Source organism: Veillonella sp. VA139 (genome assembly GCF_003992005.1).
Classification (GTDB): Bacteria; Bacillota; Negativicutes; order Veillonellales; family Veillonellaceae; genus F0422.
On the sequence record NZ_RQVL01000008.1, the window covers coordinates 1 to 57,671 of the forward strand.

At 38.2% G+C, this 57,671-nt stretch carries 44 protein-coding genes, 1 other RNA gene and 1 pseudogene (1 of these 46 running past the window's edge); 45 read left to right on the plus strand and 1 reads right to left on the minus strand.

What is annotated here, in order from left to right; translation table 11 throughout:
- Positions 1 to 501: 501 nt before the first annotated feature.
- From EO125_RS04190 to EO125_RS04400, 44 genes and pseudogenes are all read left to right on the plus strand, one after another.
- Positions 502 to 2,196 carry a dynamin family protein gene (locus EO125_RS04190; protein WP_164726434.1) on the plus strand — a complete coding sequence of 565 codons (1,695 nt, stop codon included), beginning with the start codon at positions 502 to 504 and terminating at the stop codon, positions 2,194 to 2,196.
- A 2-nt stretch (positions 2,197 to 2,198) separates the two neighbouring features.
- A complete protein-coding gene (locus tag EO125_RS04195; protein WP_127147801.1) occupies positions 2,199 to 4,391 on the plus strand; it encodes a dynamin family protein in 2,193 nt (730 codons plus the stop codon).
- Position 4,392: 1 nt separating this feature from the next.
- A complete protein-coding gene (locus tag EO125_RS04200) occupies positions 4,393 to 5,676 on the plus strand; it encodes a dynamin family protein (RefSeq protein WP_127147802.1) in 1,284 nt (427 codons plus the stop codon).
- Between the two features lie 2 nt (positions 5,677 to 5,678).
- Entirely contained in the window at positions 5,679 to 8,195 is a 2,517-nt protein-coding gene (locus EO125_RS04205; RefSeq protein WP_127147803.1) for a hypothetical protein, read from the plus strand.
- 127 nt (positions 8,196 to 8,322) lie between these two features.
- Positions 8,323 to 8,982 carry a hypothetical protein gene (locus tag EO125_RS04210; protein ID WP_127147804.1) on the plus strand — a complete coding sequence of 220 codons (660 nt, stop codon included), beginning with the start codon at positions 8,323 to 8,325 and terminating at the stop codon, positions 8,980 to 8,982.
- 345 nt (positions 8,983 to 9,327) lie between these two features.
- On the plus strand, positions 9,328 to 9,981 hold the full coding sequence (locus tag EO125_RS04215) for a hypothetical protein (RefSeq protein WP_127147805.1): 654 nt from the start codon (positions 9,328 to 9,330) through the stop codon (positions 9,979 to 9,981).
- A gap of 460 nt (positions 9,982 to 10,441) precedes the next feature.
- Entirely contained in the window at positions 10,442 to 11,746 is a 1,305-nt protein-coding gene (locus EO125_RS04220; protein WP_127147806.1) for a radical SAM/SPASM domain-containing protein, read from the plus strand.
- Between the two features lie 3 nt (positions 11,747 to 11,749).
- On the plus strand, positions 11,750 to 13,927 hold the full coding sequence (locus EO125_RS04225; protein ID WP_127147807.1) for an ATP-binding cassette domain-containing protein: 2,178 nt from the start codon (positions 11,750 to 11,752) through the stop codon (positions 13,925 to 13,927).
- Positions 13,928 to 14,028: 101 nt separating this feature from the next.
- Positions 14,029 to 14,703 carry a metal-dependent hydrolase gene (locus tag EO125_RS04230; RefSeq protein ID WP_127147808.1) on the plus strand — a complete coding sequence of 225 codons (675 nt, stop codon included), beginning with the start codon at positions 14,029 to 14,031 and terminating at the stop codon, positions 14,701 to 14,703.
- Between the two features lie 41 nt (positions 14,704 to 14,744).
- Positions 14,745 to 15,671 (plus strand): hypothetical protein, encoded by a 927-nt coding sequence (locus EO125_RS04235; RefSeq protein ID WP_127147809.1) that lies wholly within the window; start codon positions 14,745 to 14,747, stop codon positions 15,669 to 15,671.
- Between the two features lie 4 nt (positions 15,672 to 15,675).
- Positions 15,676 to 17,040 (plus strand): hypothetical protein, encoded by a 1,365-nt coding sequence (locus EO125_RS04240; RefSeq protein WP_127147810.1) that lies wholly within the window; start codon positions 15,676 to 15,678, stop codon positions 17,038 to 17,040.
- Positions 17,041 to 17,100: 60 nt separating this feature from the next.
- The gene (gene moaC, locus EO125_RS04245; RefSeq protein ID WP_127147811.1) at positions 17,101 to 17,571 is read left to right on the plus strand and encodes a cyclic pyranopterin monophosphate synthase MoaC; all 471 of its coding nucleotides are present in this window, start codon (positions 17,101 to 17,103) and stop codon (positions 17,569 to 17,571) included.
- A gap of 15 nt (positions 17,572 to 17,586) precedes the next feature.
- Positions 17,587 to 18,075 (plus strand): tRNA (uridine(34)/cytosine(34)/5-carboxymethylaminomethyluridine(34)-2'-O)-methyltransferase TrmL, encoded by a 489-nt coding sequence (gene trmL / locus EO125_RS04250; RefSeq protein ID WP_009352837.1) that lies wholly within the window; start codon positions 17,587 to 17,589, stop codon positions 18,073 to 18,075.
- 186 nt (positions 18,076 to 18,261) lie between these two features.
- Positions 18,262 to 18,612 carry a YlbF family regulator gene (locus tag EO125_RS04255; RefSeq protein ID WP_127147812.1) on the plus strand — a complete coding sequence of 117 codons (351 nt, stop codon included), beginning with the start codon at positions 18,262 to 18,264 and terminating at the stop codon, positions 18,610 to 18,612.
- A gap of 1 nt (position 18,613) precedes the next feature.
- Positions 18,614 to 19,516 (plus strand): annotated as a pseudogene (murB, locus tag EO125_RS10045) (UDP-N-acetylmuramate dehydrogenase); the annotation flags it as partial.
- Between the two features lie 12 nt (positions 19,517 to 19,528).
- Positions 19,529 to 20,056 carry an N-acetyltransferase gene (locus EO125_RS10050; RefSeq protein WP_240630436.1) on the plus strand — a complete coding sequence of 176 codons (528 nt, stop codon included), beginning with the start codon at positions 19,529 to 19,531 and terminating at the stop codon, positions 20,054 to 20,056.
- Positions 20,057 to 20,181: 125 nt separating this feature from the next.
- The gene (rplM, locus tag EO125_RS04265; protein ID WP_009352918.1) at positions 20,182 to 20,622 is read left to right on the plus strand and encodes a 50S ribosomal protein L13; all 441 of its coding nucleotides are present in this window, start codon (positions 20,182 to 20,184) and stop codon (positions 20,620 to 20,622) included.
- Between the two features lie 21 nt (positions 20,623 to 20,643).
- Positions 20,644 to 21,036 (plus strand): 30S ribosomal protein S9, encoded by a 393-nt coding sequence (gene rpsI, locus EO125_RS04270; protein ID WP_009352806.1) that lies wholly within the window; start codon positions 20,644 to 20,646, stop codon positions 21,034 to 21,036.
- 90 nt (positions 21,037 to 21,126) lie between these two features.
- Positions 21,127 to 22,527, plus strand: coding sequence for a DASS family sodium-coupled anion symporter (locus tag EO125_RS04275; protein ID WP_127147814.1), 1,401 nt, complete (start codon positions 21,127 to 21,129; stop codon positions 22,525 to 22,527).
- 138 nt (positions 22,528 to 22,665) lie between these two features.
- Positions 22,666 to 24,672, plus strand: a complete 2,007-nt coding sequence (recJ, locus tag EO125_RS04280; RefSeq protein WP_127147815.1) for a single-stranded-DNA-specific exonuclease RecJ — start codon at positions 22,666 to 22,668, stop codon at positions 24,670 to 24,672.
- 65 nt (positions 24,673 to 24,737) lie between these two features.
- The gene (locus tag EO125_RS04285; RefSeq protein WP_370447289.1) at positions 24,738 to 26,897 is read left to right on the plus strand and encodes a bifunctional (p)ppGpp synthetase/guanosine-3',5'-bis(diphosphate) 3'-pyrophosphohydrolase; all 2,160 of its coding nucleotides are present in this window, start codon (positions 24,738 to 24,740) and stop codon (positions 26,895 to 26,897) included.
- Positions 26,894 to 27,343 (plus strand): D-aminoacyl-tRNA deacylase, encoded by a 450-nt coding sequence (gene dtd, locus EO125_RS04290; protein ID WP_127147817.1) that lies wholly within the window; start codon positions 26,894 to 26,896, stop codon positions 27,341 to 27,343. The genes EO125_RS04285 and dtd overlap by 4 nt, the downstream gene beginning before the upstream one ends.
- A gap of 12 nt (positions 27,344 to 27,355) precedes the next feature.
- The gene (locus EO125_RS04295; protein WP_127147818.1) at positions 27,356 to 27,979 is read left to right on the plus strand and encodes an MBL fold metallo-hydrolase; all 624 of its coding nucleotides are present in this window, start codon (positions 27,356 to 27,358) and stop codon (positions 27,977 to 27,979) included.
- A gap of 8 nt (positions 27,980 to 27,987) precedes the next feature.
- Positions 27,988 to 29,058 (plus strand): AI-2E family transporter, encoded by a 1,071-nt coding sequence (locus EO125_RS04300; protein WP_127147819.1) that lies wholly within the window; start codon positions 27,988 to 27,990, stop codon positions 29,056 to 29,058.
- Complete coding sequence (locus tag EO125_RS04305; RefSeq protein WP_127147820.1) at positions 29,051 to 29,542, plus strand: Fur family transcriptional regulator; 492 nt, start codon at positions 29,051 to 29,053, stop codon at positions 29,540 to 29,542. The genes EO125_RS04300 and EO125_RS04305 overlap by 8 nt, the downstream gene beginning before the upstream one ends.
- Positions 29,535 to 31,157 carry a coproporphyrinogen dehydrogenase HemZ gene (hemZ, locus tag EO125_RS04310; RefSeq protein WP_127147821.1) on the plus strand — a complete coding sequence of 541 codons (1,623 nt, stop codon included), beginning with the start codon at positions 29,535 to 29,537 and terminating at the stop codon, positions 31,155 to 31,157. Before EO125_RS04305 ends, hemZ begins: the two co-directional genes overlap by 8 nt.
- Positions 31,157 to 32,431 (plus strand): histidine--tRNA ligase, encoded by a 1,275-nt coding sequence (hisS, locus tag EO125_RS04315; RefSeq protein WP_127147822.1) that lies wholly within the window; start codon positions 31,157 to 31,159, stop codon positions 32,429 to 32,431. Before hemZ ends, hisS begins: the two co-directional genes overlap by 1 nt.
- 1 nt (position 32,432) lies before the next feature.
- Positions 32,433 to 34,229 (plus strand): aspartate--tRNA ligase, encoded by a 1,797-nt coding sequence (gene aspS, locus EO125_RS04320; RefSeq protein WP_127147823.1) that lies wholly within the window; start codon positions 32,433 to 32,435, stop codon positions 34,227 to 34,229.
- A gap of 98 nt (positions 34,230 to 34,327) precedes the next feature.
- Positions 34,328 to 34,500: non-coding RNA, 6S RNA (gene ssrS / locus EO125_RS04325), on the plus strand.
- A 161-nt stretch (positions 34,501 to 34,661) separates the two neighbouring features.
- Positions 34,662 to 35,960 (plus strand): replication-associated recombination protein A, encoded by a 1,299-nt coding sequence (locus EO125_RS04330; RefSeq protein WP_127147824.1) that lies wholly within the window; start codon positions 34,662 to 34,664, stop codon positions 35,958 to 35,960.
- A gap of 116 nt (positions 35,961 to 36,076) precedes the next feature.
- Complete coding sequence (locus tag EO125_RS04335; protein WP_127147825.1) at positions 36,077 to 38,806, plus strand: DNA translocase FtsK; 2,730 nt, start codon at positions 36,077 to 36,079, stop codon at positions 38,804 to 38,806.
- Between the two features lie 53 nt (positions 38,807 to 38,859).
- Positions 38,860 to 39,306, plus strand: coding sequence for a helix-turn-helix transcriptional regulator (locus EO125_RS04340; RefSeq protein WP_062400958.1), 447 nt, complete (start codon positions 38,860 to 38,862; stop codon positions 39,304 to 39,306).
- 18 nt (positions 39,307 to 39,324) lie between these two features.
- A complete protein-coding gene (locus EO125_RS04345) occupies positions 39,325 to 41,286 on the plus strand; it encodes a YgiQ family radical SAM protein (protein WP_127147826.1) in 1,962 nt (653 codons plus the stop codon).
- Between the two features lie 30 nt (positions 41,287 to 41,316).
- Entirely contained in the window at positions 41,317 to 42,360 is a 1,044-nt protein-coding gene (locus tag EO125_RS04350) for an ABC transporter substrate-binding protein (RefSeq protein ID WP_127147827.1), read from the plus strand.
- Complete coding sequence (gene rimO, locus EO125_RS04355; protein WP_127147828.1) at positions 42,357 to 43,697, plus strand: 30S ribosomal protein S12 methylthiotransferase RimO; 1,341 nt, start codon at positions 42,357 to 42,359, stop codon at positions 43,695 to 43,697. The genes EO125_RS04350 and rimO overlap by 4 nt, the downstream gene beginning before the upstream one ends.
- Before the next feature lie 12 nt (positions 43,698 to 43,709).
- Positions 43,710 to 44,945 carry a competence/damage-inducible protein A gene (locus tag EO125_RS04360; protein WP_127147829.1) on the plus strand — a complete coding sequence of 412 codons (1,236 nt, stop codon included), beginning with the start codon at positions 43,710 to 43,712 and terminating at the stop codon, positions 44,943 to 44,945.
- Between the two features lie 4 nt (positions 44,946 to 44,949).
- Complete coding sequence (gene recA, locus EO125_RS04365) at positions 44,950 to 46,059, plus strand: recombinase RecA (RefSeq protein ID WP_370447288.1); 1,110 nt, start codon at positions 44,950 to 44,952, stop codon at positions 46,057 to 46,059.
- On the plus strand, positions 46,059 to 46,562 hold the full coding sequence (locus tag EO125_RS04370; RefSeq protein ID WP_127147830.1) for a regulatory protein RecX: 504 nt from the start codon (positions 46,059 to 46,061) through the stop codon (positions 46,560 to 46,562). The genes recA and EO125_RS04370 overlap by 1 nt, the downstream gene beginning before the upstream one ends.
- Before the next feature lie 141 nt (positions 46,563 to 46,703).
- Complete coding sequence (gene rny / locus EO125_RS04375) at positions 46,704 to 48,251, plus strand: ribonuclease Y (protein WP_255416568.1); 1,548 nt, start codon at positions 46,704 to 46,706, stop codon at positions 48,249 to 48,251.
- 205 nt (positions 48,252 to 48,456) lie between these two features.
- Positions 48,457 to 50,220, plus strand: coding sequence for a DNA primase (gene dnaG / locus EO125_RS04380; protein WP_127147831.1), 1,764 nt, complete (start codon positions 48,457 to 48,459; stop codon positions 50,218 to 50,220).
- Positions 50,221 to 50,241: 21 nt separating this feature from the next.
- Positions 50,242 to 51,483 (plus strand): RNA polymerase sigma factor RpoD, encoded by a 1,242-nt coding sequence (gene rpoD, locus EO125_RS04385; protein ID WP_127147832.1) that lies wholly within the window; start codon positions 50,242 to 50,244, stop codon positions 51,481 to 51,483.
- 78 nt (positions 51,484 to 51,561) lie between these two features.
- A complete protein-coding gene (locus EO125_RS04390) occupies positions 51,562 to 52,344 on the plus strand; it encodes a basic amino acid ABC transporter substrate-binding protein (RefSeq protein WP_127147833.1) in 783 nt (260 codons plus the stop codon).
- A gap of 726 nt (positions 52,345 to 53,070) precedes the next feature.
- A complete protein-coding gene (locus EO125_RS04395; protein WP_127147834.1) occupies positions 53,071 to 54,000 on the plus strand; it encodes an inverse autotransporter beta domain-containing protein in 930 nt (309 codons plus the stop codon).
- 14 nt (positions 54,001 to 54,014) lie between these two features.
- Positions 54,015 to 55,094, plus strand: coding sequence for a hypothetical protein (locus EO125_RS04400; protein WP_127147835.1), 1,080 nt, complete (start codon positions 54,015 to 54,017; stop codon positions 55,092 to 55,094).
- Positions 55,095 to 55,534: 440 nt separating this feature from the next.
- On the opposite strand, the gene EO125_RS04405 is transcribed toward EO125_RS04400, so the two are convergent.
- Positions 55,535 to 56,482, minus strand: coding sequence for an L-lactate dehydrogenase (locus tag EO125_RS04405; protein WP_127147860.1), 948 nt, complete (start codon positions 56,480 to 56,482; stop codon positions 55,535 to 55,537).
- Positions 56,483 to 57,173: 691 nt separating this feature from the next.
- Between EO125_RS04405 and EO125_RS04410 the strand changes: the two genes are divergently transcribed.
- Positions 57,174 to 57,671, plus strand: the 5' portion of a protein-coding gene (locus EO125_RS04410) for an epoxyqueuosine reductase (RefSeq protein WP_127147836.1). 396 nt of this gene lie beyond the right edge of the window; only the first 498 of its 894 coding nucleotides appear in the window; the start codon lies at positions 57,174 to 57,176; its stop codon lies beyond the right edge, outside the window.

The following is a 57,671-nucleotide window of genomic DNA, read 5'->3' on the forward strand; positions in this document are numbered from 1 at the left end:
ATTGATTATGAAGTACATAGGTTACGTTACGAGTACTCTTTTGATGAAGCTTGTTATACACAGGATAAATTTATGACTTAATACTATCTTGATTTCCAATTACGCCTATGTTTAGTTATTTTTTATGACAAATTAATTTGTGCTTGACAGTTTAATTGTTAATTATCTGGGTAAAAGTTAGTATTACATGTAGAAATATATATTTTCAAAAGCGACTACTTCTCACAGAGGGTGTGAGGGGTGGTCGTTTTTGTATTGTGGTGAGTAAAATTTTATTGCCAATGACAAAATATGTCATTATTAAAATATATAATTAATGATATATATAGTAGTTATGACAACGTTAAATAGGAATAAGAGGTGATTGTTAAATGATGCACTTTTCGTAATTTTAAATAGAAATATTTCTCATGCTACCTTGTCAAGGTACAAGGCAAAGTATACAATAAAGATAACGATTTTATCATGGTGAAATCATGTATTACGCATAAGGAGAGAAAGATGATTAACAAGCAAAAAAATGATGAACGTGTTGAACTTCTCAGGAAGATTGGAGATAAGTATCAATTATCAGATATTGGAACCAATGTGGATGATTTTAAGAAAACTAATGCAGAGTATCACGCTCACATTTTAATGGTTGGGGGATTTAGTGCAGGTAAGTCTGCATTATTAAACAAATATATTGGAAAGTCTATTCTGAATGAAAGTCAATCACCAGAGACAGCATTTGCATCAGAGTTAAAGTTCTCTGAAAATGAACGCATATTAGAAGTTTTAAATGATGGAAATATAGAAGAAGTTACAGATGTTAATAGTCTATCTAGTGAATCTGAAAACATTTCTAACCTGGTGTATTACGTAGATAGTGAAAATATTAAACTGCATGCAGACTATACAATGGTAGATACACCGGGCTTTGACTCTGGGTTAGAACGTCATAACCAAGCGTTAATGCAATATATTGGCAAGGGAACTGCCTATATTTTAGTAGTCGATTGTGAAAAAGGAACGGTTTCTGAAAGTGCTTTAAATTTTTTAAATGAAATCATTAACTATAGCACAGACATTGCTGTTGTTATTACTAAGTGTGATAAAAAAATACCAAGTGAAGTTGAGAAAATCCGAGACTATATTTCTAACTTGCTGTTAGCGAATACAGGTATGGAATTACCGGTGATCACAACATCAATTTTTGATGAAGAAGTAGTGGAAAAATTAAATAAATTGGTAGTAGGATTTGATGCTCAGTATTTATATGATAAAAATATTACTTCCCAAGTAGATTATATAAAAGAATTACTAATAAAATCTCTTACAGTCATTCAATCTAGTGCATCCTGTGATACGAAAACAATAGAAGAAGAAATTGCAAGAAGAGAAGAAGCTAAGGAAGTATTATTAAAAAATATTGAAACAAAACGAAGAAAAATTCGTTCAGATGTTAGAAATACAATGAAAAGTACAATCATTGCTGATGTAGCAACTACTTTGGAAAGTCAAGCTGATGCATTGGCAAGAGTAGCCATGACAAGTCCAGATATGTTACAACAACGGCTTGTAGAAATTGTAAGACCTATCTTAATACGACATATTGAAGAATATACTGAAATATCTACCGCATCATTTGTAAAAGGTTTAAATGTATCTTCTTTGGAGAACCTAGGAGAAGATATTAATTTAGGAGAAACGCTTACAAATATTTATGAAAAAATAAAAGATATGGTAGATCGTAAGATGATTAAGCTGCCTAACCTAGGAAAAGTGGGGAATTTAGCTGATGTAGGAAGTAAGACAGGTCTAGGAAGCACATTATATCGTAGCGTTACATCAGCATTAGCCATTACTACTAGTGCAATAGCGCCAATATTTGAGTTGTTGATTGTATTTTTGCCAGATATCATTAATCTTGTTAGAGGTTTATTCTCTGAATCAAAAGAAGACAAAGCAGCTAATGCAATTCGTAAAGATGTAATACCACAAGTGGTTTCTAAGCTAAATACTGAGTTAGATGCACCGCTACAAGAGGTAGAAGCACAAATGATTGATGGTGTAGTAGCTACAATCCAAGAATTGATAGATACTGAAAATAAAGCATTAGAAGTGGCAAAAGCGCAATTAAATAATGAACTAGAAAAACATAGTCATTTCTTAAAAGGCATTCAAGAAGATATTGATTTTGTGAAAGGGATATAACAATGGCTACAAAATATGAGAATATTTCTGTAAATATCGTAGAAGGATTAGGTCAATTTCAAGACTGCTATTCTACCGATTTATATTTAGAATTTAAAGAGCGTTTAGAAGGACTTAAAGAGAAAGTAGAGCAATCGTTACAAGAAGGCCGAGCTTTAAAAATTGGTATCGTGGGCGAAGTAAAGGCAGGGAAATCTTCTTTCTTAAATGCCTTATTATTTAGAGGGAATAATGTATTGCCACAAGCAAGTACACCAATGACAGCGGCATTGACAAAAATTTCATATGGTGAAACTCCTAGTGCAAAAATTGAGTTTTACAATGAAAAAGATTGGGAAAATATAGAAGCATTAGCAGGAGAATATGATAAAGAAGTAGATAAAAAATATAATGAGTATTTACAAAAACAAGAAAAACTTCGTAACTCCTTGAAACCGCCAGTTATAAAAACTAAAGAAGAATTATTACCAACGTTTCAAATACCAGATAATTTAAAAGGCTGTAAAGAACTGGTAACGATGTTTCATACATCTAAGGAAAATTTATACAATTATTTAGGCACAAAAAAAGAAGTATCTATTGATGACGTGAAGACAGGATTAGATAATTATATTGGTGCTAATGGTAGCTTCACTCCTATTGTGAAACATGTGGAGTTGAAAATTAATGAAGAGATTTTACAAGACTTTGAGATCGTAGATACGCCAGGTCTTAATGACCCAATTGTTAGTCGTTGTATGGTAACTAAAAAGTTCTTAAGTGAGTGTGATGTAGTATTCCTACTTAGCTATACAGGACAATTTTTAACACAGGAAGATATTGGATTTATGTGTAAAACACTTCCTGGTGAGGGTGTTAAAGAAATTATTATTGTTGGTAGTAAATTTGACTCTGGGCTTTTAGATGATAATAAATCTAAAGACTTACGAACAGCTTTAGCAGCTAGTAAATATCGATATGATGAGCAAGCCAGAGAAAATATTAAGCGTATGATTGCTGTGAGCCCTAATAAAGAACGATTATATAAAATTCAAGGGTCTTTACCACCTAAATATGTATCCTCGTATTTATATGGAGCAGCTTTAGCTAAAAAATCTGGAAAACCATATTCATTAGAACAAGAACATATGATAAAAAGATTTAAAGCGCAATTTCCAGATTTTGTGGATGATGCAGGATTCTTAGCAGGCTTATCTGGTATTTCTGACATTCACAAGAAAAATCTTTTGCCATTAAAAGAAGAAAAGAAGCGTATTATTGATGAAAAAAATGAAAACTTATTAAACGATAATAAGCTTAAGTTGATATCTTTATTAGGGGATATTACAGAACAAGCTAGATCCAATAAAGAAAGTTTGGAACATTCCGACAAACAACAATTGGAAAAGAAATTAGAAGTAGTTCAAAAGGGATTAAATTCAGTAAGACGGGACGTAAAAGGTGTTATTGAAGGTATTGCCATCGATATAGAAAAAGAGTTGTTACGATTGAAGAATGAAATGGAAGCGGAAGTTTCTAATCATACTGATATTTCTGTATCTTCATCTACAGAAACAAATCTTACAAAACGCAAAGAAGGTTGGTGGATTTTTAAAACAACTAAGTATTATACAGAAACGATTACTAATCATGAGGCCGATGTTAGTGATGTTGTTGATAATATTAGACAGTATATTGTTGAATCCAAAAGAATTGCGAATTTGTGTTTAGATAAATCTGTGGATAGTCATGTAATAGAGCAAAAATTAAAATCAATTATTCTTGCTGGTTTTGATATGAGTGATACTTCTTTTGATGAGAAGGAAATACTAGTGCCTTTAAGCTTATTAGTGAAAAAAATTAAGGTATCCAATATTAATATTGATACGGATAGTTATGTCGAAGAAGTAGCAGGTCAATTTCCGTATGGTGCAAAAAATAGTGAAATTCATCGACTAAAAATTGCACAAACTAAAATACTTGGAAACGTTTGTAATCAACTACAATCAGAAATTGACGAAAGTTTAAGAAAAATTAAAGTAGAACTAGCATATCAAGCAGATACTTTCGTAGATACCTTACATGAAAAAATGATGCAAAATATTGAAAATATTAAACATCAAATTCAAAATAAAGAAGAGTCCTTATTGCGGTATGAGACACTACTTACTCAGTTAGGGGAGTACAAATTGCAAGTTAAGGAAATGGAGATGTAAGATGGAATTATTTGATGAATTTGAGGGTATAGAGAGTCAGGAAAGTTTTTTAAATAGTGACTACGTACCAGATCCTGAAAATAAGTATTTATCGAGCGAAAACGATGCATTGCAATTTATTGCACAATTTATTCCCTTGAAGGATAAGAAAAGCAATAGCTATTACCAAGAGAAACAACTTAAAAAGATGCTAGAATTACAATTTTTAAATATGTTTCAAAAAATTGAACTATCTAATAAAGCGCAGTTGCAGCAACAATTGGAAATGTTAAGCGATAAATTATTAGAACAGAAAAAATACAATATGTTAAAAGATAAGGTTGTGATTGGCTTAGGTGGTAAGTTTAGTGCAGGTAAATCTAAGTTTATCAACTCTCTGTTGAAAGCGGGAGAAGAGCTTTTGCCGGAAGATCAAAATCCCACCACATCTATTCCTACCTATATTGTACAGGGGAAAATAGATGAAATTAATGCGTACACTAACAGTGGTGATAAAGTCACATTAGACTTTGAGGCATTACAGGCATTGACTCATAAATTTTATCGAAAGTTTGGCATTGGATTTTCTAGTTTTATTCATAGTTTAGTGATTTCTGAAGATGATATGCCCTATTCAGGGATGGCATTTTTAGATACACCAGGGTATAACAAGCCAGATGCTGTAGATGAGGTACAATTACAAAAAAGTGATAGTGACCAAAATAAAGCGTATGAACAGTTACGAAAAGTAGATTACTTAATTTGGTTGATGGATATTGAAAATGGTGTGATTCAGCAAAATGATATAGAATTTATTGAAAGTTTGAATTTGAGAAATCCTATTCTAATCGTTGTTAATAAAGCAGATAAAAAAATTGATAGTGATATTGAAAAAATAGTAAGCTTAGTTACTAAAACAGCTGAGGATGCAGGTATTAATGTATTTGGTGTAGCGGCATATTCATCTAGAGAAAATAAAGAGTGGGGCAACTCTGATATAATTAATCGCTTTTTAGAGTTAGCATCTAAAACCAAAGTAAAAAGTGGCGATGTTATGGGAGAAGTGCATGGCATTAAAACTAAAATCCTAGAAGAACTCAAAGCAGGCGAAGCTAGTTGGATTCGAAGTCGAAATCATTTGAGCAATACCATTGCTGATTCAGAGTCTATTTTAGATATTAGAACATTAGTTGATTTATATGGTGATGCCTTAGAAGGGGTACGTTTAGTGAAACGGAGTTTATACCAGTTTAATGGCTATATGAAGAAATTAGAAGAAAAATTAGAAGAGTATTATGAGGGTTGATAATGGTAGATGATAATAAAAAATCAATATTTCCCATCATTACAAAATTGATGGATGAAAATGTAGATGAAGTTTCAGAGTTGGAGTCAAGCTATCAAACGTTAGTAAATGAAATTTTGAAAGAGTTACCAAAGACTCTTGATGAAGGTGCGTATATTGACAATGCAACAGTGATTAGAAGAATGTCTAATACGTTAGAAATGAATGAAGTATTGGTGAAAATTCCTAGCTTAATTGGTAAGCATTTAATTGCGATATATAGTAAAGGCTCTAAATTAAAAAAAGCATTGTCAACAGTTGCAGAAGATACAGATCTGTTAGAGGTTAATAATAATCTTCCTCATCTTGTACTACCAGCTCTTAATTGTGAGTCACATAAGCTATATGCATTAACATATTGTGACAAGCTAGTTGAAATAAGCCGTGATGAGTTTCGACTAATTAATACACAATTTCATAAAGTGGGTGTGGAAGCTAGGTCTTTGATAAAGGCATTCATTTCTTATTATACAATGAAATATGAACATGAAGCCTATGTTTTGATGCCTACATATGTTGAAGAATCTAATGCATTTTATGAACTTTTACAAGATAAAATTGATGAACATATCATTATTCCATATAAAGAACTTAATTTATATCAAATAAAGAAATTTCAAAATCAAAAAGATATGTACTTCTTAGGAAGTGAAGAAACTTTTAGAGAAATAAAAGGTAATACTAAGGTTTCTGAAGTGATTTTTTTGGATACAGAAGATGCGTTATATAGTTTGTTAGAAGGTTGGAATCAGTTCACTCTAAATACTATATTAAGCGTAGAGGTAGAAAGAATTTTATTGGATGTTCGCTTATTTTATGCACATCGGTTGGGAGAATTGCAGAAGAAATTAGAACGTTTTAATAAAGATATTGTCAGTGTTTCTGATGAAGAGCTTAAAGAGGAGATTCAAGGATATCGTAATAAATTACGAGACTATGTAGCTAATCTGCAAGGAAAATCTAATGACTTTGATAAGGCTTACAATGCGATTATTAAAAATGTAGATAGTTTTGAAAAAAGCTTATTCAATATATTTGACTACTCTGAAGGTGGAGCAAACTTTAATACCTCCAATTATACAGAAGTACTTTTGCGAGTGTTTTTTAAGCATATAGTAGGTAATTTTTTAGTAGAAGCACATAATGATATTCAGAAACTTCGAAAAGTAGGATATGCATATCTTAAGGCTTGCGAGATAGTAGTAAAATATAAAGAAGGACACGCCTTAACTGTTGATGAAATGGAATATATTAAGTCCTTACCTAGCGATAGCTATCAAATTGCTAAAATGCAATTGATGTTGTCAAGTAGGGTGAATTTCACTCAAAAACAAATTGAGCAACTAGTTCCTTATCTAGACCCAATAGAAACAGGAAAAGAGAATTATTACTTGGGTTTGTATTTGATAAATCAAAATAAATATAAAGCAGGGGCTAATAAGTTATTAGAAGCGATGGAATTGGACTATAACTGGGCAGGAAAACGGCTAATGGATCTATATCATATGGATTCAAATCTGATAGATTTAGAAACATTGGCAATGTATTTAATTCCAGAAGCTAGCTATTTATTAGCAAGAGAAGTTGAGGATACTAAGGCAAGAAAAGCTGATGTATATTATAAAATTGCAGCTTCGAGACAACATCAGGACGCTATAGAACATTTAGCAGATGAATTATATTGGGAATATATTAGACTACCATATCAAGAATGTCAGGATTCTGAGGTACAAGACTCAATTTATAATGTAATTAATTTATATTTATATTTAATGAAGAAGGATAGAAACGAAGAATATCAGTTGCGAATCGGATTGCTGTATAATAAAGTGCAAGATTATGGTAGAGCATATGAGTTATTGTCAGAGCTATCCCATGAAGAAGCTATATATACATGTGCTAGAATGCTAGAGTATGGTAATGGCGTATCTAAAAACTTATCTGCGGCAAAAGATTTGTATTATGAGATATTTGGATATAAGGATTCTAGTAGTCGTATAGATAAAATAGAAGATATTGAAAGAAAGCAAGCTAGTAGAACAACCTACAGTGAATCTAGATCGTATGAACGTAGTTATAGTAGCTCGAGCTCGGGTAGCAGTAGTGGTTGCTTCGTTATTACAGCAACTTGTGCAGCTCTAGAGAAGGATAGAAGCTGGACTGATTTGAGCAAATTAATTAAGTTCAGAAATGCCTTTGTTCGGATGGAAGGCGCAGAATCGGTGGCTGAATATTATCGTTTAGGTCCAATGATTGTGGATAGTATTAATTCAGAAGAAGAACCGAAAGAAATATATCAAAATCTTTGGAATACATATATTGAGCCAAGTCTTACTAGCTTCTTTGAAGGAAAATTAGACGATGTAAAACGTATCTATGTTAATATGTGTAAAATGCTTTGTGAAAAATATGATATTCCAGTGGAAGATCACATTTTGAAAAAATACGAAGCAGGAAAATATAAAAAACCTCAAGATTAAGATGTTGAATTAAAAACGAAAATTTGGAAAGCAAGAGAGCCTTAATTGACAATTCATATATATGTGTGTATATTGTACGAGTTAGGCTCTTTTCTAAAATATTTTGTTGGATAAAAGGAGTATGGATATGAACTGGATGAATGATGGAGAAAATAGGAATAACACGAACCCCATTAATTTTAAACCTATTGATGTTGATTATAATATAAGTTTAGCAGATGCTATTAAGCTATCTGCAGAAAAAAGCGGTTATGAAGCTGAAATTATAAAAAATAACAATGCAACTCAGCTGAATATTAAAATCCCATTTTTGGTTGGAAATGAAGAGGATGGAGTTAATGTATATATAGGTAGTAATATCTACTCTGTATATATGAATATAGGTATTAGAAGGCCTAATACGTTAGAGGAGAAGTTAGAGCTTCTCGAGTATGTAAATGATAATAATGATTTTGTATCATTTTATTGGGTGAATACAGATAAACTGTGTTTTATTTCTATTGATAGACGGTGCTGGCGGATGGATGTGGTCGATAGGAGTCTAGAGTGGGGATGGATAAACATTGATTTTGGTAATGCCCAAATACATGATAATGAAGAGTTAGTTGAAGAAACGTCGGCATTAAGAGAAAGACTTTCTGTTTATATGGATGAAAATTTAGAGTTTAATATGTCGGGTAAGTGGAATGCTACTCATGGCTATGAGTATGGATATATATTAGATGATATAAATAATTTAATTAGAGTAGTACAAGCGGAAAGAGAAAATATACTTAGGTTTACATAAGATAAAAACTAATTGGCCTTAAATTATAAGCAGGAATTGAATACTTTGCTATAAATAGCTTAACATTTACTTAATAACGTAGATGGTAGTATAAGGGTAGCAATCTATAAATGGAAGTATTATATTTCAGGTGATATAGAAAGCCACAGAATATAGATTTTAATTTATCAGGAGGGGGGAGTACATCTAAAGAATCGGAGATAGCGTATATGTTGGATTCCTTAAATACATTGATTAGACGTGTACAGAAAGAAAGAGAAAACTTGCTGAACTTTGTAAAAAATAGATAAAATTTATAATTTTAAGCGTTATAAAATTTTGTAAATGTGTAGATAGGAGAAAATTATGAACTGTATGGATGATGGAGAAAATAACGATAGCATGAAGCCGATTCATTTTGAAACTATTGATGTTGATTATAATATTAGCCTCGTAGAAGCGATTAAGTTATCTGTAGAAAACAGTGGTTATGAAGCTGAAATTATAAAAGAAAGTGGTGAAACTTATGTAGATATTAAAATTCCATTTTTGGTTGGAACTGAAAATGATAAGATTGAGTTAATGATATACAAATGGTGGTACTATGTATGTATTAATGTAGATATTAGAGAACCTAATACTTTAGAGGAAAAATTAGCTATTCTCGAATGTGTTAATAATTGTAGTGGTCTTGTAGGATATACTTGGAGAAATGAGTATCAAAAGTGCTACATTTGTATTGATAGGTGTGGTCGCCGGCTGGATGCAGTTGATATGTATCTGGAACGAGGGCATATAAATATTGGTAATGCTGACGTAGCTAGTGATGAAGGATTAGTGCAAGAAAAGTTGGCGCCAAAGGATATACTTTCTGTTTATATGGAAAAACATATAGATTTTAACCTGTCAGGTAAGTGGAATGCTACTAAAGGAACTGAGTATACATATATATTAGAAGATATCAATTATGTGGTTAGTACCGTACAAGAGGATAGAGATTGCTTACGTCAGTTTATATAAGATTAAAAACGATTACTTCTCACAGTGAATGTGAGGGGTAGTCGTTTTCTATTGTGTAGAAAAAATGTCTTTTGTAGGAGAATGTTTTTCTAAAAATGTTGACGGGGGGGACATGGTGTATAATATAAAATATATTTAATATGCTTTGTTGATTGTATTCATACATTAAAGCTTTATAACTAGAAAAAGTGATGAGAATAATTTTATTCAAGAACAAAAATTTACTATCGTTTTAATTTTTCAAAATAAGGTATGAAATGTAAGATATATGAAACATTTTGGGTGTGAGTATTAAGGGGAGATATTTATGTTTAAAAACCTAAAAACAATTAAAATAGAGAAAAAGGTTGTTAAAGAAGCAACTGTTGTTTGTCAGCGCTCTCAATGCAGAACAACACATAAGAGAAAAGATTGTTAGTTAAAAATTAAAGGCCCTTTGAGGGCCTTTTTTTGGTGTATTATGGAAAAAGAATTTGATGTACAGACTAAGCTAAATTTACCTAAAGAAGTATATTTAAAAAAGATAGAGAAATATACAATAGTAATAAGCCCTAATAAGCCTAACTGGGTTGTTTTTGATGACTTGGAGTATAAATTATTTGATTTGCTTAGAATTAATACTATTTTAAATGCTTTGGTGTTATTTCAGTCGGAAACTTTCCTTACAGAAGAAAATTGTATAAATATTTTGAAGTCAGTTTTATCTAAAATTGACGCTATCTCATTTTATGAAGAGATTGAAGGTTGTGAAGAAGATGATATTAAGGATATTATAAAAACTATTCATATTACGGTAACAGATGATTGTAATTTGCGCTGTTTACATTGCTATATGTCAGCAGGAATTGTATCTAAAAAATATTTAAATCTTACTTTGGTGAGCGAAAAAATTAAGCGGATTCAACAGTATTATAACAGCAAACTAGATATTGTAGTTTCTGGTGGTGAACCACTCTTACACCCTGAGATTCTTTCTTTTTTAAAAGAAATTAAAGAGAATCAGGTAACATTATTTACTAATGGTATGTTGATAAACTCTAGTAATATTAATGTTATTTCAGAGACTTGTGACGCAGTCCAAATAAGTATGGAAGGAATTTCTAAACACGTATTTGAAAAGATAAGGGGAAAAAATACGTATGATAAATTCATGGATGCAATTGTGTATTTAAAGGAAAATAACATTAGAATTATATTAGCAATTACTATGCTACCTAATACAATAGAGGATATAAAAAGTAATCTAATTTCATTTCTTGAAGGGTTATCGTATAAAAATATTGAGGTTAGACTAAATTATGAATTAGAAATGACTGGAAATGCATTGAAAAACTTTGCTGAAGAAAAACATATAGTAAATGTTGAAAACATTGTAGTGGATCTATTACAAGAACTAAAAGAAATAGGAGTCATATATAATTCAAAGTCTGAAAGAAATATACGGTTTAATAATTGTGGAATTGGGGCGTCAATTGTTTTTGATGCTAAGGGAAAAATTTATCCTTGTAATAAATTAAGTGATTATCATAGGGATATTTCAGATGATATTATTGATGTGATTAAATATTTTGATGATTTAAATAATAACTCTTCGTGTCGCAATATTCAGGGGTGTCAATCATGCGAGTTGAAGTATATTTGCGCTGGTGGCTGTAGGATAGATAATTATATCAATACAGGTTCTATGATCAAAACCGGATGTACTCAAGAATTTAAATTAGACCAGTATAAAAAACTTATAAAGGATTATTTGAGAGAAAATTAACTTATGAAGAAAAATAATAATGCACAGTATGTAGGTGTTAAGACGAATGTGCTCAATAATATTGATGTGCAAATACCTTCTAATCAAATTACATTTATTGGGGGACAAAGTGGATCTGGAAAGTCAAGTTTAGCATTTCAAACTATTGCAGATATAAGCGATTATGAATTTTCGATGCTAGAGGGAAGAATGGATAAAGAATATTCATTTGAACTAGAAAGCTATAATAATATTCAGATGGTCATCTCTCTAGAACAATTAAATTTTAACGTAAATGTTAAGTCGAGCATTATGACATATTTTGGGCTAAAAAAAATAATTAATAGGTTAATTAATTATATCTTACTGAAAAACGATCAGCCAGCGGTTAATCTTAGTCTTTATAACTATTGTTTAGAATGTGAAGGGAAAGGAATCAAAAAAGTAATTGATTTAAGTGCTATAATTGAGAGTAATAAAAGGTTAATAGATTTGCCGTTTAGGCATTGGCAAAATAGTTATTGTGATTTTTACAGACAATTACTTGCATTTGAATTGTGCGAATTAAATATTGATGAATGTAAAACATTTAATGAGTTAAATGCGAGAGAAAAGAGTGCCATTTTATATGGAAAAAAAGAGAATAGATATAAAATAATATATAAATATTTGGGAAAGAATAGAAGTAAAACAATAAAGTTTAATGGAATAATTGATGAGTTTTATCGTAATACATTTAATCTCAATTATGAACAATATACAAAACCTTCTTTATGTGAATTATGCAATGGAGCAAGGTTTAATAAAAAAATCTTAGATACGCACTTGACAAGAGGGACTACAGTTCAAGATTTTTTGCTAATGCCGTTTGAAGATTTGCTGCAATATATTTCTTTAGATGAGTTTAAGGAAACACATATTAATAGAAATGTTGAACTCTTGCAACGATATTTGAAAATATGTTGTAAGTTAGGATTGAGTTATTTGAATTTATCAAGAGGGATTACTACATTGTCAGGTGGGGAATTTCAACGACTACGTTTAGCAAAAATCTTTGATGGTAGTATTTGTGGAATTACCGTAGTATTAGATGAACCATCAAGTTCGCTATATCCAGATGAAATAAAAATTGTTGCAGAATTGATAAAAGAATTAAGAGAGAAAAATACAGTTATAATTGTTGATCATAATTTTGAAATGGAAGAAATTGCCGATGTTTTTTACTATTTGAAACGAAGTGAAGTTTCAGGGAAGAGTGAACTTGTAAAAAAAGAAATTTTAAAAAAATCCCAAATATATAAACTTGCCCCAAAATTCTTCTTAGGCTATGAACCAAGATGTATAGAATTGAAAAATGAGTTTGTAAAATTTAAAGGATCCATACACATTCCTAAAAAATCTTTAGTGTCTATTTGTGGTCAATCGGGGTCAGGGAAATCAATTATTTTAAAAGAATTGCTTCCCTTTTCTTTAGATGATTATATATACGTATCTCAAAAACCGATTAAAGGGAATATAACATCTTCTGTTGGAACTTATCTAGGACTTATAAGTGAGATAAAGAAAATGTTTATTAAAAATACTAAAATAAAACAAGAAGATTTTCAAAAAAATAAGTGTAATAAATGTAAAGGGCTAGGGATTGTTAGTATAAATACTTATTATGATACGCCATATTATACAGTCTGTGATAGTTGTGAAGGTAGTGGATGTAATAATTTATTTTCCAAATGTGAAATAGGTGGATTTTCTTATGAAGATATGTTATTGAAACCGATAGATGAAATTTTAAGGTTAGAAGAATGTTTGTCAGGAAAGTTGAAAGATAAGCTACAGGAGTTATCTAATATAGGATTAGGATATCTGACGTTAAATAGAAGGGTTAGTACATTATCTGGCGGTGAAAATCAAAGAATAAAATTAATAAAAGCTCTTTGGAAAAAGACCGGTTTTATTGGATTAGATGAACCTTGTCAAGGGTTGGATGAAAAATTAATCAAAAAGTTTTTAGAGTTTATATATAACGACATTTTGATGAATGGAAGAACATACATAGTTGCAGAGCATAATATAATATTTCTGAAATATTCATCGTATTTAATCGAATTAGTAAGAAATAGTGATTCTACAGAGATAGTTTATAATGGGCACACGGATAAAATCAAAGAATGTAATGTTAGTGCTATTGCAAAGTGGCTATAGAAAATTTAAGTGTTTACAGATAGCTTGCGACCGACTTTCCTTGAATGCTATAATTTACTTAATAAACATGATATATAAGTATATATAAGGGAGGTATTCTTATGAGCAATGTAACGTTAACGTATTATGGTCATGCTACGTTTGCTTTGAGCAATGGTGATGTGACGTTGGTGTGTGATCCGTTCTTTACTGGTAATACTTGGGATGTGGCAAGGGCAGAGGATATAGAGTGCCAATACATTTTTGTGTCTCATGGTCATGATGATCATTATGGTGATACCGATATGATTGCAAAGAAAAATGATGCTCTTGTTATTTCTACGGCAGAGGTAGCAGGTAAAGCGGCGTCTGCAGGTGCTAGAGCACATGCGATGCATTTAGGTGGAAAGTTCAATTTTCCATTTGGCTCTATCCGCTTGACGCCGGCTTTCCATGGTTCTGGTGTACCAGGTGGGCATGCCGCAGGTGTGATCATTGAGTTCTTTGGTAAACGTGTATACTTTGCTGGGGATACTGCATTGTTCAGCGATATGAAATTAATCAGTCGTCATGGTGAAATAGACTATGCTTTGTTGCCAATTGGTGATAACTTTACGATGGGGGTGGAAGATGCAGTAACGGCAGCATCTTGGATTCAAGCAAATACAACCATCCCAATCCATTACAAAACATGGCCTGTCATCGATAAAGAGCCAGCAACTTTTGTGGCGTTGTTAGAAGCAAAACATAAACAAGCAGGACTTGTGGTGGATCCAGGGCAAACTATAGAATTATAAAAATACTAGTATTATGGTAAGCGAGAACAAGGGAGAGACTTATGTTTAATAATGAGCTAAAGAAAAATGCGTTAGAAGAATTAAAGAGAACAAAATCAAGACATGATTCACAGCTGGATTCCACTGTCAAAATGGTTGAAAAGTTTCATAATAGTAAATTAGCTGCTAGAGATATTGCTCAACATGTTGCAGCACATTTAGAAACTTTGTCAGGAGTACCTAAAGAATATGCTAAAGAAATTAGTGATATTAAAATTAATTTACAAGATTTTACCACAGAAGTGGATCGGCTAGAGCGTGATTTTGATGATAATAATGGTGGTAGTATAGCAGGTGCAGGGGTAGCTATGGGTGCCGGGGTAGCAGCCTTTGGACCGACTGCTGCTATGGCTATTGCTACAACATTTGGCACTGCTTCTACAGGCGCAGCCATTGGTACGTTGTCGGGAGCAGCAGCTACGAATGCTGCTTTAGCATGGCTTGGAGGAGGAGCCTTAGTTGCAGGTGGTGGTGGCGTAGCTGCTGGAGAAGCTTTGCTAGCTATGGCTGGACCAGTGGGCTGGGCGATTGGAGGCCTTGCATTGCTGGGTGGTGGACTTTGGGCTAGCTCTAAAAATAAAGAGGCTGCTCAAAAGTATGAAGCTGCTGCTAGAGAAGTAAAAAGTGCTATATATGAACTAAAAAAACTAGAAACTGCTGTAGAAAAGGAAAATATACGATTAAACTCAATGGTGCAAGAATTAGAAAAAGCTGACAGTTCATTTGAATGGGTGAAAGAAGAGGAAGAAGTGGTAGAAGACGTAGGATTTTTTGCCAAACTGTTTGGTAAAAAAGCTACTAAAGAAAAAATAAAGGGGTATAGACGATTTGAAAGATTGTCTTCTGATGAGAAAAAAGATCTAATGACTATTATGAATACGGCCAAAACTATTTCGGAAATACTAAAAGAAAAAGTAAATAAAGGATAGAAACATGAGTACATTATCACTTCCTCAAATTATGGGAGCTTATAAGTATAATGATATAGCCATGGATGCTAAGGATATTGTATTCGATAAATATGATGCTATGTTTGCGGCTACATCTGGTATTATGGCAGGATTAATCGATGTATTTTTTGTGGGAATTCCTAAAGAGGGACCATTGACAAAATTAGCGGATGGCATGGTAGATAATCTTGTCATGAAAGCTGCTAAAATTTCTGGCTGGACTCCTAAAGATGGCCACGAAACGATTGGATCAGCTATAGGCTTTTTTGAAAGAAACTTCCCGGTAAATTATGATCATCGCAGTACTACGGATGTAGGAGGTGCCTTTTCTCTAGGGACTAAAAATCATCACTTTAAATCCTTATCTCATAGTCCAGATCCAATTGGTTTATTTTTCTCTATTTTGGATCAGTTTATGAATACAGCTAGTTTTATTTCGGATGGACAATTGATTCGCATTGATACCAGTGATAGTAAGTTCCGCTTGGAGGGTAGCAATTTTATATCTAAATTATTTGCAGGATTTGCAAATTGGTTAGGGCATATATTATCTGATGTAGCAGGATCTTCTGGTGGACGAGGAAATGGCGGTAGAGGTACAGGTGTTCCAATTCCTTTTATGAATCTATTTCAATTTTTCAATGTGGGAAGTTTTCAAGTAGGCCAATATCGCAATGATTTTGCTACTGTTATGGTTAAAGTATTCCAAGAAGGTTATGATTTCCGCCATGGGCTAGCAATGGCGGTGCCTGTAATTCTTAATGAATTAATTGTTCGTGCATTTTGTGTGATACGTCGACGTTTTCAGTATCAGCTTCCTTGGAAAGATTGTCTGCCAACTATGAAAGATAAAACTCTTCGTTGGATGCTCTTAATCAGTACAGGTGCCATGTGTGCAGTGGATGGTATTGATGCTGTTATACGAGGTGGTGGCAATGCGGTAATGATTTTTTTACGCATGAACTACGTGGCGTGGATCCGATTTATTTATCTCATTATTAAAGAAATAGCTATTTTTATTAAACCGATTATATCTGATGTGTGGAAACATGTAAAACAATGGATAAAAGATAAAATATTAAGCCTTGGTGAAGAAAAAGCGGTGGCAGCTTTTTATGAACGAGTTCGTGCCTATGAAGGTCAATTAGAACGAGAGTTTGAATCATTTTATATGGAGGTTAAAAATGAGCATGACTATAAAATGGGGCTCATTGCTCAATTAGACATGAGTTATACATCTAGTCAAAGGGGCTCTGCCTCTGTAGAACTTGCAAAATCTTATGGCGTAAATGATGATGATATTATAGAGACGGATGAAGACTTATTCAATGCTTTATTCAGGGAGTAATCCTCTATACTGACGTCCCTCCCTTCTCTATGGTATAATAATCTTCACATGGAGGTATCTATGAAATTAACACATTTTGATGAAGGCGGTAATGCGCATATGGTGGATGTATCCGCTAAGGATCACACAGAGCGCGTGGCTGTAGCAGAAGGGTTTATTACGCTCAGTGAGGAAGCTTTTAGTATTGTGGCGTCTGGGAATGTCAAAAAAGGTGATGAGTTAGCAGTGGCACAATTGGCAGCCATCATGGGGGCGAAGCAAACGTCTAACCTCATTCCGTTATGCCATCCATTGGCGTTGACGAAGGTAAGTGTAGACTGTTCCTTGGTAGAAGAGAAACAAGCTGTGTGCATTCGTAGCACAGTGAAAACTACGGGCCCTACAGGGGTGGAAATGGAAGCATTAACAGCGGTTCAAGTGGGTCTATTAACGGTTTATGATATGGTAAAAGCCGTCGACAAAACTATGACCATTGGTCCTGTGTATCTTGTGGAAAAACAAGGTGGTAAAAGCGGACATTTTAAGCGATAAGATAGTAGGTGAATCATGGAAATTGTATTAGTAGAACCGGAAATTCCTGGTAATACAGGCAATATTGCACGCCTTTGTGCAGCAAATCATATGACACTACATTTGGTGGAACCTTTGGGGTTTTCCATTGAAGATAAATATTTGAAACGAGCAGGTCTTGATTATTGGCATCTTGTGGATGTAAAAATACATAAGTCTTTGGATGAAGTGTATGAACAGTATAAAGATCGGCGTTTTTGGTATGCTACGACAAAGGCCGCCCATACCCATGCAGAAGTGCAATATGAAATTGGAGATATGCTCGTGTTTGGTAAAGAAACAAAAGGTTTGCCAGAAGAAATTGTGGCAGCCAATCCAGATACATGCATTCGTATTCCGATGATTGATGAAGCGCGGTCTTTGAATTTATCGAATGCGGTGGCAATCATTGCCTATGAAGCTATGCGCCAACTGGATTTCCCAGATTTGCAGGCCGTTGGACCAGGTGTATCTATCGAGGTGTAAGCTCTTGATTGTTGGTCTATAGAAAATGGTAAATATAGTCAGTCTAATCATATGGCATAGTCTATATACGGTGAAATATCATAGACTTTCACTATACGACCGAAGATTAGATACTATAGACTGTATAGCATACACAATATATGAAAGAATATAAGAATGAAATCCGAATAGGATGGAGGAGGAATTATGAATTACGATTTAGCTTATGAATTACAAAAAGCAATGCGTGACAGCGAAGAACATAAAGAGATGATGGCAGCCCAAGAGGCAATTAAAGACGACCAAGCAGCAAAAGGCATGGTAGAAGAATTTATGTCTTTACAAATGCAATTGGAATATGCAAAAATTGCAGATGCTCCTGAAGCGGAAGAGTTATTGAAAAAATTAGAAGGCTTATTGCCAATGGTACAAGCTAATTCTGGTGCGAATGCGTACTTAACAGCGCATGCACGTTGGACACAAGTGGCGAATGATATTTATCGAATCATTAGCGAACCAATCACTGAAGGTATGAAAATTTTAGAAAAGGCTCAGTAATATGAACGCTGTATGGGAAGCATTGCAACAGGTGGTTCCATCGGATCGTATCCAGCGGGATGCCCTGTTGGCACCTTTTACAACCTTTCAAATTGGAGGTCCCGCTGATTTACTTGTATTACCTCACTCTATACAAGAGTTGCAAGATTGCATGCATGTATTGAGCAAACATGGCATTGAACCTTTTGTACTAGGTTTAGGGTCTAATGTGCTCATCCAAGATGGTGGTATGCGTGGTGTCGTTCTTTGCTTGAAAGAATTACAAGAGGAACAACACCGTAATGGTACTACGATTATCATGAGTGCAGGGTATACGTTGAAAGAAGTGTCCGAATACGCCCAACGTGAAAGTTTAAGTGGCTTGGAATTTGCTATCGGCATTCCTGGTAGTTTAGGTGGGGCTGTATTCATGAATGCTGGTGCCTATGATGGCGAAATGGATCAAGTAGTCACTGGCGTAGATGCGGTCGATATGCAAGGGAACTTGCACCACTATAGTCGAGAAGAATTGCAGTTTGCCTATCGTCATAGCCGTTTTCACGAGAACCATGAAATCATCGTACGGGTGACGATGGAGCTGCAAGAGGGGAACCCAGCTGATATCCAAGAACGAATGGATGATCTCACTGAAAAACGGGAATCTAAACAACCCTTGGAACATGCCAGCGCAGGATCTACCTTCAAGCGCCCACCGGGATATTATGCAGGAACTTTGATTGACCAAACAGGCTTGAAAGGTTTATCTGTAGGGCCTGCAGAGGTATCTACGAAGCACGCGGGCTTTGTGGTCAATCGTGGAGGAGCCACAGCTAATGATGTATTAGGTGTCATCCATGAGGTGCAAAAGCGGATTCATGCAGTTCATGGAGTGCAGTTGGAACCAGAGGTGCGCATCCTAGGGGAATCTCGTGAACAAATGGGTTCTGTTGTCACCATTATAAGAGCTCAAGAGACAGATATTCCAGCATTGTCTAACTTGTGTGCAGACACATTTAGAGAAACTTTCAGTCATGACAATACAGAAGAGGACTTGAAAGCCTTTTTTGAAGAAACCTATAACCATGATGTATTGAAACGTGAGCTGGACCATGACGAGAGCGAAACATATCTAGCTTACGTAGATGATGCATTGGCAGGGTATTTGAAAGTAAATTGGGGCGATGCACAAACAGAGCGTAAATTAGAGAATGCCTTTGAAGTGCAACGTATATATGTGCTCAAAGAGTACCATGGACAAGGCGTGGGTAAAGCCTTGTTTGAAAAAGCCTTGCGTATCGCTGAGTCTGGTGATTTTGATTGGGCTTGGCTTGGTGTTTGGGAGAAAAATTATAAAGCACAACATTTTTATAAATGCTATGGATTTGAAAAATTTGGAGAACACCAATTTGTTGTGACTCCAGAGAAGACAGATAGCGATTGGTTGTTGAAGAAATCTTTGCGATAAACCTTGACATATCCATTGTATTTTGAGTATAATATTTCGGTAAGCAATTTGTACGGACTTCCACTAGCCCCGGAAGGTGGCAATTGCTTCTGTTAATACATTCTTGTTATTAGGAGGAAAGCAGCATGAAAACTACATTTATGGCCAATGCGAACAATATTGAGCGCAAATGGTATGTTGTTGACGCTGAAGGTAAAACTTTAGGACGTCTTGCTGCCGAAGTTGCTAAAGTTCTTCGGGGCAAACATAAACCAACTTTTACACCACATGCAGACACTGGTGACCACGTTATCGTTGTGAACGCAGAAAAAGTTCGTGTAACAGGTAAAAAATTATTACAAAAAGAATATTTCCGTCATTCTGGTTATCCAGGCGGATCCCGTTTCACTACACTTGCTATGATGTTGGAAAAACATCCTGAACGTGTAATCGAAATGGCAGTTAAAGGTATGCTTCCAAAAAATAAATTGGGTGCACAACAATACCGTAAATTGAATGTATACGCTGGCGCAGAGCATCCACATGCTGCTCAAAAACCAGAAGTTTTGGAATTAGATATCCGTTAATACCGGGAGGAGGAACATATAATGGCAGTAGCACAATACTACGGCACTGGTCGTAGAAAATCTTCCGTTGCTAGAGTTCGTCTGGTACCGGGTACAGGTAAAATCACTGTAAACAAACGCGAATTAAATGAATATTTCGGTCGTCAAACTCTTGAGTTGATTGTTAAACAACCATTGGTATTAACAAACACTTTAGAACAATACGACGTTGTGGCAACTGTAGCTGGTGGTGGCCCATCCGGTCAAGCTGGTGCAATTCGTCACGGTGTGTCCCGTGCATTATTAGAAGTTGATGGCGAACTTCGTCAAGGTCTTAAAAAGGCTGGCTTCTTGACTCGTGACCCACGTATGAAAGAACGTAAAAAATACGGTCTTAAAAAAGCTCGTAAAGCATCTCAATTCTCCAAACGTTAATTTGGCGATTACAGAACCCAGTATCCTTTGTGGTGCTGGGTTTTTTGTTGCCTATGAACCAGTATAGAAAGTGGAAAGGAATGATACTACATGGATAAACTACTAAGACTATTGGGAGTGGTAGCTGTGGCATTGATTATTTGGTGTTTGCCACATACGCCAGAAATTACAGATCAAGGATGGCATTTATTAGCTATCTTTACAGCCACTATTGTGGGTTTTATATTACGACCCTATCCCACAGGGGTCATGGCATTTATGGGAGCTGCGGCGGCAGTAGCTACTAGCTCCATTAAGATGAACGAAGCTTTATTAGGCTATGCAGAGCCTAATGTATGGCTTATCGTATCGGCTATCTTCTTTTCTAGAGGTATTATTAACTCTGGATTAGGTCGACGCATTGCCTATACCTTAATTCATTGGTTCGGTACAAGTACCTTGCGTTTAGCCTATGCCTTGGCGATGACTGATTTAATAATTTCTCCTGCTACCCCATCGAATACGGCTCGTGGAGGCGGTATTATCTATCCTATCGTGCAAAATATTTCTATGGCATTCGATTCGAGACCGGGAGAAACGGCACGTCGTATGGGAGCCTACCTAATGACTACGGCTCACACAGTAAATGCCTGTACAGTGACTGTATTCTTGACCGCTTGTAGTGGTAACTTGTTGATTACATCTTTAGGGGCAAAATTATTTGGCTACACGGTGACATGGTGGGAGTGGTTTTTAGCAGGAGCCTTGCCTGGATTGCTCAGTATGATCATCATGCCTTGGTTTATTTATAAGATTTACCCACCTGAAATCAAAGAAACACCAGAAGCTCCAGCTATGGCTCGTGAAGAACTAGATAAACTAGGTCCGATCACGACGATGGAGAAAAAGGTAGCGGCTATCTTTGTAGGTGCCATACTACTCTGGTCTACTACGACAATTACGGGCTTACATGCGACTGTTATTGCGATTATGGCGGTACTAGCCTGTGTCATTAGTGAGTGTCTTACATGGGATGACATTTTGAAAGAAACCACAGGCTGGGATATTTTAATCTGGATGGGTACTCTAGTAGGTATGGCTGGATTGCTCGGTAAATTAGGCGTTGTAGCTGTCTTTGCAAAATTCGTCAGCACTATGTTAGGTGGTATGTCTTGGGAGTGGGCAGCCTTGATTATTTCCTTAGTCTTTGTATACTCGCAGTATTTCTTCGCCAGCGGCACCGCTCGTATTACCGCATTATTTTCTGCCTTTGCATCTATCTTAATTGCCTTGGGCGCACCAATTCCTTATGCAATTTTGATGTTTGGCTTGATGAATAGCCCTGGCTGCACCTTGACACATTATAGCTCAGGGGTAACGCCGATCTTCTTTGGCAGTCACTACGTGCCACAAGTAACGTGGTGGAAAGTAGGCTTTTATATTTCCGTATTGAATTATATCTTCCATTTCTTCTTTGGTAACCTAAGCATGAAGTTGTTTGGCATCATTTAAGATTCTACTCTTATCATAAGATGTGATAATAAAAGTAAATTATTATATTTTTAATAATGATACTTATTGAAAATACTTGGACTTTCATGTATAATAATGATAATGATAATGAAAGAAAAATCCATCCAAGAGGTACGCATGAAAAAATATAAACAAAAAGGCAAACGTTGGGAAATTGCCGAACATCAAGAAGAAGTAGAATCTCAATTGACCTCTGGATTAGCAGTGCACCCTATTGTTTCTCATTTATTGGCAAATCGTGGGATTACCACTGTAGAAGAAGGTCGAACATTCTTATATAGCACAATGGATGATTTATTAGATCCTTTTATGTTAAAAGGTATGGCACAGGCTGTGGAAGAAATCGAAAGAGTCTTAGCTATGAATGGATCCATTGTCATTTACGGAGATTATGATGTGGATGGTATTACTGCTACATCACTAATGTACCGATTTTTTTCGCGCTTAGGAGCGAATGTAACTTATTATATTCCAGAGCGACAAAGCGAAGGCTATGGTCTCAACTTAGAAGCTTTGGAATATTTGATTGCTCAAAAAACAGACTTAATTATTTCTGTAGATTGTGGTATTAGTTCCTATGATATTGTAGAAGCTGTGAGAGATCGCGTGTCTATGATTATTACGGACCATCATACATCACCACCGCAAATACCAAGAGCTACAGCGGTGGTAAACCATAAACAACCAGGGTGTCCCTATGCAGATAAAAACTTATCTGGTGTAGGTGTGGCTTTCAAAGTCTGCCAAGCGTTGTGGAAACGTCGTACTGGTGAAGAATATCGAGAAGACTTAGATATTGTAGCTTTGGGTACGGTAGCTGATGTAGTTCCCTTAGTGGGAGAAAATCGAATCATCGTCCGTGAAGGTTTGCGTAAAATGACAGAATCCCCCAATGTAGGGATTCAAGCTTTAGTGCAAGTTGCTGGTTTAGAAGGTAAAGTGTTATCTGCAGGGCACATTGGATTTACCTTAGCACCACGATTAAATGCAGCAGGTCGTGTGACACATGCGACACGTGCTGTAGAATTGCTGATTACTACAGACCCAGCTGAGGCAATTGAAATTGCAGAAGAGTTGCAAGAAACGAATACGGAACGACAACAGATTGAGCGATCAATTTTTGAAGAAGCCTATCAATCGGTATTAGCACAAGGAAGTTTGGCGGATCAATGTATTGTAGTGGCAGGCGAAGGTTGGCATCCTGGCGTTATCGGTATCGTTGCGTCCCGTTTGGTAGAAGCCTTTTATAAACCGACCATGGTGATTAGTATCCATGATGGAATTGGTAAAGGCTCCTGCCGTAGTATTGATCATTGTAATATGTATGATATGTTAACCTATGCAAAGGATACATTAATTCAGTTTGGTGGTCATGCACAGGCGGCAGGATTTAGTGTACAAGCAGAACAGATTGATGCTTTGCGTGAAAAAGCTAGCGAGTTTTGCCGTAAACAATTAACAGAAGAAGATTATATTCCCATTGTCACCATTGATGGCGCAGTGCATAGCGATGACATTAGTATTGATCTGATTGATCAAATTGCTACCTTGGAGCCTTATGGTATGGGCAATAGTACGCCTGTGTTTGCCCTTCCTAAGATTCGTGTACAGAATCTGTATCCTATGGGCTTTCAAAAAAATCATTGTAAGATTATTCTACAAGGTCAGCAGGGCCCCATTGATGCGGTGGCTTGGCAAGGGGAGCATTATATGCAAGAAATCTTTGCTGATGACCCTGTAAAAGTAGCCTTTTCCTTGCAGAAAAATGAATGGCAAGGTGTGGTGACGCCACAGCTTATTGTGCAAGACTTGGAGCCCCTTTCACAGCAACGAGAACGGTTAGAAGTAGATAGTTTGCGTAAACTGTATACGGTGGTGAAACAAATTTTCCGATCTCCCACAGCACCGAAATATATTGTAGAACGGGAAACCTTGGAAAGCCGACCTCAAGAGATGACTTCTCGAGAAGCTATTCTTGCCCTTGAAGTGTTTAAGGAATTAGGCATTTTGAAAGAAGAAGTATTAGAAGATGGACGTCATGTCTATCGTTGGGTGAATGTGCAACAAAAGTTGGAACTTCATACATCCTTGACGTTTATGACATATAGTCAGGAGGGAGCTTAATGGTAAGTACTATAAATACCCCTCAGGAGCATACATTTAATAAAGAACGAGAATATGGACAATTTATGGACCGTGTTCGGTCCTATTTACCAGAAGAAGACTGGCCAGTCATAGAGCGTGCGTTTGCACTGGCAGATAAAGCCCATGCGCCACAAAAACGGGTTTCTGGAGAACCGTATATCTTGCACCCATTAGGGGTTGCCACTATATTGAGCGAACTACAAATTGATCGATCTACCTTGGTATCTGCTTTATTACATGATGTAGTGGAAGATACAGAGATAAGCTTAGAGGAAATAGAAGAACAATTTGGACCAGAAGTGGCGTTCTTGGTAGATGGGGTTACAAAACTGAATCAATTTCAGTACCAAACGAAAGAAGAACAGCAAATCGAAAATTATCGGAAGATGATTTTAGCCATGGCAAAAGATGTGCGTGTAGTGGTTATCAAGCTGGGGGACCGCTTGCACAATATGCGTACTTTAAAGCATATGCGACCTGATAAACAACAGCGCATTGCCCAAGAAACATTAGAAATTTTTGCGCCATTGGCACATCGCTTAGGTATTTTTAATATTAAATGGGAACTAGAGGACTTATCGTTCCGCTATTTAGAACCAGAAAAATATTATGACCTAGTACAACAGATGAGTGAAAAACGACAAGCTCGTGAGGATATCGTCAATGATACTATGAATACTTTGAAAGATGCTTTGGAACATGCTCATATTAAAGCAGATGTAAAAGGTCGTCCCAAACACTTTTATAGTATTTATAAGAAGATGAAAAAGGACAATCGTGATTTATCGCAAATTTACGATTTGTATGCAGTGCGTGTCATCGTAGATACAATTCCAGATTGTTATGCTGTGTTAGGTACAGTACATAGTTTGTGGAAACCGTTGCCGTATCGCTTTAAAGATTATATTGCCATGCCGAAGTCGAATATGTATCAATCCTTGCATACCACCGTCATCGGTACGAAAGGTCAGCCCGTAGAAATTCAAATTCGTACTTGGGATATGCATCGTGTATCTGAATATGGTGTAGCCGCTCATTGGCGCTATAAAGAGGGCAATAAAGGAAAGGCAGAAGCTGATTTTGATGCAAAGGTAGGCTGGATTCGTCAAGTTCTTGAGTGGCAAGATGCCAGCGATCCGAAAGAATTGTTGAATGCATTAAAACTAGATGTCTTTACAGGGGAAGTATTCGTCTTTACCCCAAAAGGTGACGTTATGAAGTTGCCAAAAGGCACAGTGCCACTGGATTTTGCCTATCGTGTTCATACCGATGTGGGCAATAAATGTGTAGGAGCCAAAGTTAATGGCAAGATTGTTCCTCTAGATTATGAACTGCAAAATGGTGACATCGTTGAAATCGTCACTTCTAAAAATGGAAAACCTCGCTTAGACTGGTTAAATATTGTTGGTTCTACAGAAAGTAAGACGAAGATTCGAAACTGGTTCAAGCGAGAAAATAAAGAAGAAAATATCGTCAAAGGCCGCGAACTATTAGAAAAAGAAGCGAAACGCTTAGGCTATGATTGGAAAGACTTAACAAAAAATGGTCGTCTAGAAAAGATTGGAAAATCTTTGAATGCTGGTGGCGAAGCTGAGTTGTACTCTGCCGTTGGATTTGGTGGACTTTCAGTGAATACAGTATTGCTTAGATTAGTGGACATTCATAAGCAGGAAGTCGCTAAGGAAGAGCAGCGAAAAGATACAATGGCTGTTATCGACCGTCTCAAAGTAAATCAAGGGAAATCCAAGAAAAGTAGTAGCGGTGTTCTTGTAAAAGGTGAAGCTGGGGTGATGGTTCGTATGGCTCGTTGCTGTAATCCTGTACCAGGAGACGATATTATTGGTTATATTACAAGAGGCAGAGGTGTTTCTGTACATCGCGCAGATTGTACCAATATTGGTCATACCCCAGATGATTTGAATCGCATGATAGAAGTTGATTGGGAAGGAGCTACACAGGATCAATTCCAAGTAAGTGTGTCCGTACATGCCTATGATCGCAGTGGCTTATTAATGGAAGTGATGGCAGTATTGTCGGAAATGAAAATTAACATTTCCAATATTAATGCAAAAACTGACGATACAAAAGATGTAACAATTCATTTAATGTTAGATATTAAAGATTTGTCACAACTGGATTATGTGATGACGAAGTTGCGTCGAGTGAAAGATGTATATTCAGTCCATCGAGGAGGGAAAGCATGAGAGCGGTTGTACAACGTGTAAGTTCTTCTTCGGTTACCGTAGATGGGTCTGTCATTGGTAGTACGAAGCAAGGTCTTTTAGTGCTAGTAGGTGTAACAGATACGGATACAACAGAGGATGTGCAATATATCTGCGATAAGGTCAGTCACTTACGCATCTTTGAAGATGAACAGGATAAGATGAACCTATCCGTATTAGATGTAGGTGGTGAGGTGTGCGTAGTGTCGCAATTCACTCTCTACGGAGATGCGCGCAAGGGTCGTCGACCGAACTTTATGAAAGCAGCACCACCAGAGATGGCAGAGCGGTTATATCTGGAGCTAGTAGAGGCTTTCAAAGGAAGAGGTTTAATAGTGAGTACAGGTCAATTTCAAGCCCATATGCAAGTGGAATTGGTCAATGATGGACCTGTGACGATTCTATTAGATAGTAGTAAAGAGTTTTAATGGAGTTAATAAATGAAGCTATATTATATGCCCTTAGGGGCGTATGGAACAAATTGTTACATTGCGCATAATGAAGCAGATAATACGTGTTTAGTCACAGATCCGGGTGATGAAGGAGAAAAACTCAAAGACATTTTAGATAGTCATGACTTTAAAGTACAAGGAATCTTACTAACTCATGGTCACAGTGATCATATTGGAGCGGTAAAAACGTTGGTGGATGCGTATCATGTGCCAGTGTATATTCACGAAGGTGATGCGGAGTGTCTGACGAATCCAGAAGTGAATTTAAGTGCTCATTCTGGTCGTTATATAACGGCAGAAGTGAACGATGTTCGCTATGTGAAAGAGGGCGATACGATTTTCTTAGGGGACACTACCTTTACTGTGATTGAAACGCCAGGTCATACACCAGGTGGTGTGTGCTATTATACAGAGGGGACCTTGTTAGCTGGTGATACCTTGTTTCAAGGGTCAGTGGGTCGAACAGACTTCCCGAATGGTAATTTTGAGCAGTTAAGTAAAGGGATTAAAGAAAAGCTTTATACATTACCAGATGATACAAAGGTGTATCCAGGTCATGGCGGACAAACTACCATTGGTGATGAAAAACAATATAATCCCTTTGTACGGTAGGTGATAGGATGGGAAATAAAACTATACAATATTGGCTTCGTTGTATTTTACTGGTCTTGGCTAGTATTGGTTTATTAATCGCCTTACCAGTAGTCATTCCTTTGATTATTGCGGTCATATTAACATTGCTATTATGGCCATTAGTCAATATGACGCAAACGTGTGCAAGGCGGTATTGGAAACAATGTCCACGCTGGATTGCCATCATTCCATCATTTATCGTGGTAGCATTGATTTCTACATTGCTGGTGCGGTATGTCATGTTACCAGTAATCGGCGAATTAACTAAATTATTATTCAATTTGCCATATGTATTAGATCAATTTGTAACAGTGGTGAAAGGATTACAAGGTATCGATGGAGAAAGTATTATACCTCACCAATTTGAAGGAATTATCAACACTACCTTGATAAAAATTGGTAATTATGGTGTAGATTTGGCACAACGTGGTGTACTGGCCATTGTGTCCTTTGCTAGTACCTTATTACAATTATTATTGGTACCGATTTTAACATTCTACTTATTGAAAGATGGACGCACCATCAAGCGAGCTGTGTTAGATATTTTTTCTAGCCCTACATCAGCTCATTTAGAAGAAGTGGTGAATGATATTCTTCGCACATTAGGTGGATATTTACGAGGACAATTATTGTTAGCAAGCAATATGTTCTGTCTCACCTTTATCGTGTGCTACTTCTATGACTTGCCGTATCCCCTTGTGTTGGCGGTATTGGCAGGCATTGCAGAATGGATTCCCATCATTGGTCCCTTCATCAGTGCCGGACCAGCTATTATATTAGCGGCGGTCATCAGTGGCCCTCTAGCGGTGAAAGTTGCCATTACATACGGTATTCTACAACTACTAGATGGACAAATCATCATGCCCAAGATTATGGGGCATGTCATTAATCTTCCCCCATTAGTGATTATTACTGCTATTTTTGTAGGTGGTTATTTCTTTGGTATGATTGGCATGATGACAGCCGTACCATTGACAGCTATCGCACAAATTATAGCAAAACGCTTATGGTATTTTAATAGATATTATGTATTACAGAAAGAGGAACATCATGGATAAAACAACAGAAGTACAAGCAACAATGGAAAAATTGAAAGAACGTATTAAAGATAAAAAATACAAATTGACAACACAACGTCAAATTATTTTGCAAACGTTCATTGAAGCAGAAGAAAAACATTTAAGTGCAGAAGATGTGTACATTTTAGTGAAAAAGAACAATCCAGACATTGGATTGGCGACAATTTATCGTACATTGGATTTATTTACTGAGTTAGACTTAGTGAAGCGTTTGGATTTTGGTGATGGTCGTAATCGCTATGAATTGAATAGCGATGAGTTATCTCATTTCCATCATCATTTGATTTGTGTGAAATGTGGTTGTGTGAAAGAGTTCGAAGATGATATGTTGGAAACATTAGAGTCTATTATTGCTAAAAAATTAAACTTCCACACAACTGATCATCAATTAAAAGTATATGGTTTCTGTGGTGACTGCCATGAAGCGGCAAAGGCTTTAGAAGCTGAAAAAGAACATGCATAATACATACTGGTATGACGGGCCTCAAGAGTTAGGGTCCGTCATGGCACACCAGTGCGGAGCGGTGGGATTATTTTCATCGAAAGAAAATCCAGACTTTATCATCCATGTATCGAATGGTGAGGAAACTCAATCTATTTCGTTGGCACAGGAATTAGTTCATGGAATAGGCATCCAAAGAGGATCTATTAAAGGTGAGTCCGTACCATCAAAGAAACGAACAGGTGAACTAAAGTTAGACAATACTCACACACACATAATTGTGCAGTTGCTCTGCCACATTAGCGTACAGTGCGAATTGTTGGATACGATGATACAGGAACCATCAAAAGTATATGCAGACTACCTCTCTATTTGGGCTCTTTCAGGAAAAGACACTGTGGAAGGGCGCAAAGTGATAGGACGAGAAGTCTTGTCAGAGCTTAGACGTATATTGGGTGTGAAGACTAGTTTGTGGGGCACATTAGTAGGCGTACGACCTACTAAGTTGACTCATAAATTATGGGATTCTTTAGGTGACATAGACCGAGTTCGGCAAGAACTGGAAAGTACCCATAGTATTAGCCATGTAAAATGGAAATTATTAGAGCAAGTGGCAGTATTGGAACGCCCGTATGTGGCACATGTACAACAATCTCCTAAGGAGATTAGTTTGTATAGTGGCATTCCCTTTTGTGAAACGCATTGTACCTATTGCTCCTTTCCTTATGGGCTCATTCAGCACTATGGACAGGTACAAGATTTTGTGAATACCTACCATCGTGATATAGAACATATGAAAAGACTTGTTAAACGTCATGGTTTAGAGGTACAATCCTTATACATGGGTGGAGGGACTCCAACCAGTCTAGATGATGGAGACTTTCACCATATTGTGCATGCATTGGGAGATGTGATTCCAAAGGGTCGTGAGTTTACTGTAGAAGCAGGTCGTCCTGACTCATTGAATGCTAACAAGGTTCAATCTATTGTAGATTCTGGTGTGACTAGGATTAGCTTGAATCCTCAAACGATGCAGGATGAGTTGTTACGTATCATTGGCAGAGGCCATAGCGTAGCAGAGTTTTTATCTATGTATGACTATGTGGCGAGCCACACAAGTTGTTCTATTAATATGGATTTTATTGCAGGATTACCACGTCAAACAGTAAAAAATATGGTGGAGAATGTGCGATACATAGAACAATTACGTCCTCATAATGTAACGATCCATACGTTAGCGTTGAAAAAAGGGAGCCCATTATATGGAAGTCGCTTTGCCAATGAAATCCCTTCTGAAGATGTGGTCCAAACTATGCTAGATGAAACTCATACAGCTTTGCTGCAACTAGGCTATATACCGTATTATATGTATCGTCAACAATACATGGTGGGGCAAATGGAGAACATTGGCTACACCTTGCCAAATTATGAAAGTATCTATAATATCCAGATGATAGAAGAACGGCAGTCCATACTTTCCATAGGACCTGGAAGTGTGTCTAAATGGATAGGTGGCAGTGATTTTAGGCAACAAAAACAATACATGCCGAAAGATGTAGATACGTATATTCAAGATATACAACGACTATTAGAGAAACGTACTTTACTAAGTAATGAACATTGGAGGGACAGCTAGTGGCTATTCAAAAACCAAGAGGGACACAAGATTTATTGCCGAGTGTTCTTGGAAATTGGTACTATATTGAAAATACCATTCGTCGATTATGTAAGACCTATGGATTTGAAGAAATTCGTACGCCTATGTTTGAAGAAACGGGCTTATTTTTACGCGGTATTGGGGAAACTACAGATATCGTGCAAAAAGAAATGTATTCCTTTCCTACAGGAGATAAAAAAGATCAATCTTATACATTGCGTCCTGAGGGGACGGCTTCTGCGGTGCGTGCCTATTTAGAGAATAAAATCTACGGCCAAGAATCCATTACAAAATGGTTCTACATTGGACCTATGTTCCGTCACGACAAGCCACAAGCAGGTCGGTATCGTCAATTCCATCAATTTGGTGTGGAGTTATTAGGTACACAAGCACCAAGTGCTGATGCGGAATGTATTTCTCTTGTCTTGCAATTATTACGTGACTTAGGTTTAAAAGATTTGAATGTAGAAGTAAACTCTGTAGGTTGTCCAACGTGTCGTCCTGCGTATAGAGAGAAATTAATTGCTTTCTTTGAACCGAAAAAAGAAGAATTGTGTGAACTATGCCAAAGCCGCTTATACAAAAACCCATTGCGTATCCTTGATTGCAAAGAAGAAACATGTCAACAATTAGCAGTGGGTGTACCTGAGTTAAGTGAAAATTTATGTGAAGAATGCCAAGATCATTTTCATCATGTGAAAGAATACTTAACTGCAGCTGGCGAAAAATTTAGTTTAAATCCACGCTTGGTTCGTGGGTTAGATTATTACACGAAAACTGCCTTTGAAGTACAGTACACTCCATTGGGGTCTCAAAGTGCTGTTGCTGGTGGTGGTCGTTATGATGGTCTTGTAGAAGAATTAGACGGACCTCATACACCGGCGGTAGGATTTGCGATGGGGATGGAACGCTTGTTATTGGCATTGGAAAAACAAGGCTTATTACCAGAACAAGGACGAGAAGATTCCGTCTTCGTAGTGGCATTAGGAGAAATGGCACAAAAAGAGGCTTTCAGAATTACAAATACCTTGCGTAATGCCTATGTAAAAGCAGAAATGGAAGGTTCTGGTAAATCTATGAAGAGCCAAATGAAGTATGCTAACAAAATTAACGCAAAATATGTTATTATAATTGGTGATAATGAATTAGCTGAAGGTAAAGTCATCTTAAAATATATGGATACATCTGAACAAGAAACGGTATCCTTAGCTGAGATTACAAACCGTATAACTGAGTTAGTGAAAGGAAATTAGAATGGAAACTATGAAAGGTTTACACCGTACACATCATTGTGGAACTATCGGTGCAGAACAAGTAGGAACAGAAGTGGTTCTTTGCGGTTGGGTAGAGCGCCGTCGTGATCATGGTGGATTGATTTTTATTGATTTACGTGACCGATCTGGGGTTGTGCAAATCGTGGCATCTCCTGATCACAATATGGATTCTTTCCATAAAGCAGAAGATGTACGTAACGAATATGTATTGTGCGTACGTGGTACCATAACAGAACGTGATGCAGCGGCTGTGAATCCTAATTTACCAACTGGTAAATATGAAATGTATTGTGAAGAGTTACGTGTATTGAATGCAGCGAAAACACCTCCATTCTATATTCAAGACAATATCGATGTAGATGAAAATATTCGTTTAAAATATCGTTATTTAGATCTTCGCCGTCCAGAAATGCAAGCGAACTTGATGTTGCGTCACAAAGTGACAAAAGCAATGCGCGACTTCTTTGATAACAACGGTTTCTTGGAAATTGAAACACCTATGTTGACAAAAAGTACACCAGAAGGGGCACGTGACTACTTAGTTCCATCTCGTGTGAATCCTGGCACATTCTATGCATTACCACAATCTCCTCAAATTTTCAAACAAATTTTGATGGTAGCTGGCTATGAAAGATATTTCCAAATTGCTCGTTGTTTCCGCGATGAAGATTTACGTGCGGATCGTCAACCTGAATTTACTCAATTGGACATCGAAATGAGTTTCATGGATCAAGAGCAAATCTTGACGATGCAAGAGCAAATGATTGCCCATGTATTCAAAGCTGCACAAGATGTGGAAATTCCATTGCCAATGCCTCGCATGACTTGGGATGATGCGATGAACTTGTATGGTTCCGATAAACCAGATATTCGTTTTGATATGACTTTCACAGATGTAACAGACTGTGTGAAAGATACAGAGTTCAAAGTATTCCGTTCTGTTATCGACAATGGTGGTCAAGTAAAAGGTATCGTCGTAAAAGGCTATGCGGGCATTCCTCGTCGTGAGTTAGATGATTTGACAAACTTCGTAGGTATCTACGGTGCCAAAGGTTTGGCTTGGGCTTGCTTCAATGAAGACGGAACCATCAAATCTCAAATCATGAAATTCTTAGGCGAAGATACAGTGCGCAATATCGGTGCGAAAATGAACGCAGAGCCAGGCGATTTGGTATTGATGATTGCGGACAAACCTGCAGTTGTAGCAAAAGCTCTTGGTGAGTTACGTCTTGAAATGGGTAAACGCCGTGGCTTAATCGATGAAAATAAATTGGCATTCTTGTGGGTAACAGATTTCCCTATGTTCGAATACGATGAAGAAGATAAACGTTTCGTAGCAATGCATCATCCATTCACATCTCCACGTGAAGAAGATATGGACTTGTTAGCTACAGATCCAGGTGCGGTGAAAGCTATTGCCTATGACATGGTATTGAATGGTGTTGAAATCGGTGGTGGCTCCATCCGTATTTATCAATCTGATGTGCAAGAAAAAGTATTCAATGCGATCGGCTTGAGCACAGAAGAAAGTCGTTCTAAATTCGGCTTTATGTTAGATGCTTTTGAATATGGTGCACCTCCACATGGCGGTTGTGCCTTCGGTTTAGATCGTTTGGTAATGTTGATGGCGAAACGTCAATCCATTCGTGACGTAATTGCATTCCCTAAAACACAAAGTGCATCCGACTTGATGAGCCAAGCTCCATCTGAAGTTGCGCCAAAACAATTGCGTGAATTACATATTAAAACAGATGTAACAAAAGAAAAGCTAGTATAACTGAATTTGTCCAATAGAAAATTGTTATACTTATAAGATAAGGAACGGTGTATTTTTTCTTGAAATGACCGTTCCTTTCTGCTATACTATGGATATAGAAATTCCTGCTATGTACGTGTTATATCGCAGTTTTGAGCCAACATTTTAACTTAGGGATTCTCGCTCTTGTAAGGGCGCTCTGCCTCTATGAGGACTGTAATCTTACAAGGAGGAAACCCACCTGCCTTTGCAGGATCAAAACACGGTATGGATACGGCATAGTGGGGCTTTTATAAAACCGCCTAAGGGTGGTTTATTTTTTTTGCATTATTAGGAACATATAGACTATATAACTGAATAATTGTATAATAATGTATAAGCATATATGTTTGCACTACTGCATGTACGGTAGCAGTTATCAATATACGATGGTAGATATAGGGAGGTGTAAGAATGAATTTATTTGAAAATATAGAGTCAATGGATCCCTTTGAACCATTGGCGGTACGTATACGACCTCGTTCGTTGGATCATTTCTTTGGGCAAGAACAAGTGGTAGGGCCGGGTACATTTCTTCGATCTATGATTGAAGAAGATAGGGTTCCTTCCTTACTGTTATATGGACCATCAGGAACGGGAAAGACTACATTGGCTAAAATTATTTCGGAGTTAACCAGCAGTCGTTTTGTCATGCTCAATGCGACCAATGTGGGTATTGGGGAACTTCGCAGTACTATTGAAGAAGCTATACGGATTCGTAATTCTTTGCAACAACGAACAATTTTATTCTTAGATGAAATTCATCGTTTCAATAAAAGTCAACAAGATGTATTGTTACCTTCCGTGGAAAGTGGTCAAATCATTTTAATTGGTGCCACCACAGAGAATCCTTTCTTTGAAGTGAATCGTCCTCTCTTATCTCGATTGCGCTTGCTTACCCTAGAACGATTAACTGCAACGGCATTAGTGGCCATCTTACGTCGTGCTTTAACAGATGAGGAGTATGGTCTAGGTAAGAAAGCATTGATTGTGACAGATGATCTCTTAGAGGATATTGGTCGCTTTGTAGATGGAGATGCCCGTATGGCTCTAAATATTCTGGAGCAAGTGGGAGCAATGGTTCGCTCTGGTGGAGAAATCACCATAGAAACTGTAGAAAAAGTACTAGGTCGACGAGTGTATCGATATGATAAGAAGGGGAATAATCACTATGATGTAATTTCTGCTTTCATTAAAAGTATGCGTGGTTCTGATCCAGATGCGGTGCTATACTATTTAGCTCGTATGATTGAGGCAGGAGAGGATCCTGTATTTATCGCACGACGCATCGTCATTTGTGCGGCAGAGGATGTAGGGCTTGCGGATCCACAGGCGTTGGTGGTGGCTAATGCAGCGGCCCAAGCAGCTCATATGGTAGGGCTACCAGAGGCGCGCATTATATTGTCCGAGGCCGCCTTATATGTAGCCTTGGTACCTAAGAGTAATAGCGCTTATGTAGGGATTGATGCAGCTATACATGCGGTACGCCATAAGGAACAAGGGGAGGTGCCGAAACATTTGCGTGATGCCCATTATGGGGGTGCTAAACAATTAGGCCATGGAGTTGGGTATCGCTATGCACAGGACTATCCTAATGGCTATGTGGTGCAACAATATTTGCCGGATGCATTGGTGGATGAGCAATTTTATAACCCTTTGGAACGTGGTCGTGAACGTGAACTTGTGAAAGACTGGGAAGACCGTAAACAATGAGGACTACCACGGGGGTAATGGTGTTGTTTTTGAGGATGTTCGATATACTTTCATAGGTGGAAATGGTATAATAAAGTGCTAAGGTATATGATAGAAACGGAATTTTGGAGTTGGAAATGGCAGAGGAAAAGAAAGGCAAGTCCTCACGAGGAGGGCAAAAGGTACAATCGAAACAATCTACTCCCCTAAAGGAAAGCAAACCAGGTAAAACAAAAAATGCCAAGACACAGGTGAAAGGTGTTCGGAGCGAAATTAAAGGCCTAGTTCTTATGGGTTTTGCTATACTAGCTCTTATCGGCATGGCTGGAGTGGACACTGGCATATGGGGTAGTATCATTAGTGGTATTTTTTCCTATGGGTTTGGCCTAGGCGGTTGGGTGGTAGCCCTATGGGTCCTCTATAATGGATGGTGCTGGTTATATAGAGGCTCTTTAGCTGCAATTACGAGAAAAGGACTGTTATATACGGGATTACTATTCGTTGTATTATTGCAACTAGTGTTATGGAAGGTAACTAGTGGCGATGAATTAAGTACCACAACTCTAGCAGAAAATGGTGGTGTAGTTGGTGGTCTATTAGGATCTCTATTTAGAAGTTTAGTAGGCGACATCGGTGGTATTTTACTATCCGCTATTATAGGTCTTGCCTGCGTACTAGGAATTACTAAATTGTCGCTCCGTGAAGGATTACATAAAGCGAAAGACAAGGCTAGTGTGGGTCTCGAAATAGCACAAGAGAAAGCAACGGAAACAGCTAGTGCTATTCGTGAGCAAGTGCATGAATGGCGAGAAGAACGCCGCAAAGCCTATGATCGGGAAAAAGATGCAAGGTACCCTAAAACAGAAGATTCATCTGATGAAATAGAAGTGGAAGCAGATGCGGTGATAGAAACTCAGGAGGCAATATCCCGTGCAACGGCGGTAGAAGTATCAGGAGCTAATGTAGTCGATGTAGAGTCTATGGAACCATCAGAGTCAATAATAGATACAGAAGAATTAGAAGCCATGGAGCCTAGTAAAGATGTGACTATTATGCAGCCTCCTATGGAAGACTATGAGGATGAAGAAGCGTATATTCCGGAGCCTCACATCCGTGAAGATGAAGTAGTAACGAGTACTTCTGAAGTAGAATCAGTAGTGGCCACTCCGATGTTTGAGAGCATAGAAGAAGCTACAGAGAATACATCTTTACAGGATACATCAGGAGAGATATATACTACAGATGTGGATGAAGAATCCTATGCAAGTGAAGAATCTACTAAGCTAGAGCCTATAACACCTCCATCATTTTTACAGACTCCAAGTTATGTAGAACCTTTGGTGGAAGTACCAACGATTGAAACAACGAAGGAAGATACAGCAGCGGTAGCTGTGAATACGGATGGAGTAGCTCGCCCTAGAACGATAGAAAAACCTTACCAATATCCACCGTTGACGATGCTTTCACAGGGGAAATCCAATCCTGTGACAAGTGAAGAAGTGGCACATAATGCGGTCTTGTTAGAAGAAACATTAGATAATTTTGGTATTACAGCGAAAGTGGTGAATGCTACACAAGGTCCAACGGTAACACGGTATGAATTAGAACCTGCAAAAGGGACAAAAGTAAGCCGAATTATGGGCTTACAAGATGACTTAAAAATGAGCTTGGCAGCCGTTGATATTCGTATGGAAGCGCCTATACCAGGAAAGTCTGCAGTAGGCATTGAAATTCCTAATAAAAATGTGTCTGCTGTTCATTTACGAGATGTATTGGACTGTGAGGAGTTCCAACAGGCAAGTGGTGGTATTCCGGTAGGTCTTGGTAAAGATATTGCGGACATGCCGGTGATAACGGACTTGGCTAAAATGCCGCATTTACTAGTGGCAGGTTCTACTGGTTCAGGTAAATCGGTGTGTGTCAATACATTGATTTCTAGCATCTTGTTTAGTCGTAAGCCAGATGAAGTGAAACTGATTTTGGTGGACCCTAAAATGGTAGAGTTATCCGTGTATAATGGCATTCCTCATTTGATGTTGCCCGTAGTGACAGATATGAATAAGGCTGCTGCAGTGCTTCGCTGGGCGGTCCGTGAAATGGATGCTCGCTATATGACATTGGCTACTGCGGGTGTACGTAATGTGGCAAGCTATAATAAACAAAACCCAACCAAAGCAATGCCATTAATTTTAATTATTATCGACGAATTAGCGGACTTGATGATGACCAATCCAGATGTGGAAGAATCCATTGACCGATTAGCCGCAAAAGCACGTGCCGCAGGGATTCATATGGTGTTGGCAACGCAACGTCCATCGGTGGATGTGATTACAGGCAAAATTAAAGCTAATGTGCCGAGTCGTATTGCTTTCACAGTGGCTACTCAAATTGATTCTCGTACTATTTTGGACCAAGCAGGAGCAGAACGTCTATTAGGTCGTGGCGATATGTTATTTAATCCTATAGGAGCGAATAAACCAATTCGTATTCAAGGGGCCTTCATTTCTGATGAAGAGGTGGAAGAATTGATTGCCTTTGTAAAAGGGCAAGGTCAGCCAGAATATGATGAAGTGATGATGGCAGAAACAGATAAAGGTGCTGAAAGTTCTGATGCGACGGACAGTGATGAGGAACAAGATGAATTGTTGGAACGAGCTGTACAAATTGTACTAGAACAACGTAGTGCATCAGCTTCTATTTTGCAACGTAGATTGCGAGTTGGTTTTTCTAGAGCCGGTCGTTTAATTGATACCATGCAAGATATGAAAATTATTGGACCTCCTACGAATAGTAGTAAAGGTCGCGATATTTTAATGGGAGAAGATCAAATTAGAGAACTATATTTCCCAAATTTTACAGTAGATTAGAGTAGTGTGCCATTTGCGTTATGTAGATGGCACCTATATGTATAGGAGGTTCTATGGCATCGATTGGCGAAGAACTTAGACGTGAGCGTCAACGACGCGGTTTAACATTAGAACAAATTGAAGATGTATTACATATAAAAGTAGCCTACCTACATGCCTTGGAGCATGATGAGTTTAGTCGTATTCCAGGTAGTGTGTACACCAAAGGGTTCATTAAAAATTATAGTGAACTACTGGGCTTAGATAGCCGTCGATTGGTGGATACTTTCAAAAATAGAATGGGTGAATCCTTGACGATTCCTAAACGCAGAATGGTGTCAAAAGAACAAGAGAAGGCTGATGCCTTTCGAGAACAGGAATTGATTGAGGCACCGAAACAACGGTTAACCTATGAAAGTCGCAAGGCAAAGCGACAAAAAACGATGATGATAGAACGATTTGTAGTAGGTGGTATTTTGTTGTTAATCATTCTATTTTTAGGTTGGCTATTTTTCGTGTAATACAGTATAAGGAATACTATGAAAGAACAATATTTAATTACTACAAAAGCAGAAATGGACGAACGAGGGTGGGCTGAACTTGATTTTGTCATTATCAGCGGAGATGCCTATGTGGATCATCCTTCCTTCGCTCCTACTGTAATTGGTAGATTATTAGAGTCCTATGGATATCGAGTCGGTATCATAGCTCAGCCAGACTGGAATGATGTGAATGCCTTTAAGGTATTAGGAAAGCCTCGATTGGCATCCTTAGTGACAGCAGGCAACTTAGATAGTATGCTCAATAAATTTACCGCAGCTAAGAAACATCGCCGTGATGATGGGTATTCTCCAGGGGGCGAATCTGGACGGCGCCCAGACCGAGCTACGGTGGTGTATGCGAATCGTATGCGGGAGGCTTTCAAAGGGGTTCCTGTTGTTATTGGAGGCATTGAAGCTAGTTTGCGACGATTTGCTCATTATGACTATTGGTCCGATACGGTGCGCCGCTCTATTTTGATGGATAGTAAGGCAGATGTCCTTATCTATGGTATGGGAGAAAAGCAAATCCGTGAAATCGCCGAAGCCTTAGATAAAGACCAATTACAAAAACGATTACCTGGAATCAAAGGGATTTGTTATGTTGCTAACACCGTGCCAGAGAATGCTATTGAATGCCCATCTTACGAAGCGATATCAGTAGATAAAGAAATCTTTGCTAAAGCCTTTAAAATGCAATTTGATGAGCAAGATCCATACTATGGGAAAACAGTGGTGCAAGGCCATGGTAATCGGTATATAGTGCAGAATAGTCCAGCCTTACCATTAACACAGGAAGAAATGGATCATGTCTATAGCTTGCCCTATACGAGAAAATGGCATCCTATGTATGATGCGGCTGGCGGAGTACCTGCTTTAGCAGAAGTACAGTTCAGCATTACTAGCCATCGTGGTTGTTTTGGTAGTTGTTCTTTCTGTGCTATTACAAGCCATCAAGGGCGAATTATTCAAAATCGTAGTCATCAGTCGATTTTAGATGAGGCTCACTGCATGACTACCATGGATGGTTTTAAAGGATATATTCACGATGTAGGAGGCCCTACGGCAAACTTCCGTCATGTTGCTTGCGATAAACAGTTGAAAGTAGGTGCTTGTAAGGGGAAAACATGTGCTGCGCCCAAAGCATGTCCTCAGTTAAATACGAATCATGATGACTATGTGAGCATTTTGCGAAAAGTACGTAATGTAAAAGGCGTAAAAAAAGTGTTCGTTCGCTCTGGGTTACGGTACGACTATGTATTGGATGATAATAACAAAGACTTCGTTCGAGAATTGTGCGAACATCACGTGAGTGGTCAATTAAAAGTTGCCCCTGAACATGTATCCGAGCATGTAACGACCATCATGGGGAAAGCCAATAAAAGTTACTTCTTAAAATTTAAATCTTGGTTTGATGAGGCGAATCGCAAATTAGGTAAACAACAATTTTTGGTGCCTTATTTTATGAGTTCTCATCCAGGCTGTACATTAGAAGATGCTATTGAATTGGCAGAATTTTTACGAGATCAAAATATGACTCCAGAACAGGTGCAAGATTTTATTCCTACCCCAGGTAGCTTATCCACAGCCATGTATTACACAGGAATCAATCCCCTTACAGGTGAGCCTGTGTATGTGGCTAAAAAAGGCAGAGATAAAGCGATGCAACGAGCCTTGATGCAATATAAACGAGAAGATAATTACGAATTAGTAAAAGAAGCCTTAATCAAAGCAAATCGTAGAGATTTAATCGGATTCGGTCCCTTATGCTTAATTCCACCGCGTAACATCAAACGAAATACGCAGAAATCTGATGGCAATAAAACTTCATTTAAAGGAGAACCCAAATTAGCATGTAGAAGAAAAGATTCTATACAATGGGAGCGACGTACAAATAGTGGTTCTAAAATTGGTATAGGAAATCGAAAAAATAAAGGTATGAAAAAAAGGAGTTTTGGTTAGGTATCTCTAATAGGTAAAGGAGGTGAATCTATGAAACGGTTACGATTGCTCATGGTGTATTTACTAGTAGTAGTAGGTATGTTTAGCGTAGGTTTGTGGCTTAATGATATGAAACAAGATCAAGTGGATCGACCTGTGATTTCTACACGAGCAGAAATTACTATCTATACAGATGGGGATCCTGAAGTTATGAGAGCTATTGGACAGGCTTACGAAAGAGAGGCACAAGTAAGAGTGCATGTTATCCCCATACCGCAGAACCAAATGGGTACACGGTTAGCTTTGCCAGAAGCAGAGCAACAAGGGGACCTTGTGATTTCTACAAAATCCAATCTCAGTGCAGGGGTTGAGCATGGAGCCTTTCGTAGATTGCCAGTTACCTTAACCCATGTGGTAGATACAGTATTCCACGGTCCGGATGAGCAATGGGTAGGGATATGGTATGATCCTTATGTGTTAGCCTTACACGATACCTTCTATAGCAGTCAGGGAAAATATGTAAATACTTGGTTTTCCTTAGCTTATACGGGCCCATGGCGTATAGCGGTTACTGATTTTGTAGCCGATGCATCGTCCACTACTTTATTGAATAGTTTCGGTGCTATCTATGGACTAGATGGTGCTATCTCCTATTTTGATAGTTTGCGGCCACGTATTGTGCAGTATGCAAAAGCCTTGCCATCTTCAGTGCGCATGGCTGCTATTGGAGATGTACAGGTCAGTGTAGGACATTATTCGGATGCCAAATTGTATGAGATTCATAAATATCCGTTGACCATTCTATATCCTAGGGAGGGTACTCCTTATGATTCGATGGGCGTAGGGATTTTAAAAGGATCCAGTAATGTTGGTGAAAGTGAAGCCTTTGTGAGTTGGCTACTTTCAGAACGGGTACAAGCTGTATTGAAAGAGGGGGATAGGTATTATTTGCCAACTAAAGAAACGGTGGAATCTCATAAAGACCGACAGGGCAATCATCTTGTGTTATGGAATGCAGAGATTGTGAAAGAAGAGCAAGATAAGATATTACAAGAATGGATACGACAAGTGCGTTTTAGAAAGGATACACCATGAGTAAGTTGTTAGGTTATATTAGTTTAGGTTGTGCCAAGAATTTGGTGGATACAGAGGTGATGCTAGGAGCTTTACAAGATAATGGCTATGAAATCACAGAAGAGCTAGAAAAAGCAGAAATTATTATTATTAATACTTGCACATTTATCGAGAAAGCAAAAGAAGAATCGATTAATACTATATTAGAGGCTGGTCAATATAAACAATATGGAGACTGTAAAGGTCTTATCGTAGCGGGCTGTTTAAGTCAGCAATACCAAGAAGAATTATTTACTGAAATTCCAGAAATTGATGCCCTCATTGGAACAGGTTCTTGGAATCGTATCATGGAAGCTGTGGAGGCTATTCAACAAGGTCAACGTATTTGTATCATGGATAGTATGACAAATATGTATGATGAAGGTATGCCACGGATGATGACGACACCAGACTACAGTGCATATGTAAAGATTTCTGAAGGATGCAATAATGGATGTACATTCTGTATCATTCCGAAAGTACGTGGGGCCTATCGCAGTCGATCTATGGAGTCCATTGAACGAGAAGTGCAACAGCTTGCAGAAGCAGGTGTGAAAGAAGTAGTTTTAATTGCTCAAGATACTACCTATTATGGAGCTGATTTGAACAATGGTACGCCGTTGCTTTCAGAGTTATTGAAACGATTGGCGAAGATTGAAGGCATCGAATGGATTCGTATGTTGTACTTGTATCCAAAACATTTTTCCGATGAATTATTGGAAACCATCATGACAGAACCAAAGGTGTGCAAGTATATTGATATGCCGCTACAGCATATTAATAACACTGTATTACAACGTATGAACCGTAAGGATACACGGGAAAACATTGTGACCTTGCTACATAAAATTCGGAATCGCAGTGAGCATATTACATTGCGCACATCCCTTATTGTAGGGTTCCCTGGAGAAACAGAAGAGCAATTCCAAGAGTTGGCAGACTTTGTCAAAGATATTCGATTTGACCACATGGGTGTATTTACGTACTCTCAAGAGGATGGTACACCAGCAGGTATGATGGATGAACAAATTCCAGAGGAAGTGAAAGAAGAACGATATCATACATTAATGGCCATTCAAGCACAAGTTTCAGAGGAACATAATCGTGACTTAGAGGGAACGATTCATCAAGGCCTAATTGAAGCCATCGATGAAGTAGAGCCGGGAAAATTTTTGGCTCGTGGACGTTTGCAAATGCAGGCTCCAGATGTAGATGGTAATATGTATGTAGAAGATGTAACAGGATTGTCTGAAGGCGATATTGTGACTGTAAAAGTATCACAAGGGTTTGCCTATGACGTAGTAGTAGAAACTGTATAGGATGGTGATAGCATGATCGTAGAATTAATCTCTACAGGATCAGAATTATTACTAGGACATATTGTCAATACAAATGTAAAATGGCTTAGCGAAGAACTGAACAATCGGGGCTATTCTGTGTCATATCAAACGACGGTGGGGGATAATCCTGAGCGTATGAAAGAAGTATTTCAACGAGCAGGGGAGCGAGCAGATATTGTGATCAGTTCTGGTGGCCTAGGTGCTACCCAAGGAGATATTACTCGAAAATCCTTGGCAGATGCGTTGGGATTGCCTTTGGTATTTCACGAAGAAGCAGGTCGAGAGGTGGATTCCTTTTATGAGAAACAAGGCAGGGTGAAACCTTATGAATCTGACCGAGATCGATATTTACCAGAAGGGGCAAAGGTACTACATAATCCAGTAGGCGTGGCACCAGCAGTGGTAGTGGAACAGGATCACACGGTATATATTTTATTACCAGGTCCTCCATCAGAATTACAAGGAACTTTTAAAGAAAGTGTGAGTCCCTTTTTAGAACAACGTTTTGGGCAGCAAGGGATGATTTATTCTGAACGGTATGCTGTGTATGGATATCGTGAAATGCAATTAGAGACTTTGTTGCAAGACTTGATTCAGAATCAGCAGAACCCCACTATAGCACTGCTAATCAAATCAGGGTACATTGAAATTCGCTTAACTGCAAAAGGCGAATCAAAAGTAGACTGTCAAGAGAAATTAGGTCCATGGAGATCTATCCTTTTAGAACGTTTGAAAGATATCCGTAGTTTAGATACATCGGTGTTGGAAGACTTTCACAAGATGGCCTTAGAAAAGGGGATTACCATTGGATCGGCGGAATCTTGTACAGGCGGCCTAGTAGGAAAAACATTGACTGACTTAGGTGGTAGCAGTGGATATTATCAAGGTGGTATTATTTCCTATGCGAATACGGTGAAAGAACAAGTATTAGGCGTATCATCAGATACATTGGCAGCATATGGTGCTGTCAGTGAAGAAACGGCTACAGAAATGGTTGAAGGTGTATTTCGTGTGTTATGTACAGACTATGCCATTGCGACCACAGGAATAGCCGGCCCAGGTGGTGGCAGTGAAGAAAAACCAGTAGGTCTTGTGTATATTGGTATTGGTACACCACGAGGTATTACTGTACATAAAGAGATATTTATAGGGAATCGTACTAGTATCCGTAAGAGTGTAGCGGAACGAGCGATTCAATATGTTTATAAAGAATTAATAGAAAGGTAGAACAATGGCAAAGGATAAAGCAAAAGAAGCAGCAGTTGATATGAAAAGCGGATCTCAAGAAGATCGTATGAAAGCCTTAGAGGGGGCTTTAAAACAAATTGAAAAAGATTTTGGTCAAGGTGCGATCATGCGCATGGGCGAAGCGGCAGACAAAATGAATATTGAAGTCATTTCTACAGGCGTGCTGGCTTTGGATCTGGCGGTCGGTGTAGGTGGATTCCCTAGAGGCCGTATTATTGAAATCTATGGACCAGAATCTTCTGGTAAAACTACGGTGGCTTTACATGCAGCAGCAGAAGCACAACGTAATGGTGGTGTTGTTGCCTTCATCGATGCGGAACATGCCTTAGACCCTGTATATGCGAAAAAATTAGGTGTAGATATTAATAGCTTATTGATTTCACAACCAGATAATGGTGAACAAGGGTTAGAAATTACAGAGGCCTTGGTTCGCTCTGGTGCAGTAGACTTAATCGTTGTGGACTCTGTAGCGGCATTAACACCTAAAGTAGAAATTGACGGTGAAATGACAGATGCTCACGTTGGGGTGCATGCACGTTTAATGAGTAAAGCATTGCGTAAATTAACGAGCTCCATCAGTAAAACTAGAACGGTTATTATCTTTATTAACCAATTGCGTGAAAAAGTAGGTATCATGTTCGGCAACCCAGAAACCACAACAGGTGGTCGTGCTTTGAAATTCTACTCTACGATTCGTTTAGACGTACGTAAAGGAGAAGCCTTAACAGCGGCAAAAGAACATGTAGGTAACCGTACGAAAGTAAAAGTTGTGAAAAATAAAGTAGCCCCTCCATTTAAAGTAGCAGAATTTGACTTGATGTTTGGGGAAGGCGTTTCCTATGAAGGTACATTGATTGACATCGGCGCGAATATTGAAGTCATCAAAAAATCTGGCGCTTGGTATTCCTATAACGGAGAACGCATGGGTCAAGGTAAAGAAGCTGCCAAAGTATTCTTGAAAGAAAACCCCCAAATTGCTCAAGAAATTGACTCTATCATTCGTGATACATTAGCAGCAGAACCATTAAATGTACTTGGTCATGATGAAGAAGTGGATGAAGTAGCAACTACTGAAACTGTGGATATGGAATAATGGCATTTCGTACATCGAAAGAAGAGGAGTGGACATTTGCATCAGCTATGGAGCAAGCTTTGCGTTTATTAGGGCCACGGTCCTTAAGCACCCTAGAGTTAAGGCGTAAATTGTCGCAACGTTCTGTGCCTAGTGAACTTATCCAAGATGTAGAGGAAAAACTTATATCCTTATCGTATTTAGATGATGAAGAATTGTCAGAAGAAGCCCTGCGTGCCTATATGGAGGCAGAAAAGTATAGCACCTATTACATTCGTGAAAAAATGCGCGAACGAGGACTTGATGTATCTTGTGCGTTAGATGACTATGATGAATGGTCGGTAGCTGTGAAGTTGTTAGAGCAACGCTTTCACATATCTGATGAGGAACAGTTAACCGCTATTGAAGATGGTGAAGAAGATAAGTTTAGTAAGAAAAAAATAATTTATTTTCTGAAGAATCGTGGATTTGGTGTGAGTACAATTCAATCTATCTGTTATGAATGGAGCCCATACTTAGAGTAGGGGCTTTGTCTTGACATTCCACGGTGTATGAACTAAAATTAAAATAGCCTTAATAATAAGCAAAATAAAATTTAAAAGCAAAATGGGCGAGAAACCGGGGAAGCGGATGTATCGACTTCTCCTTTTTTATGCAAGTGGGAGGTGAACACGATTTTAGAATACAGCATTATTGCCGTAGTCATGGTATTAATTGGTCTTGGAGTAGGCTATGTATTGCGCCGCAATATTGCAGAAGGTAAGCTAAACAAAGCGGAAACAGAAGCTGCACGTATTGTTGCTGATGGAGAGCGCTTAGCAGAGTCTAAGAAAAAGGAAGCGTTACTGGAAGCAAAAGAAGAAATTCATAAATTGCGTGCTGATGTAGATAAAGAAAATCGCGATAGACGTAATGAATTGCAACGTCTTGAACGACGAATTTTACAAAAAGAAGAGCAATTAGACAAAAAACTAGACAGTATTGAACGCAAAGAAGAGTCCTTGCACCATAAGGAACGCAATCTAGAAAAAGCGGAAGAAAAAATCGAAGCATTGCATCAACAACAAATGGATGAGTTAGAACGCATTTCTAGCTTAACCTTTGAGGAAGCAAAGCAAATTTTACTAACAAAAGTAGAACAAGAAATTCGTCACGACACTGCTGTGATGCTTAAAGATTTTGAGCAACAAGCAAAGGAAGAGGCGGAAAAGAATGCTAGAGAAATTATTTCTATGGCTATTCAGCGATGTGCAGCTGACCATGTAGCAGAATCTACAGTATCTGTTGTAACATTGCCAAATGATGAGATGAAAGGTCGTATTATCGGTCGTGAAGGACGTAATATTCGTGCGTTAGAAACGTTGACAGGTATCGACTTAATTATTGATGATACACCAGAGGCAGTTATTTTATCTGGATTTGATCCGATTCGCCGTGAAGTAGCACGAATTGCCTTAGAAAAACTCATTGTAGATGGACGTATCCATCCAGCTCGTATCGAAGAAATGGTTGAAAAAGCACGCCGTGAGGTGGAAAACACAATCAAAGAGGCTGGTGAACAAGCTACATTTGAAGCCGATGTACACGGTTTACATCCAGAAGTGATTCGTACGCTTGGTAGATTGAAATATCGTACAAGTTATGGACAGAATGTATTAAAACACTCTGTGGAAGTATCTCATTTGGCAGGTATGATGGCAGCGGAATTAGGTTGCGACGTAGTATTGGCCAAACGAGGCGGTTTATTACATGATTTGGGCAAAGCCTTAACACATGAAATTGAAGGATCTCACGTAGAAATTGGTGTAGATCTTGCTAAAAAATATCATGAAAGTGCATTGGTACAAAATTGTATTGGCGCTCATCATGGTGATGAAGAGTTTAAATCTGTAGAGGCTGTATTGGTAGCGGCAGCAGATGCTATTTCTGCAGCACGACCAGGAGCTAGACGCGAAACATTAGAAAATTATTTAAAACGATTATCTAAGTTGGAAGAAATCGCTGAATCTTTTGAAGGCGTTGAAAAATGCTTTGCTATCCAAGCAGGTCGAGAGATTCGCGTTATGGTAAAACCAGATAAAGTGGATGATGTGGAAGCGAACTTGTTAGTGCGGGACATCATTAAACGAATCGAAAATGAATTAGAATATCCAGGACAAATTAAAGTTGTGGTTATTCGTGAAACACGAGTCGTAGATTACGCGAAAAAATAGTCTACATAAGTGGTTGGAGCGGCCTTTGGCTGCTCTAACTTCTTTTTTTTCACACTATATATGAATTGCATATATAGTGTGAAGAAAAAGAAAGTATTTCTAAGTAGGAGTTTTTTTGTTTATGTAGAATAATATAGATAGAGAAGGTATACATAGACATTATATTTTGATGCATACACGGTAGTATATAGCTTAGGAGAGTGACATGAGCAAGTTTTTCAATGATGACATAATTGAACAAGTCAAAAATGCCAATGATATTGTATCTGTCATTTCTGAGCATATCCCATTGAAGAAGAAAGGGAAAAACTATTGGGGTTGTTGTCCATTTCATAATGAAAAGACGCCATCCTTTAGTGTGACCCCTGAAAAGGGCTTTTTTTATTGCTTTGGCTGTCGAGAATCGGGGAATGTCATTAGCTTTCTGATGAAATATGATAATTTAACATTCCCCGAAGCCATTGAGCGGTTGGCCAGTCGTGCCAATATTGCTTTGCCAGAACGGACTGTATCGTCAGCTGAGCGGAAACGTATGGCTCGTTTGGAATCTATGTATGAGGTGAATGAACTAGCTACAAATTTCTTTCATAATTGTTTGGTGAAAACAGAATTGGGGAAAGAAGGACTAGACTATTTATTAAGGCGTGGACTATCCATGGAGACCATTACAAAATTTCGCCTAGGGTTTGCCCCCGATGGATGGGATAAGTTATATAGTGCTTTTACGGGTCGAGGTGTGGATTCTAATGTATTGCTAGAATTAGGATTGTGCCGTAAAAATGAGCAAGGCAAGATATACGATTATTTTAGAAAGCGTGTCATGTTTCCCATCATGGATGGAAAGGGACGTGTATTAGGTTTCGGTGGTCGTGTTCTTGACGATAGTAATCCGAAATATTTGAACTCCCCAGAAACGGAAATATTCAATAAAGGGCATCTATTATTTGCCTTTTATCAATCCTATCGCAGTATTCGTGAAAGGAAACAGGCTGTCCTTGTTGAGGGGTATATGGATGTGCTGAGTTGTCATAATGCAGGTATTACGAATGTAGTGGCATCGCTAGGTACAGCCTATACGAAAGACCATGGTCGACTTTTGATGCGTCAAGCAGAAGAAATTGTCCTTGCCTATGATATGGATGGGGCTGGTCGTACGGCAGCGAAACGTGCTATCGAGTTATTGCAAAATACAGAATTTTCTGTTAAGGTAGTATCTATGCCTGATGGAAAGGATCCCGATGATTTTATCAAAAATCATGGTCCTGAAGCGTGGCAAGAATTAGTGGATACATCGCCAAGAGATTTTGAGTTTTTATTAAATGAAAGCTTGAGCAGTCACGATACGAATTCAGTGGAAGGGAAACGGGCTGTTTTATCAGATATATTCCCCTTCATTGCAGGTCATGAAAGTCAAGTGCGACGTGATGAATATTTAAAAGCCTTGGCATTACCTTTATGGTTAGATGTGAGTACCATTATTACTTACTTTAGACAGTTTCTTCGACAAGGAAACATAGAATTAAAACAGCAGGCCGTGAATGTGCCTAAGGAGACTTTCACAGATGAAGAAGAGTTGCTGTACTGGGTAGGTAAGGATAATGATATATATAGCTTGGTGAGCCAATATATAGGGGTGGAAGATTTTACCCATCCTATGTATAGTGCTTATTATGAAAGGATAGGCGAGTTAGTAAACCAGGGGGAAAGTTTATCGGACGTCCTCTTAGAGGAATCTTTAGATGCTGAATCTTGGCATATGTTTGGGAAATGGTCGGTTTTGATGAATCGAGAAATAAATGAGGAATTGTTGCACAGTTTAATTCGAAGTGTACGACTAAAATCCCTTCGCAATCAATATAAGGAGCATAGTCGATTAGCAGACCAATTGAGTCGGGCTAATGATCCTAGGTTTATAGAAGAATTACGAATGTGTCAGGATTTACAAGAATTGATTAAACAGTGGTCTTGATGTAGTGAAAGGAAGAGCACAGTGGCAAAGAAGAAAAAGCAATCGCAAGTGCAAGAGATTATAGCGATTTTATTAGAAACAGCAAAACGAGACGGTGTCATTACGTCAAAACAAATTTCTGATGCACTTTCAGAGCAAGTAGAAGTAACGGCAGAACAGTTAGACAGCATGTATGCAGTATTTAATAATTTAAATATTGAAGTTATTCAAGATGATGAACAAGATTCAGAAAGTGAGCTACCTATGCATGATGATGAATTGTTGGATAAAGATCTTGAAGTGGAAGTTGATGTAGATGTAGATGTAGATGTGGAACATTTAAGCAGTGACATTGATATTACTGAGGAAGATGATGATGAGGAAAAAGAGATTAATCTTGACTTATCTATTCCTGAAGGGATGAACATCGATGACCCAGTACGTATGTACCTAAAAGAAATTGGTCGTGTTCCGTTGTTATCTGGTGATGAAGAAATCATTTTGGCACAACAAATTGAGGCAGGCAATGCAGAAAGTGCTACCTATAAAGAAGTGCGATTAGGAAATAGTGCAAAACAGAAATTGATTGATGCGAACTTGCGTCTTGTAGTTAGTATTGCAAAACGCTATGTAGGTCGTGGCATGTTGTTCTTGGATTTGATACAAGAAGGTAACTTAGGTCTTATTAAAGCAGTTGATAAATTCGACTATACAAAAGGATATAAATTCTCTACCTATGCTACATGGTGGATTCGTCAAGCTATTACGAGAGCTATTGCTGACCAAGCTAGAACGATTCGTATTCCTGTACATATGGTAGAAACGATTAATAAGTTAGTGCGTATTCAACGTCAATTATTACAAGATTTAGGTCGCGAACCGAGCCCAGAAGAAATTGCAGAGGGTATGGGTATTACCGTAGAACGGGTGCGTGAAATTCAAAAAATTTCGCAAGAGCCAGTTTCCTTGGAAACGCCGATTGGGGAAGAAGAAGACTCCCATTTAGGCGACTTCTTAGAAGATAAAGATGCAGTAGCTCCAGATGATGCGGCTAGCTTTATCTTGCTACGTGAGCAAATTGTAGAAGTATTCAGCTGCTTAACAGATCGTGAGCAACAAGTATTGGAATTACGCTTTGGTTTGAAAGATGGCAAACCACGTACATTGGAAGAAGTCGGTCAATTCTTTAATGTAACACGGGAACGGATTCGTCAAATTGAAGGGAAAGCCTTAACGAAGTTGCGTAATCGTGGTAAACGAGATAAAATTAAAGATTTCTTATAATACTTGCCATTTCATCATTGTGTGGTATAATTTATGTATAAATAATCATAAGTTGTGAATATATTATGGGAGGTAATTATGATTAGCATGAAAAAACTAGGCCTTATCCTATGTACGGCTGTTCTTAGTGTAGGTTTACTAGCTGGTTGTGGTAGCGATAAAAAAGAAGCGCAGTTAACACAAACAGCAGGGGTGTTGAAAGTTGGTTCTGAAACCACATTCCCTCCATTTGAATTTGCAGAAGAAAACACGAATAAATACATTGGTTTCGATGTAGATTTAAGTGAAGAAGTAGCAAAACGTTTAGGTTTAAAATTAGAGTTTGTTAGCATGGGCTTCGATGCGTTAATTCCAGCTACACAATCTGGCAATATCGACATGATTGCAGCGGGTATCAATGCTACACCAGAACGTGAAAAAGCGTTGGCATTCTCTGAACCATACTTTAAAGAAGGTGGTTTCATCACTATCGTTCGTAAAGATAATACGGACATCAAAAAAATGGATGACCTTGCGAATAAACGTGTAGGTGTTCAAATTGGTACAGTGCCTGTAGAAATGGCGAAAGCAATCCCTGGTACAGATGTAAAAGAAATGGATTCTAATAGCAATATCTTTATGGCTTTACAAGCGGGTACCATTGATGGTGCTATCATCGACCAAGCTGTAGCTATGTACTACTTGAAACAAGGGGCAGATAAAGATCTTAAACTTGTTGGAGAAGGCACAGATGCTCCTCCATTCGTATTAGGATTCAATAAATCTAACACGGCATTACGTGATAAAGTGAACGAAGCTTTGAAAGCAATGCGTGACGATGGAACGTATCAAAAAATTTACGATAAGTGGTTCGCAAAATAGTTCTGCTATGTAGCCTGTGGTATTCCTAGGCTGATAGGCAAAGGGAAGAGCACGACATATTCCTCCGCAAACTGATACAGTGGTTAGGTTTGCTCCGGAATATGTCGTGCTCTTCTTGCATTTGTCTTATTTTGGGATAAGGAATACCACAAAGGCTACTACTCGTAACGGCTTTGCTCAGGGGGGAGCACACCGTGCTCTTCTTGTGTTTATGTAATTTAGTTAGTAAGGAATGCCATAAAGGCTGTTACGCATAAGGGCCTTGCTCAGGGAGTGGAAGAGCACGACACATTCCGACCTGAACTGATACGGTGGTTAGGTTTGTTCAGGAACATGTTGCGGTCTTCTTGCGTTTGTGTAATTTAGCTACTAAGGGTCGCCACAAGGCTACTACGCATGATTGCGTTCCTCAGAGAGTAGTTTGTGGTGTTTGTTCGGAGCACACCGCGCTCTTCTTGTGTTTGGGCAATTCAGCTAGTAAGGGTTGCCACAAAGGCTACTACTTGTAATGGTGCCGCTCAGGGGATGATGACTGTGTAGTTGCATATATATAAATGTTTCAATATTGCGCAATGCGTGAAAGTCTATTCATACAATACATTAAAGTGCATTGTGTTGACCTAGAAAGGACAAGCATGGTATGATGGGGATGTAAATCAATTCATGATGAGGAGTATTGTTTTGTTATTCGTGGATTGTGCATTGGTAGTATGAATAGGAGGAACTATGAAACGTCGTGTGTTAGTGTTGGCTGTGCTAGGATGTATGTTGGGAACATCTGCTATGGCAGCGAGTCATAATGAAACAGATCGAAGTATAGCCGGGTATGCAATGACTGCTGCTGTGTCCAGCGCGTTAGAAGGAGAGCATAACCCTGATTGGATGAAACGGACTACGGTGAATATGTCTTTTCAAAAGGAGTGGAAGCCGCAATATGAGATGGAAACGATTCAACCATTAACGCATGTAGATAAGGATACGAAGGATGTTGTATTTGTGCAAGGTCGTGTAAGTAATGCATCTGAATTGGGAACGACAGCCAATATTGGAGTTGGTTATCGCCATTTGAATGATGCGAAAACAGCTATGATAGGAGTTAATGCTTTTTATGACCATGCTTTTAGACACCATCATAGCCGCGTGGGTGGTGGTGTAGAATACTTCAATGGGCAACATGAATTGCGTGCTAATGTGTATCATGGCGTATCTGGTGAACGTGAAGTAGATGTGGAAAATCATGTGTTTGAAAAAGTAGTGGATGGATATAATGTGGAATATGCCCATACTTTCAAAGGGGCAGAATGGGCGAAGGTCTATGCCAGTGCCTATCGTTGGGATATGAAACATCGTGAAGATGCGACAGGTTTCTATGTAGGTACGGAATTGCAGTTAACACCAAATATATCTGTAGATATGGGTGTGAATAAAATGAATCATGAGTCTGGCAAAATGTTTGGACGCATTATGTATCGCCTTGGTAAAGCTCCTGTGGCATTGTGGGGTGGTGCTCATTCCTATGGAGTGACCTCATCTGTAGAAGCAAAATTGTTGACGAAAGTGCGCCGTGTGAACAATATTGTGGTGGAACGCTATGGTAAAGAACAGAATCAACCAGCACAATCGGACAAATTACATGTAACGCTTCGTATTGGTTAAGGTGAGGTACAGATATGATGAAGAAAACGGTAGTATCAGCATTAGTAGGTCTTGCCTTAACAGGCACATTTTTGAGTACACAAGCAGCGGTGACGATAGAAAATGAAGTGACTGCTTTTAAAGGAAAAATTCTGAAAGTAGAAGTCCATAATGCGACGACTAAGCAATGGGTGGAAATTCAAGGGGAAACAATGGTTGATAAATTAGGAACAACCATTGAAATAGAGAAGAATGCTTCGGAATTACCAGTAGGTGTTTACGACTTACTTCGGTACGAACATGAGCCATTTACTATGCAAGGACAGGTGACAGTGAAAGGCGCTGGAGATGAATGGAATGGTACCTATAAAGCTGTGAAAGAAAGTAGTAATTTGATAACAAAACCCAAAAATATAAACGATGTATATGGGTATTATTTCGAGAAAGATCGACAAACTGGTGAAGATGTGCAGATTAATCCAGGCATAACAGCACCAAAGGACGATATAACTAAAGAATGGTCAGAAGATATACGGAAAAAATATACGAAGGAATACGTAAAAGAATTAGTTCGTATTGCGGGTAAAAAGGATGCTTTAAGAACTGCTGATGAAAGAAATAAATATAGAAATGACTATTCAGGTATTCCACGTAGTCTTCTATTAGCAGCCATGGGGGCTTTAGGATATTATGACGATAATACGAGAAAGGCTTATGAGGCTAGTGTAATTCATTTCGAAGTGAAAGAAAAAGAAGGTAAAAAATATATCGATGGTTCCTCTGATGTATCTATGAGCTATGATGCTCATGAAGGTCTTTGGTCACATTTAGGTTGGAAAAAAGGTAGCATTCAATCACCATCAGATAAAGCAAGTTATCATCAACCATTACAGGCTGAAAAAACGACGGATGATCATTATAAGGGGAATTATTTTGAATACAAGCATCAGGGTGGCAGTGAAAGGTACGAGTATTTTACAAATGATGAAAATGGGAAGAAATATTTACATTCACCATACAATGATGCAGTAGCTCCAACTGCGGATTCCGGTAAAAGTACTACTGAAGAAGTTGGTTCTGACAATAAATACTCCAAAACACCATCTGTGTTCTAAATTAATCGTCTCTTGTAATGCTATGTAGTTTGTGAATCGTCACTTGTTCTGCTATGCAGCCTGTGGCGTGCTTATTAGCAAAGGGAAGACCGCAACATATTCCTTCTCAAACTGATACAGTAGTTAGGTTTGTTCAGGAACATGTTGCGGTCTTTTTGTGTTTACATAATTTAGCTAGTAAGGGTCGCCACAAGGCTACTACGCATGACTGCATTCCTCAGGGGGAAGGTTATGATGTTTGTTCTGGGGCATGCCAATCTCTTATTTTACTTGAATGATATAGTTAGTAAAGGCACAAAGTTCAATTCCCTTTCATATTCTCTACATTATCTCTTCTCACAAGGGAAAGGGTGCTCTTTATGCCTAATATATAGTATAGAGAAAATGGAATAAAAACAAAAGGTATAAATACTAATAAAGCTAAGAACTAGTATGTAATCTTACATAGTGCGGGCTAGTTTGATGTATTCTCTAATGCGTTCGCAAGAATTGTGAAAGTCTTCTTGTTCGCTTGGGGTTAGGTGTAGTGTTAGGATTTCTTCGATGCCGTTTTTGCCGATGATGGCTGGTACGGAGGCGAAGACGTTGTGCTCGCCGTATTCGCCTTCTAGTTTGCACGATAGAGGGAGTACTTTTTGTTCGTCATGGAAGTAAGCACGAATGATTTCTGTGACGGATGCAGCGATGCCAAATTCAGTGGAACCTTTTCCGATGAGGACGAGGTAGCCACCGTATTTCATTTGTTCTACTAGGGTATCTTCGTCAAAGGTTGGGAAACGGTGAGGAAGTTCTTGTTGTAGTTCTTTCAAAGGTTTGCCAGATACTGTAACGTGAGACCAAGGAACCATAGCGCTGCCACCGTGTTCGCCCATAGCGTAGCAAGATAGGGAACGGCGGTGTACGTAGATTTGTTCTGCTACCAGTCGTTGTAGGCGTGCCGAGTCTAAGGATGTGCCAGAAGAGATAATTTTATGTTTCGGATAGTTTAAGTATTCTTGTACATAAGCCGCTACTACATCAGCTGGGTTGGAAATGCTGACGATGAAACCGTTGAATCCCGAGGCTTTCACACGAGGAAGAAATTCACGCAATACTTCTATGGTGGAGCCTAGTGTATCTAATCGATCTTGTTCTGGGGATGGCAGTGGGCCAGCGGAGATGACGAGAATGTCGCAGTGTCCGATATCTTCAGGTTCGCAAGCGATGGCTTCTACACGATGTGGCAAGTAGCTCACAGCATCGTTGATGTCGGTAGCTTGGGCGATGGCTTTATCTTTGTCGATGTCCACCATGTATAATTGGTCAACTTCGCCTTGGGTAGCGAGGGAAAATGCCACATGGGAGCCCACATGGCCAGTGCCGATGATGGCAACTTTACGTAGTTTTATAGACATATTGTTCCTCCTGTGTTGAATGATGAAAGTAATTAGTAATATGTACTAGGATAAAACTTTAGATGGGTTTAGTCAATACGTCTCTTGTTTTGCTATGTAGCCTGAGGCGCGTTGATTGAATAGGGCAAAGGGAAGAGCGCCACATATTCCTTCTCAAACTGATACAGTGGTTAGGTTTGTTCAGGAACATGTGGCGCTCTTCTGGTGTTTGCGTGATTTAGGCAGTAAGGGAACGCCACAAGGCTACTACACGAAACTGAGTTCCTCGGGGAGCGTAATCAAATTTTTACTTTTGAGATGAGGCTAACGCTAGCAGACGTTGAAGGCTCTTTTGGTGTTTGTGTAATCTTGCTAGTGATAACTGCCGCAAGACTGTTACGCTTAACTGCGTTCCTTAGGGATGATTGGAAACATGTGGCGTTCTTCCGGTGTTTGCGTGATTTAGGTAATATGGGAACGCCACGAAGGTTATTACACAAAGCCGCGTTCCTCAGGTAAAGGTATGTTTTTTGGTTATAGATATACGTTGGTTTTACTAATGGAATTAGGTGTGTAAGTTATGCTACGTGGAAAACTAAAAATATTGCTTGAGTTTCTGAATCAGCATAGCCTATGTGCTTAATTAGTATAATGCATGAGTGTTTGCTTATATATAACGTATGGAAATGTATAGTATAATAGAGTTATGACACGATTAGAACTTGAAAATTTAGCAAATGAACTGAATATTCCAGCTTTGGGTGTGGCGCCTTGGCCGTTACCGTCTGAGGCGTCGGTGCATTTGGATACGCCCTATCCTTGTCCGTTTACGAATGGAAGTATTGAAGAACGATTGCAGGGGTCCACGACTATTGCTTCACCGAAGTCCGCTATTGTCTGTTTGTTTCCTTATTATATGCCTAGGGAAGGAATAACGAATGTAGCTAGGTATTGTTGGGGCGATGATTATCATGTTGTGGTACGTCAGTATTTGGAACGGTTGGTGGCGGTGTTGCGTGAGCGATATCCTGAGGAAATGTACGAGATTCACTGTGATACGTCGCCCTTGGCGGATCGGTATATGGCGTACTTGGCGGGCCTGGGCTTTTATGGGTGGAATCAAACGTTTATCAATCCTACTTGGGGATCCTATACGGTGATTGGAACCATCATGACGACGTTGGAATTGTCTCCTTCTGTACCG

Coding starts and splice junctions, on each gene's coding strand:
- EO125_RS04350 (WP_127147827.1), top strand. CDS start 41,317: ATGAAACGGTTACGATTGCTCATGGTGTATTTACTAGTAGTAGTAGGT.
- EO125_RS04275 (WP_127147814.1), top strand. CDS start 21,127: ATGGATAAACTACTAAGACTATTGGGAGTGGTAGCTGTGGCATTGATT.
- dtd (WP_127147817.1), top strand. CDS start 26,894: ATGAGAGCGGTTGTACAACGTGTAAGTTCTTCTTCGGTTACCGTAGAT.
- EO125_RS04230 (WP_127147808.1), top strand. CDS start 14,029: ATGAGCAATGTAACGTTAACGTATTATGGTCATGCTACGTTTGCTTTG.
- EO125_RS04400 (WP_127147835.1), top strand. CDS start 54,015: ATGATGAAGAAAACGGTAGTATCAGCATTAGTAGGTCTTGCCTTAACA.
- trmL (WP_009352837.1), top strand. CDS start 17,587: ATGGAAATTGTATTAGTAGAACCGGAAATTCCTGGTAATACAGGCAAT.
- EO125_RS04200 (WP_127147802.1), top strand. CDS start 4,393: ATGGAATTATTTGATGAATTTGAGGGTATAGAGAGTCAGGAAAGTTTT.
- dnaG (WP_127147831.1), top strand. CDS start 48,457: ATGAGCAAGTTTTTCAATGATGACATAATTGAACAAGTCAAAAATGCC.
- EO125_RS04305 (WP_127147820.1), top strand. CDS start 29,051: ATGGATAAAACAACAGAAGTACAAGCAACAATGGAAAAATTGAAAGAA.
- EO125_RS04285 (WP_370447289.1), top strand. CDS start 24,738: ATGGACCGTGTTCGGTCCTATTTACCAGAAGAAGACTGGCCAGTCATA.
- EO125_RS10050 (WP_240630436.1), top strand. CDS start 19,529: ATGGGTTCTGTTGTCACCATTATAAGAGCTCAAGAGACAGATATTCCA.
- EO125_RS04395 (WP_127147834.1), top strand. CDS start 53,071: ATGAAACGTCGTGTGTTAGTGTTGGCTGTGCTAGGATGTATGTTGGGA.
- recJ (WP_127147815.1), top strand. CDS start 22,666: ATGAAAAAATATAAACAAAAAGGCAAACGTTGGGAAATTGCCGAACAT.
- moaC (WP_127147811.1), top strand. CDS start 17,101: ATGAAATTAACACATTTTGATGAAGGCGGTAATGCGCATATGGTGGAT.
- EO125_RS04330 (WP_127147824.1), top strand. CDS start 34,662: ATGAATTTATTTGAAAATATAGAGTCAATGGATCCCTTTGAACCATTG.
- EO125_RS04240 (WP_127147810.1), top strand. CDS start 15,676: ATGAGTACATTATCACTTCCTCAAATTATGGGAGCTTATAAGTATAAT.
- rimO (WP_127147828.1), top strand. CDS start 42,357: ATGAGTAAGTTGTTAGGTTATATTAGTTTAGGTTGTGCCAAGAATTTG.
- EO125_RS04255 (WP_127147812.1), top strand. CDS start 18,262: ATGAATTACGATTTAGCTTATGAATTACAAAAAGCAATGCGTGACAGC.
- EO125_RS04210 (WP_127147804.1), top strand. CDS start 8,323: ATGAACTGGATGAATGATGGAGAAAATAGGAATAACACGAACCCCATT.
- hemZ (WP_127147821.1), top strand. CDS start 29,535: ATGCATAATACATACTGGTATGACGGGCCTCAAGAGTTAGGGTCCGTC.
- recA (WP_370447288.1), top strand. CDS start 44,950: ATGGCAAAGGATAAAGCAAAAGAAGCAGCAGTTGATATGAAAAGCGGA.
- rplM (WP_009352918.1), top strand. CDS start 20,182: ATGAAAACTACATTTATGGCCAATGCGAACAATATTGAGCGCAAATGG.
- EO125_RS04300 (WP_127147819.1), top strand. CDS start 27,988: ATGGGAAATAAAACTATACAATATTGGCTTCGTTGTATTTTACTGGTC.
- EO125_RS04335 (WP_127147825.1), top strand. CDS start 36,077: ATGGCAGAGGAAAAGAAAGGCAAGTCCTCACGAGGAGGGCAAAAGGTA.
- EO125_RS04235 (WP_127147809.1), top strand. CDS start 14,745: ATGTTTAATAATGAGCTAAAGAAAAATGCGTTAGAAGAATTAAAGAGA.
- EO125_RS04340 (WP_062400958.1), top strand. CDS start 38,860: ATGGCATCGATTGGCGAAGAACTTAGACGTGAGCGTCAACGACGCGGT.
- EO125_RS04295 (WP_127147818.1), top strand. CDS start 27,356: ATGAAGCTATATTATATGCCCTTAGGGGCGTATGGAACAAATTGTTAC.
- aspS (WP_127147823.1), top strand. CDS start 32,433: ATGGAAACTATGAAAGGTTTACACCGTACACATCATTGTGGAACTATC.
- EO125_RS04220 (WP_127147806.1), top strand. CDS start 10,442: ATGGAAAAAGAATTTGATGTACAGACTAAGCTAAATTTACCTAAAGAA.
- EO125_RS04195 (WP_127147801.1), top strand. CDS start 2,199: ATGGCTACAAAATATGAGAATATTTCTGTAAATATCGTAGAAGGATTA.
- EO125_RS04215 (WP_127147805.1), top strand. CDS start 9,328: ATGAACTGTATGGATGATGGAGAAAATAACGATAGCATGAAGCCGATT.
- EO125_RS04370 (WP_127147830.1), top strand. CDS start 46,059: ATGGCATTTCGTACATCGAAAGAAGAGGAGTGGACATTTGCATCAGCT.
- EO125_RS04225 (WP_127147807.1), top strand. CDS start 11,750: ATGAAGAAAAATAATAATGCACAGTATGTAGGTGTTAAGACGAATGTG.
- EO125_RS04190 (WP_164726434.1), top strand. CDS start 502: ATGATTAACAAGCAAAAAAATGATGAACGTGTTGAACTTCTCAGGAAG.
- EO125_RS04205 (WP_127147803.1), top strand. CDS start 5,679: ATGGTAGATGATAATAAAAAATCAATATTTCCCATCATTACAAAATTG.
- EO125_RS04360 (WP_127147829.1), top strand. CDS start 43,710: ATGATCGTAGAATTAATCTCTACAGGATCAGAATTATTACTAGGACAT.
- rpsI (WP_009352806.1), top strand. CDS start 20,644: ATGGCAGTAGCACAATACTACGGCACTGGTCGTAGAAAATCTTCCGTT.
- EO125_RS04345 (WP_127147826.1), top strand. CDS start 39,325: ATGAAAGAACAATATTTAATTACTACAAAAGCAGAAATGGACGAACGA.
- EO125_RS04390 (WP_127147833.1), top strand. CDS start 51,562: ATGATTAGCATGAAAAAACTAGGCCTTATCCTATGTACGGCTGTTCTT.